This window comes from Kitasatospora sp. NPDC001225, from assembly GCF_053597855.1.
The window spans coordinates 1-57,671 of record NZ_JBSFJC010000020.1 but is presented as its reverse complement, the minus strand read 5'-3'; the positions used below and the strand labels follow the sequence as shown (position 1 = coordinate 57,671).

Below are 57,671 nucleotides of genomic sequence, written 5' to 3'. Positions count from 1 at the left end.
GGACCAGCGCGGGCCGGTGGGTGGGCAGTTCGTAGAGGGCGGCCTTCCATGTCTCGGCGGGCAGGGCGGGCGACTTGGCCTCCTGCCAGCCGCCGGGCAGGAAGAGGCCGCGGCCGGCCCGGGAGCGCTTGGCCTCCAGCACCAGGCCGCTGGCGGCGAGTTCGGCGCGGGCCTTCTTCAGCCGGGCGGGCTTCCAGCCCGTCCAGCGGGCGGCGTTGCGGTCGGTCGGGTCCGGCAGGGCGAGCAGTTGGAGGTAGAGCGTGGCCGCGTCCTCGCCCAGGCCGTGGGTGCGGGACACCTCGGCGACCAGCTCGGGGACGGACAGCAGCGGGTTCTGCAGCCAGGCCGGGCCCTCGCCGGGGGCCGGCACCGAGGCGGCGGAGGCGGCCAGTTGCTCCGGCTCGCCGCGCAGCACGGCTTCGATGGCGCCCCGCTCGGCGGAGAACCAGTAGCTGCTGGAAAGCCCGTCGAGCAGTTCGAGCAGTGGGTCGTCCGGGCCGGTGAGGGCGGCCGGGCGCAGCCAGATCCGCTCGTAGTCCTCGTGGTACGGCGTCAGGACGAGCGCCGGGCCGCAGTGGACCAGGCCGTCCCGGTCGGCCCCGCCCTCGGCGGGCAGGCCGAAGTGGGTGCGCAGGACGGCGGCCAGCGAGGCGCCCTTGACGGTGCGCACCAGGTCGAGGTCGAGCAGCAGCTCCGGATCGGCGAGGCGGTCGCGCAGCGCGGCGGCGGCGGTGGGCAGCAGCGGGCGCAGCGGGCTGTCGGCGGGCAGGTGGTAGGCGAGCCAGCGCAGCGCGGCGATGGTGGAGCCGAGCGCGCCGGTCTCGGGGACGGCGGACTCGTCCTCGGGCGTCAGCCGCTGGCCGACCCCGTCCACCTCGGTGAACCGGAAGCCGGTGCGGCCGGCCAGCCACGGGGTGTGGGCGGGGTTGAGCACCGCCTCGACGGTGTCGATGGACACGCCCTGGACGGTGGCCAGGGCCTCCTCGGGGAGGGTGACGAGCCGTCCGAAGCGCCGGATCCACTCCTCGGCGCCGGCGGCGATGTCGGGGCCCTCGGTCCACAAGGTCTTCGGGTCGGCGGGCAGCAGGGCGCCCCAGACGGCGGCGAGGCCGTTGTGGTCGTGCCCGCGCAGCCAGGCCCGGGCGGCCTTGAACTCGGCGGCCTTGAGGCCGAGTTCGGTGGGCGCGGAGATGTCCGTCCAGTACAGCAGGCCGGACGGCGGGCTGAGCAGCAGGGCGGAGCGGGCGGTGCCGATGCCGGTGAGCTCGTTGAAGGCCTCCGCCCTGGCCGCGTCCCGGGGGACGGATCCGTGCAGCGCGGCGACCCGCCAGAACTTGGCGACCCAGGCGGCGTCGACCAGTTCCTCGGTGCCGCGCTCCTCGAGGGTGGTGAAGTGCGCGACGGGGCCGAACTCCCCGCTCGGGTCGTGGTCGACGGCGAGCCAGTGCACCCAGCCGTCGGCGACCTGTCGCTGGTGGCCGATGATGACGACGGTGCGCCCGCCGTGCCGCAGCACCTCGCCCTCGCGGGGCGTGACCGGCCGGGGGCCGGTGGCGTTCGGGGCCGGCGGCACCTGCTCGGCGAGGACGATCTCGCGCAGGGTGGCGCCGCGGTCGGCCAGCGGGCCCCTGGTCAGCTCACCGAGCAGCAGGACCAGCGAGGAGCGGTGGGCGGGCTCGGTGAACGGCGAGGCCACCGCGTAGGCCAGCGCGTGGATCCGGCCGAGCAGTTGGAGCCAGCCGTAACTGACGCTGCCGTTGTGCAGGGTGACGGTGGCGGGGCTGGTCCAGCCCTCGCCCTCGGCGGCGGGCGGGGCGGCCAGCACGGCGGTGACGGCGCGCAGGTTGTTGAGCACCCGGCAGCGCTCCTCGGAGCCCCAGTTGTTGCCGAAGCCGCCGATCTCGGGCAGCACGGCGCGCACGGCGTCGCGCAGTTCGTGGTCGCGGCCGTGGTCGGGCCGCCACTCGGCGTTCTTCGCCCTGCCGGGGCGCTCGGCCTCCGGCTGCGGGACGAACCGGGCGACCCGGTCCAGCAGGTCGGCGGCGGTGCGGGCGAGCCCGGCGACGCCGGCCAGCAGCCGCGGGTGGGCGATGCCGGGCAGGATCGCGCCGACCTCCGGGACGGGCAGGGTGCGCGAGGTGCGCCGGGCGAGCGGGCGGCGCACGCCCTGGACGGTGAGCCAGCACCGCTCGCCGGCCGGGACGGGTTCGGTGTCGACCGGCCAGGCGGCGTCGACCAGCCGGGCGGCCTGCTCGGCGGTGACGGCGCGCAGTGCCTCCGAGCCCGCCTCGTCGCGCGGGCGCAGGGCGTGCCAGTGCGGGTACGGCGGGATGAGCGGGGTGCCCGCGGCGGAGAGCTCGCCGGAGCGGCCGGGGCGCAGGTCGACGGTGCGGTCGGCCTGGCCGGTGAGGTCGGGCAGGTTGAGCGAGAAGTGCTCGCCGGAGGTGTGGCTGACCACCGGGGCGGCCGCGCCGGGCAGGGCGAGCCTGGCCACCGGGACGGTGTCCGTCCGGTGACCGGCCAGCGGCAGCTCGATGCGGTGGCCGTCGGCCGTGAAGGCGGTGACGGCCTTGCCGGGCTCCGTCCTGACCCAGTTGCCGAGCACGGTGCCGTCGGTGCCGAGCGGGGTCCGCTCCAGGCCGGGCTGGAGCGGCAGCAGCCAGGTGCTGCGCTGGACCAGTCGGCCGGCGTGGGCGGTGGCGGCGATCACCGGCGGTTCGGCGGTGCGCCCCAGGGTGCCGGTGGCCGGGTCGAGTTCGCGCAGGACGGCCTCGCCCTCGGTGGTGCGGCGCATCGTCCAGTAGCCGGTGCCGTCGCCGAGGACGGGGTGCTCGTGGGGCATCCGGGTGTCGCCGGCGTGCAGCGGGCGCTCGCCGGTGGTGCGGCCGCCGCCGGGCAGTTGGAGGGAGGGCGCCTCGGGCTCGCGGTCGCGGTAGTAGTAGCCGGCGATGGTCTCGCCCTCCAGCTCGAACCGCTCGTCCGGGCGGCTGGACCAGTACGCGAGCTGCTTGCCCTCCTCGGACCAGACGACCAGCAGTTCGCCGTCGACGAAGCGCAGCCTGGTCCGGTTGCGCTCGTGCGACGGCCGCTCGGGCAGCCGCAGGGTGTGCTCCAGCACGATGCCCTGCGGGCCGACCACGACGGCCCGGTCGAGGCGGGCGAGGATCAGGTGCGGCCAGGCGTCCTCGATGAGCAGGTCGCTCAGGCCGGCGCCGGCCAGGCTGGGGACGGGGTGCTGCGGGGCGTCGTCGGCGGGCGGGTCGGCGAGCCTGCCGAGCGCCTCCTCCAGGGCGGGCCAGCCGAGTTCGTCCAGGATTCCGGCCCGGAGGGCGTCGGTGAGCAGCGCGGTGACGTCGAGGGCGGCGATCCGCTCGGCGACGGCCGGGGCGACCGTCCGGATGGCGGTGTGGTACTGGCCGATCGACCGGACCAGGTCGGCGGCGCCGGCCAGGCCGCGGGCGGCGGTCAGCTCCTCGGCGCGCTCCTCGGCCCACTCCGCGAACAGCTCGTTCAGCAGCGGCACGGCGGGCGCCTGGCGCCGGACGGCCGTCTCCCAGGCGGGCGGGGTGGCCCGGCGCAGCAGCGACCGGTAGCGCTCGTCGGCGCCGACGGCGGTGAGGGCGGAGCTGTCGGGGCCGCTCTGCGCCGCCCAGTCGCGCAGGTCGAAGCCGAGGCCGCCGGGCGGGTCGGCCACCGGCACGCCCGCGGCCAGCAGCAGGTCCAGCAGGTCGATCCGGGTGTGGCTGGCGCGGATGCCGGTGTGGAGGTCCACCGGGACGGCGTCGGCCTTCAGCCGCTCGACCATCCGGCCGGCCAGCGCGAGGGTGGCCGGGCAGCTGGGGCGGTTGCGCCAGCCGCGGCCGTGGTGGTGGCACCAGCGCTGGAGCCAGGCGGCGGCGGGCTCGGCGCCCTCGACGCGGGGGCCGGTGAGCAGTTCCTCGGCGCCGGTCTCGGCGAGGACCGCCAGCCAGGCGGTGTCGTGCGGGGCCGGGTCGGCGGAGGCCGGGTCGGGCAGCAGTTCCAGCAGTCGGGTGCGGACCGCCGTGTCGTCGCGGCCGAGCTCGACCAGCGCGCCGTGCCAGGACTTCCAGAACGCGGCGGGCGCCCGGTTGACCGCCGGGGAGTCCAGCAGCTCGGCGAGCAGCGCCCGTTCGTGCTCGGTGCGGTCCAGTCCGGCGGCCTTGATCAGGGCGCGGGCGTCCTCGGCGATCCCGGCGTACGGGGCCATGCCGGCCGCGGAGCGCTCGGTGCACAGCTGGCGGAAGCGCTGCCAGGCGGTCAGCGGGTCGAGCCGCTGGGCGAGCTCCTTGACGTACTGGCGCAGCGACTTGACGGTGAGCGCGCCGGCCAGGGCGAACTCCAGGAAGACGGCGCGCAGCCGCTCCTCGTCCACCGTCAGGCCGTGGGTGCGCTCGGCCTCGCGGGCCTTGCCGAACCAGGCGGCGGCGTAGGTCTGGTTGCCGTGGCCGAGGAAGATCCGGCCGACCTCCTCGCAGAAGGTGGGCAGGAAGTGCGGGACGGCGCGGCCGAGGCGGGTGGCGAGCTCGTCGAAGCCGTCCTTGGCGGCGCCGGGCTTGGAGGCGGCCTGGCGGGCGATCCGCTCCAGCTCCTTGACCAGGGCGAGCGCGTGGTGGCCGTTGGCCGGGTCGTGGACCAGTGCCCAGGCGGGGAAGCCGAGCGCCTCCTGGCGGACCTGGCCGACCTCGGCGGCCCCGGCCTCCGGCGCCAGGCCGAGGAAGTCGAGGGCGAGGTCCTCGGCCGGGCCGAGCGCGCCGGGGACGAGCCGGACGATCCGGCGGCCGTCGAGCGCGGGGTGGGTGTAGGTGCGGGCGGTGAGCACGTCGGCGGCGCTGTCGGGGCGGCCGGCGTCGGGCAGGGTGCCGGACGGGAGCACGGCCCCGGCGTCGAGCAGTTCCTCGGGCGTCGCGGCGCGGTCGGCGCCGTTGCCGCCCGGGTTGGTGGTGGTCGTGGTCAGGCCGGTGGCGGTCATGCGGCTTCCTCCCCCTGGATCGTGCGGCCGGCGTACAGGGCGGCGGCCATCCGCATGCCCTCGGACCAGGCGACCGGTCCGACCTCGGTGAGCGGCAGGGCCCGGCCGTCCGGGCCGGCCCAGCTGAGCGCGCCCGTCTCGCACGCGTCGTACTCGTAGTAGTCGCCGACCCAGACCCGGGCCTCGACGGTGCGCCCGCCCTCGGTGACCGACTGGACGGCGGAGCCGCCGCGGACCCGGCAGCCGAGCCGGTTGCAGCGCCCGACCAGCTCGCGCAGCTCCCGGTAGCGGCCGCCGGCGTAGGTGGTGACCTCGGTGCCGGCCGACCCGTCGGCGGGCCGGTGCCAGACCTCGCGGTAGAGCTGCTGGACGCGCTGGGAGACACCGAGCTCGACGGCGAACTCCCGCAGCTCGTCGAGGTCTTCGAGCAGGACGGGGTGCGGTATCAGCACCTCGCCGTCGGTGAGGCGCACGGTGTCGCCGTCCAGGTCGACCAGGCCGAGGCCGCGCTCGGCGTCGGCGCCGCGCAGGAAGCCGGCCACGGAGCCGTCCACGGCGGTGACCACGAGGTCCTTCAGGACGCCCTGCCAGGCCTCGTCCGGCCACACGGCGGTGAGCACCGCGGCGGGCACCGGCAGCGAGCGGACCATCCAGCGCTCGACGTCCTCCAGGCAGCCCCGCTCGTGCGCGGCCAGCCACTCGGCGAGCTGCTTGAGCTGGACGACCACGCGGTCGTCACCGAGCTTCGACGGCAGGGACTTGAGGTCTCGGCCCGCCGCGTTGCGGCACGCCACCCTGCCCTCCCCGTCGAGCGCCACGCGGTACCCTCCCGCGTCCGTCTCCACCCATGCCACGGCCGTACTCCTCCCACCGGGAAACACCTGTCGATCGCCTGCTGACCAGCGATGCGAGGAACGTAGCGAGGCCCACTGACAATGCGACGGGCGGGGTGAACTCCGGCCGTGACATGCAGACTTCAAACCATTCGAACGGGTGATCGAAGAGACGAAAAAGGCGGGGCGGCTGCCCCCACGCAGCCGCCCCGCCCGTCCCCCGGCCCCGGCGACCCCCTCCGTCCCGGGCGACCCGACGACCCCTCGGCCCCCCGCCCCGTCAGCCCAGCGGCGCCCGGGGCACGATGACCGGCGCGCCGTCCCCCGGCGCCGCGAGCACATGGCTGTCGATGTCGTACAGCGCCCGCACCAGCGGAGCGTCCACCACCTCGCGCGGCGGCCCGCAGGCCACCACCGCGCCGTCCCGCAGCGCGACCAGCAGGTCCGCGTACCGGGCGGCCGCCGCGAGGTCGTGCAGCACCATGACCACCGTCCGCCCGCCCGCCGCGACCCGGCGGACCAGCTCCAGCACCTCCACCGCGTGCCCGAGGTCGAGCGCGCTGGTCGGCTCGTCGAGCAGCACCACCGGGGTGTCCTGGGCGAGCACCATGGCCAGCCAGCAGCGCTGGCGCTGGCCGCCGGAGAGCCGGTCGAGCCGGCGGTCGGCCAGCTCCGCCACGCCGGTGGCGCGCAGGGCCTCGGCGGTCAGCCGCTCGTCCTCCGCCGACCACTGCCGGAAGAGCCCCTGGTGCGGATGGCGGCCGTAGCGGACGAGTCCGGCGACGGTCACCGCCTCCGGGGCCTGCGGGCTCTGCGGCAGCAGCGCGACCCGGTGGGCGGCCTGGCGCGGGCGCAGCCGCCACACGTCCTCGCCGCCGACCAGGACCCGCCCGCCGTCCGGCCGGTGCAGCCGCGCGACGGAGCGCAGCAGGGTGGACTTCCCACAGCCGTTCGGGCCGACCACCGCCACCACCCGGCCGGCCGGGACGGTGAGGTCGACGCCGCCGAGCACCGGGCGCCCCGGCCCGTAGCCGGCGCTGAGTCCCTGGATCGTCAACTCCATGGCAGCTCCCCCTCGACCGGCGCCCGCTCAGCTGCCGCCGAGCGCCTTGGCGAGGTCGCCGATGACGACGTCCGCGGCGAGCGGGCCGCCCCGGGTGGACCAGACCGAGCCGTCCACGGTGACGGCGTGGTTGTTCTTCACCGCGCCCAGCTCCTGGTACGCGGGCTTGGACTGGACGTCCTTGAGCGCGGTCTTGCCGTCGTCGGTCAGGGTGGAGAGGAACAGCCAGTCGCCGTCGATCTCGTTGAGCTTCTCCAGGCTGAGCGCCGGGCTGTGGGCGTTGCCGTCCTTGTCCTGCGCGGCCGGGCGGGTCAGGCCCATGTCCAGGGCGACGCCGCTGGCGAACTGCTTCTTCTCCATCCAGCTCGGGCCGGTGGGGTTCCAGCGGACGATGGAGACGGCGGCGCCCTTGTTCTTGCCGAGCTCGCCGCCCGCCTTGGCGGCCTTGGCCTCGTAGTCGCCGATCACCTTGTTGGCCTGGTCGAGCTTGTTGACGGCGTTGCCGATGCCCCGGAAGGCGAGCTTCCAGTCGTCGGTGGGCGCCATGGTGACCAGCGTGGCGGGGGTGATCTCGCGCAGCTGCTTGAGCACCTGCTCGTCCTGCATGTCGCCGGCCAGGATCAGGTCGGGCTTGGCGGCGATCACCTTGTCCATCACGGGCTGGAGCAGGTTCCCGACCACCGGGACGCCCTGCACCTTGTCCTTGAGGTACGCGGGCGGCTCGGCCAGCCCCTGGCCGTTGGTGATGCCGGCCGGCTTGACGCCGAGGGCGAGCACCGCGTCCAGGTCCTCCTGGGTGAGGGTGACGATCCGCTTGGGCTCGGCGGGGACCTCGACGGCCTTGCCGGTGGCGTCCTTGACGGTGCGCTTGCCGGTGTCGCCGCCCTTTCCGCCGCCCGCCGCGTCGGCCGCCGGGGAGGCGGCCGTGGACGAACCCGAGGAGGAGGAGCCGGAGGAGCCGCAGCCGGTGAGCAGGAGCGCGGCCGCCCCGGTGACGGCCAGCGCCTGGGCCGCACGGCGGCGGACGGGGCTGAGCGGGCGACGGGCGAACGGCATGGGTGCCTCCGGGCAACGGTGGTACGGGAGTTGAGCGGCGTCCGGGTCGTTCGACGGGGCGGAGGGGCCCCGCGGGACGGACTCGACCATTAGGTTAGCCTTACCTTATGACATTGTCGCAAGCCGGCGTCACCAAGGCGCCCCCCGCCACCGCGCCGGAGCCCCGACGGCCCGGGGGCCGCCCGGAGGGGCCCGGGGGCCGCCCGGAGGGGCCCGGGGGCCGCCCGGAGGGCACCCGCCCCACCTGGCCGGCCGTCACGGCGGCGGCGGTGCTCCTGCTCGCCCTGGCCGCGCTCTCGCTGTCGGTCGGCGCCGGCGAGGTCGGCCCCGGCCGGGTGCTGGACTACCTGCTGAACCACGACGGCGCCCGCGCCGACGGCCGACTGGCCCTGGTCGTCGGCGACCTGCGACTGCCGCGCACCCTCACCGCGCTGCTGGTCGGCGCGGCGCTCGGCGTCGCCGGGGCGCAGCTGCAGTCCGTCACCCGCAACCCGCTGGCCGAGACCGGCCTGCTCGGCGTCAACGCCGGCGCCTCGCTGGGCGTGGTGCTCGGCATCGCCGTACTCGGCGTCCAGAGCTCCTACGGCTACCTCGCCTTCGCCTTCGGCGGCGCCGTGCTCGCCAGCGCGCTGGTGCTGCTGATCGCGGGCAGCCGGGGCGGCGGCTCGCCGATGCGGCTGGTGCTGGGCGGCTCCGCGGTCGGCGCCACCTTCGGCGGGCTCACCGGCGTGCTGATCGTCAACTCGCCCGAGGCCTACGACCGTTACCGGGTCTGGGTGCTCGGCTCACTGGCCGGGGTGGAGGGCTGGAGCACACTCGCCCGGCTCACCCCCGTCCTCGGCGCCGGCTTCCTGCTCGCCGCGCTCACCACCCGGCCGCTCACCGCCCTGGCGCTCGGCGACGACCTGGCCCGCGGCCTCGGCCACCGCCCCGGCGCCACCCGGGCCGCGGTCGCCGTCGCGGTCACCCTGCTGACCGCCTCCGCGGTCGCCATGGCCGGGCCGGTGTCCTTCCTCGGCCTGCTGGCCGGCTTCCTCGCCCGGTCCCTCGCCGGTCCGCGGATCGGCCGACTGACCCTGCTCGCCGGACTGTTCGGCGCGGCCGTGCTGACCGGCGCCGACGTGCTGGCCCGGGTGGTGGCCAGGCCGTACGAGGCACCGGTGTCGGTGATCGTCGCCCTCGTCGGCGCCCCGGCCCTGATCGCCATCGTCCGCTCCCGGCGCTCCGCCGCGCTCGCCCTCAGCGACCCGGCCGAGGCCACCCCGCCGGCCGGACGGCGGGCCGAACCACCCGCCCCGAAGCCTGACCTGGCACTGCGGTACGGCGCCTGGTCGCTGCTGCTCCCCCGCCGGGCGCTGGCCGCCTCGTTCGGCCTGGCCGCCGCCCTGCTCGCCGCCGTGGTGGTCGCCGCCCACGCCGGGCAGAGCGAACTCGACCTCGGCCGCACCTTCCAGGCCGTGTTCGGCTACGGCGACCGCCTCGACGTGCTGCTGGTGCAGAAGTTCCGGCTCGGCCGGATCGTCGCCGCCCTCGCCGCCGGGGCCGCGCTCGGCCTGGCCGGCTGCCTGACCCAGACCCTCGCCCGCAACCGCCTGGCCACCCCCGAACTCCTCGGCGTCAACGACGGCGCGACCGCGGCCGTGCTGATCTCGGCCACCGCCTCCGGCACCTTCGGCGCCTGGTGGGCCGGACCGCTCGGCGCGCTGGCCGCCGTCCTGGTGGTCACCCTGGTCTCCGGCGGGCTCGGCGCGCGCGGCTATCGGGTGCTGGTCGTCGGCCTCGCGATGTCCGCGCTGGCCTCGGCGGTGATCCAGGTCGCGCTGGCCCGCCGCTCGCTCAACTCGGCCGGATCGCTGTACGTTTGGACCTCCGGCAGCCTCAACGGCCGGGACCTCGCGATCGCCACGCCCGTCCTGGTCGGGCTGGCCGTACTGGTGCCGCTCGCCCTGGTGGCGGCCCGGCGCCTGGCGGTGCTGCGCTTCGACGACAGCGTCGCCTCGGCGCTCGGCGTCGACCCGGGCCGGGTGCGGCTCGCCTGCCTGCTGCTGGCCGTCGCCCTGGCCGGGCTGGCGGTCGGCGTCTGCGGGCCGGTCGGCTTCGTGGCACTGGCCGCGCCGGTGGTCGCCGGGCGGCTGGCCGGACCCGCACGGGTGCCGGTGCTCGGCTCGGCCCTCACCGGCGCCCTGCTCGTCGTCCTCGCGGACACCCTGGGACGGGTGCTGCTCGGCGGGGTGGAGATCCCCGTCGGCATCGTCACCACCGTCCTCGGCGGCCCGTTCCTGCTCTGGGTGCTGCTCAGCCGCAAGGGCAGCCCCGCGTGACCACCCCTGGAGAACCCACCGTGGAAGCCCCGCCCGTCGTCGCCCTCGACCCCGACGACCCCGCCTACCGCCTGGTCACCTTCACCCACCGGGAGGCCGACTGCGACGGCGTGCTCGCCCTGCTGCACACCGTCACCGACAAGGACCGCCACGCCGGTGACCTGACACCGCACCTGATGGAACGTCAGGCCGACGGAAGCTGGTCGATCACCTACCGGCTGCGCGAGGACCACCGCGCCTCCTACCAGCTGTACCCCTTCCGGGGCGAGGCCCCCGGCACCACCCGCGCCGACTGGCTGCGCGTCCTGGACCGGGCCCGCCCCGACCCGTACGACACCGAACCCCGGCTGCCCGCCCGCGACGGCCGGCACCCCTCCTCCGTGCTCAGCCTGCCCGCCGCGCCCGCGCAGCCGTACGTGGTGCGGCGCGAGGGCGTGCCGCGCGGGCGGACGGTCGCGCACACGGCGGCCGGCCGGCGGGTGGACGTCCACCTCCCGGCCGGGCACCGCGCGGACGGCGGACCGTACCCGGTCGCGGTGCTGCTGGACGGCGAGATGTGGGGTGGGGTGCTGTCCGTCGGCGACACCCTCGACAACCTGGCGGCGGACGGTGCGATCCCGCCGACCGTCGCCCTGCTCGTGCACACCATGGGCCCGCAGCGGCCGGACGACCTGAGCTGCAACCCGGCCTTCGTCGACCTCCTCGCCGACCGCCTCCTCCCCTGGGCCGCAACGGAGTTCGGCGCGAGCACCGACCCCGCCGACACCGTGGTCGCGGGCCAGAGCGCGGGCGGCCTCACCGCCGCCTACGCGGCCTACCGCCGCCCGGAGCGCTTCGGCAACGCGCTCTCCCAGTCCGGCTCCTTCTGGTGGCCCGACGAGACGGAGTTCGACGTCGGCAGCGAGTGGCTGACCCGCCGCCTCGCCGCCGAACAGCGGCGCCCGGCCCGCTTCTGGATCGAGGTCGGGCTCCAGGAATGGATGCTGCTCGCCCAGAACCGCCACCTGCGCGACGTCCTCACCGCCCGCGGCTACGACCTCGCCTATCGCGAGTTCAACGGCGGCCACGACTACGCCTGTTGGCGCGGCGGCCTGGCCGACGGGCTCGCCCACCTGCTGGGCGGCCGGTGACCTGCGGACCAGCCGGTCCGCGGGCGGTCGGCGGCGGTCCGGGACCTCACCCCTGATCGCCGCCGGCGGTCGCGGTCGGGATCCGGGAACGGCGTCACCGTCTTCTTCCGGGGTCCACGATCGGGTAGAGCGGGAAGCCCATCCGCGGGTAGTCGCGGATGGGCTTCCCGCTCGAGTCGTTGTCGGGGTCGGTCGGCGGGTCGATCCGGCACGGTGGCGTTGCTCCCGTGCCCGGTGCGGTGGTCGTCCGCCGGGCCGCACGACGCGGCCGGGCGGACGACCACCTCCTGAGGGCTCAGTCCTCCGGCGGCGGGCCCGGGGCGTCGACCGGGAGGCGGACGGCCAGGAGGGCGCCGGCGGCGACCAGGGCCGCCGTGAGCCCGAGGGCGAGCCGGTACGGTCCGGCGCCCGCGCCGTCGCCGAACGCGCCGATGAGGGCCGCGGTGGCGGCGATGCCGAGGGCGCCGCCGAGGGTGCGCAGGATGGTGAACAGGCCCATCGCGCGGCCCATCGCGGGCGGCGGGACGTCGGCGAAGCCGGCGATCTGGACGGTGAGCACGGCGGTGCCCAGCACCAGTCCGACGGCGAACATCAACGCCCGTACGGCCCACGGGTTCTCCGCGAAGCCGAGCGCGGCCAGCACGGCCGCCGCCAGCAGCAGCCCGGGCAGGGCCAGCCGGCGCGGGCCGAGGCGGGGCAGCAGGCGGTCCACCACCTGCGAGGCGGCCATCAGGCCGATGGCCTCCGGGAAGACGCTCAGCCCGGCGTCCAGGGCGGTGGCGCCGCGCGCCGCCTGGTAGAGCAGCGGCAGCACGAACAGGGCGCCCATCAGCCCGGCCGAGGTCAGCAGGGCCAGCCAGCTCGCCGTGCCGAAGGTGCGGTCGGCGAGCAGCCGCAGGTCCACCAGGGGTTCGGCGGTGCGCAGTTGGTGCCGTACGGCGGCGCCCAGCAGGACCAGGCCGAGCAGTCCGCCGAGGGCCACGCCCGGGGAGGTCCAGCCGTGCGCCGGACCGAAGCCGAGGGCGTAGGTGAGCAGGCCGAGGCCGGGGGTGGCGAGCAGGAACCCGGTGGTGTCGAAGCGGCCGGCCGGAGGCTCCTGCTCGCCGCGCAGGCCGATCAGCCCGATCAGCACGGCGGCCGCGCCGATCGGCACGTTGACCAGGAACAGCCAGTGCCAGGAGAGGTGTTCGGTGAGGAAGCCGCCGAGCGGCGGCCCGAGGGCGGGCATCAGCGCGGTCGGGACGATCAGGATGCGGCCCAGGCCGGCCCGCTCGTGCGGGGCGAAGGCCCGGAACAGCAGGGTCATCCCGACCGGTGTGAGCAGCCCGCCGGCCACGCCCTGGACGGCCCGGGCGGCGGACAGCGTGCCCAGGCCGGGCGCCGCCGCGCAGAGCGCGGAGGCGAGGGTGAAGGCGGCGAGCGAGCCGAGGAAGACCCGCTTGACGCCGTACCGGTCGCCGAGCCAGCCGGCCACCGGCAGTCCGAGGGCGAGGCCGACCAGGAAGGCGGTCTCCACGGCGTTCGCCGCCGAGACCGGGCGGCCGAAGTCCTCGGCGATGCTGAACAGCGCCGGGTTGACGATGGTCGAGTCCAGGCCGTTCATGCACATCGCGGCCGTGTAGACGACCACCACCGCGGCGCGCCCCGCGAGCAGGGGGCGCGCCGGGGCCTGGACCGCCGGAGGGGTTGCCGGAGGGGTCACAGCGTGGTCCAGTGCGCGGTGATCCACTCCAGGGCGGCCGGCCGCTCGCAGGGGCCGTGGGCGACGGTCCAACCGGCCGGGACGGCGGCGAAGGCGGGCCACAGGGAGTGCTGTCCCTCGGCGTTGACGAGCGCGAGGAACTCCCCGTCGGCGTCGAAGGGGTTGGCGGGGGCGTCACTCATCGGTGGTCTTCTCCATCATCGGTCTTCTTGTCGGACTGCTTGAGGTGGTCGGCGATCACGCTCGCGATGTGTGCGATCGGCTCGGGCAGGGTCATGTCCTTGTGGGAACAGGCCACGTCGGTGTTGGCGATCCGGCCGGACACGTACGGCGTCCACAGCTCGGGCACCAGGGTGTCGTCGATGGTGTCGACGGTGGCGCGGAAGAACAGCACGTCGCCGTCGAAGCGGCGGTGGTCGTAGCCGCGCACCAGGTGGTTGGTGTTGAGGTAGATCCGGTTCAGCGCGGCCACGGTGCTCTCGTCCAGCCCGGCGAGCGGGCTGCCCTCGCGGCGCAACAGCGCGGTGACGGCGCCGAGTTCGAGCGGCAGGCCGTCGAGGCCCTCCGGTCCGAAGCCGCCCATGGTGAGCAGCGCCTCCAGCGCCTCGGCCTGGTCGGGGACGGGCAGCTCGCGGAAGCCCTCGGCCGGGTAGGCGTCCAGGATGGCGAGCAACTCGACCTCCTGGCCCAGCTCCTGGAGCCGGACGGCCACCGCGTGCGCGATGATCCCGCCGGTGGACCAGCCGAGCAGCCGGTACGGGCCCTCCGGCTGGACCTCGCGCAGCCGGCCGGCGTAGTGCGCGGCCAGCTCCTCCAGCGTTTCCGGCAGCGGGAGTTCGGCGGTGGCGGCACCGACGCCCTGGGCCTGGAGGCCGTAGATCGGCACCTCGCCGGGCAGGTTGCGGATCAGGCCGGTGTAGCACCAGCTGAGGCCGCCGGCCGGGTGGACGGCGAACAGCGGGCGCTGCCGGCCGGGGGCGACGGGCCGCAGCGGCAGCAGCACGTCCAGGGCGTCGGCGCCGGGCGCGCCCGCCGCGAGGGCGGCGTCCAGGGCGGCCACGGTGGACGCCTGGAACAGCGCGCCGATGCCGACCTCCAGTCCGAGCACCTCGCGGATCCGCCCGGCGAGCCGCACGACCAGCAGCGAGTGCCCGCCGAGTGCGAAGAAGTCGTCCTCGACGCCGACCGAGGCCACGCCCAGCACCTCGGCGAACAGTTCGCACAGCTGCTGCTCGCGCGGGGTGCGCGGCGGGCGGCCGGCCCCTGCGGCGGGGGCCTCGGGGGCGGGCAGGGCGCGGCGGTCGAGCTTGCCGTTGGCGGTCAGCGGGAGGCGGTCGAGCAGGACGACGGCGGAGGGCACCATGTGGGCGGGCAGTTCGGCGGCGGCGTGGGCGCGCAGCTCGTCCGGGGTGGCGGTGCCGACCGGTCCCACGGCGCCGACCGGGGAGACCGCGTAGCCGACCAGCCGCTTGTCCCCCGGCACGTCCTCCCGCACCACCACGGCGGCGTCGGCGACGGCCGGGTGGGCGGCCAGCACGGCCTCGATCTCGCCGAGTTCGATCCGGAAGCCGCGCAGCTTGACCTGCTGGTCGGCGCGGCCGAAGTACTCCAGGACGCCGTCGGCGCGGCGCCGGGCGAGGTCCCCGGAGCGGTACATCCGGGTGCCGCGCTCGCCGAACAGCGCGGCGTACGGGTCGGCGACGAAGCGGGTGGCGGACAGCTCGGGGCGGCCGAGGTAGCCGCGGGCCAGGCCCGCCCCGGCCACGTACATCTCGCCGGTGACACCGGGCGGGACGGGCTGGAGGTGCTGGTCGAGGACGTAGACCCGCAGGTCGGGGATGTTGACGCCGATGGTGCTGCTGCTCCCGGCGGCGGCGCTCGCCCGGTCCAGGGCGATGTACGAGACGTGCACGGTGGTCTCGGTGATGCCGTACATGTTGACCAGCGTGGGCGCGTCCTCGGCGTGCCGGTCGTACCAGTCGTCCAGCCGGGCGAGTTCGAGCGCCTCGCCGCCGAACACCACGTAGCGCAGGGCGAGTTCGCTGCCGGGGCGGTCCCGGTCGGCGGCGCTGAGCTGGTAGAAGGCGGACGGCGTCTGGTTGAGCACGGTGACCCGCTCGCGGGCGAGCAGGTCCAGGAAGGCCGCCGGGTCGCGGCTGACCAGGTGCGGGACGACGACCAGTCGGCCGCCGTGCAGCAGGGCGCCCCACAGCTCCCAGACCGAGAAGTCGAAGGCGTAGGAGTGGAACAGCGTCCACACGTCCTCGGCACCGAAGCCGAACCAGTGGTCGGTGGCGCCGAACAGCCGGACCACGTTGCGGTGGGTGACCGGCACGCCCTTGGGCCGGCCGGTGGAGCCGGAGGTGTAGATGACGTACGCGGTGTCCTCGGCGCGCAGCGGGCGGGTGCGCTCGTGCTGCTCCAGCGGGACGGCCGGGAAGGCGGCGGACTCCGGCCCGTCGACCAGGAGTTGCCGCACCTCGTGGGCGGGCAGCCGGGGCGCGGTGGCGCGGTCGGTGAGCAGGGCGGCCGGGGTGGCGTCGGCCAGCATGTAGGCGAGCCGGTCGGCCGGGTAGTCGGGGTCGAGCGGCAGGTAGGCGGCGCCGGACTTGGCCACCGCCAGCAGGGCGACGACGAGTTCGAGCGAGCGCGGCAGGGCGAGCGCGACGATGGTGCCGGGACCGATGCCCTCGGCGGCCAGCAGCCGGGCCAACCGGTCCGCACGGGCGGCGAGTTCGGTGTAGTCGAGCTGCTCGTCCCGGTGGCCCACCGCCACGGCGTGCGGATGGGCGGCGGCGGCCGCCTCGAACAGCTCGGGCAGGATGGCGTCCGAAGACGTGTCCACCGACGGGCCGTTCCACTCGACCAGGGCGCGCCGCCGCTCCTCCTCGCTGATCAGCGGCAGCAGGCCGATCGGGGTGTCGGGGGCGCTCGCGGCGGCGGTGAGCAGCCGGGTCAGGCGCTCCCCGAGGGCGGCCACGGTGGAGCCGTCGAAGAGGTCGGTGCGGTACTCCAGGAAGCCGCCGATGCCGCCGCCGGGCAGTTCCCCGGCGTTCAGGGTGAGGTCGAACTTGGCGGTGCCGCTGGGGATCGCGGCGATGTCGGCGGTGAGGCCGCCGCCCAGGGCGGTCCGCTCGTCCGGGCGGCTCTGCCAGGCCAGCATCACCTGGAACAGCGGGTGGCGGGCGAGCGAGCGGGCCGGGTTGAGCTCCTCGACCAGGCGGTCGAAGGGCAGTTCGGCGTGCTCGTGCGCGGCGAGCACGGTGCCGCGGACCCGGGCCAGCAGCTCGCGGAAGGTCGGGTCGCCGGACGTGTCGGTGCGCAGCACCACCGAGTTGACGAAGTAGCCGACCAGTGCGGCGGTCTCCTCGTCCTCCCGGCCGGCCACCGGGGTGCCGACCGGGATGTCGGTGCCGGCGCCGTGCCGGGTGAGCAGGGCGGCGAGCCCGGCCTGGACGGCCATGAAGACGGTGCTGTCGGCGGCCCGGGCGAGCCCGGCCAGGGCGGTGTGCGCCTCGGCGCCGAGCGCGAAGGGCACGGTGGCCCCCTGGTGGCCGGCGACGGCCGGACGGGGGCGGTCGAGCGGGAGCTCCAGCTGGTCGGGCAGTCCGGCGAGCGCGGCGCGCCAGTGCTCCACCTGCCGGACGGCGAGCGGGCTGGGCGCGTCGGCGGCGCCGAGCCGCTCCCGCTGCCAGGCCGCGTGGTCGGCGAACTGGACGGCGAGTTCCGGCAGTTCCGGTTCCCGGCCGGCACTCCGGGCGCCGTAGGCGACGGCCAGGTCGCGCAGCAGCGGGGTGGTGGAGGCGCCGTCGCCCGCGATGTGGTGGAGCAGCAGGAGCAGGGTGTGCCGCTCGGGACCGTCGGTGAACAGGCTCGCGCGCAGCGGCGGTTCGGCGGTCAGGTCGAAGGCGTACCGGACTTCATCGCCCAGCTCTCCGGTGCTCCCGTGGAGTTCGGGCCGGAACTCGGAGAGGATGCGCTGGTACGGCGTGCCGTCCGGCTCCTCCCCGTAGACGGTGCGCAGGACTTCGTGCCGGGCGACGAGGTCGCCGAGCGCGAGGCCGAGGGCGTGCCGGTCGAGCGGGCCGGTGAGGGTGAGCGCCAGCGGGATGTTGTAGGTGGGGCTGGGGCCTTCGAGGCGGTGCAGGAACCAGAGCCCGCGCTGGGCGGGCGAGAGCGGCATCCGCCCGGTGCGCGGCACGGGCACCAGGGCGGGGCGGTGCTCGGGCTCCGCCGGGTCGAACAGGGCGGCCTGGTCGATCAGTACGGCGAGGCCGGCCGGGGTCGGCTGCCGGAACACGTCGGCGAAGCCGACCGGGGCGGCGAAGGTCTCGCGCAGCCGGGCGGCGAGGCGGCCGGCGAGCAGCGAGTGGCCGCCGAGGTCGAAGAAGGAGGCCTCCCGGCCGGGTGCCTGCGGCAGGCCGAGGACCTCGGCGAACAGGCCGCAGACCAGCTCCTCCCGGGGCGTGGCCGCCGCGGTGCCCTCGGTGGCCGCGGCGGGCTCGGGCAGGGCCCGGTGGTCGAGCTTGTCGTGGGCGGTGCGCGGCAGTTCGTCCAGCAGCAGGACGGCCGCCGGGACCATGTGCGCGGGCAGCCGGGCGGCGAGCGCGGCGCGCAGCCCGTCCGGATCGGGCGCGCTGCCGCTCTCCGGGACGGCGTAGCCGAGCAGGCGCTTGCCCTGCGGGCCGGGGCGGGCGATCACCACGGCCTGGGCGACGCCCGGGAGTTCGGCGAGGACGGCGGCGATCTCGCCGGGCTCGATCCGGAAACCGCGGATCTTCACCTGGTCGTCGGCCCGGCCGAGGAACTCGAGGGTGTTGTCGGGGCGGCGCCGGGCGAGGTCGCCGGTGCGGTACATCCGGCTGCCGGGCGGGCCGAAGGGGTCGGCGAGGAAGCGTTCGGCGGTGAGGTCGGGGCGGCCGAGGTAGCCGCGGGCCAGGCAGGCGCCGGCCACGTACAGCTCGCCGGTGACGCCGTCGGGCGCGGGGCGCAGCGAGCCGTCCAGGACGTAGGCACGGGAGCCGCGCACCACCCGGCCGCGCGGGGCGCCGTCCGGGCCCGGGGTCCAGGCGTAGGCGTCGACGGTGGTCTCGGTCGGGCCGTAGAGGTCGACCGGGTGCAGGCCGGGGACGGCGGCCAGGCGCTGCCAGAGGGCGGGCGGGGTGGCCTCGCCGCCGACCACGAGGACGGACGGGCGGTGCCGGCCCTCGTCCAGGATGCCTTCGGCGATCAGGACTTCGAGGTAGGAGGGGGTGAGGTCGAGGTAGTCGACGCGCTCGCGGTCGAGGTGGGCGGCGAGCGCGGCCGGGTCGCGGTAGGTGGCGTCGTCCAGCAGGTGGAGCTCGTGGCCGTGGACCATCCAGAGCACCGGGTCCCAGGAGGCGTCGAAGGCGAACGAGGCGCTGTGGGCGACGCGCAGCCGGTCCCGGCCGGCGCGGCGCAGGGCGGGGGCGACGTGGTCCTCGCCGAGGCCGGCGTGCAGGTTGGCCAGCGAGGCGTGGGTGACCACCACCCCCTTGGGGCGGCCGGTGGAGCCCGAGGTGTGCAACACGTAGGCGGGCTGGCCGAGTCGGGGCGCGGGCGGGGCGGTGTCGGGCTCGCCGGCCGCGTCCTGCGGGCGGACGACGGGCAGGCCGGCGGGCAGGCCGAGCCCGGCGAGGGCGTCGGCGGTGCCGATCGCGCAGACCGGGCGGGCGTCGGCCAGCACGGCGGCGAGGCGCCGCTCGGGGTGGGCGAGGTCGAGGGAGACGCAGGCGCCGCCCGCCTTGAGGACGGCGAGCATCGCCACCAGGGTGTCGGTGCCGCGCGGCAGGGCGATCGCGACCGGTGCGCCGTCCTTGACGCCGAGGGCGGTCAGCCGGTGGGCGAGCCGGTTGGCGGCGGCGTCGAGCTGCCGGTAGGTCAGCGCGGCCGCGCCGGAGCGGACGGCGACGGCCTCCGGGGTGCGGGCGGCCTGGGCGGCGAACAGCTCGGGCACGGTCCGCTCGACCGGCGGCTCGGTACGGCCTTCGGTGGCGCGGCGCAGGCCGTCCGGGTCGAGCAGGTCGATCCGGGCGACGGGCGTCCGGGGGTCGGTGAGCAGCAGGTCGGCGAGGGCGTCGAGGTAGCGCAGCAGGCCGTCGCGGTGGGCGGCGAGGGAGGCGGCCCCGTAGCGGGCCGGGTCGGCGTCGATGACCAGGCGCAGCGCGCCGTCCGGGCCGGGCGAGACGTTCAGGGCGAGGTCGTCGACCGGGCCGGCGGCGAGGTTGCGGACGGTGCCGGGCAGGCCGGCCAGGTCGAGGTCGCTCTCGAAGGCCTTGATGTTGACCATCGGGCCGAACAGGGCGCGGCGGTCGCCGGTGCGGCCGAGGTCGCGGCGCAGGTCCTCCAGCGGGTAGCGCTGGTGGCGGCGGACGGCGCGCAGCTCGCGGACCACGGCGCGCAGCAGGGCCTCGGCGCTGTCGGCGGGGCGGACGGCGAGGCGCAGCGGGAGCACGTTGGCGGCGGCGACGGGGGTGCGCAGGGCGGCCGGGCCGCGGCGGTTGGCGAGCGGCAGGCCGAGGACGACGTCCTGGGTGCCGGTCAGGCGGTGCAGGTAGCCGGCCGCGGCGGCGAGGAGCAGCTCGGCCCAGGTGGCGCGGACGGCCTCGGCGGCGCGCTCCAGGCGGTCGCGGGTGCCGGCGGGCAGTTCGGCGGTGAGGCGGATCGATGCGCCGGACGCGCCGGCTTCGCGAGACGCGCCGGACTCGGGGGACGCGCCGGGCTCGGGAGACGCGCCGGGCTCGGGGGTGCCCGGGAGGGTGGCCGGGGTGTCGGCGTCGGCCATCCGGGCCGACCAGTGGGCGCGGTCGGCCCCGTACTGCGCGCTCTCGCGGTAGGCGGCCTCCTCGGCGGCGGCCTCGGCGAGTCCGGCGAAGGGGTTCGGCGCGGGTTCGGTGCCGGTGACGAGGGCGGTGTAGAGGGCCGCGACCCGGTCACCGAGGAGGGTCAACGCGTAGGCGTCGACGGCGAGGTGGTGGATGCGGCGGTACCAGAGCCGGCGGTCCCCGGTGAGCCGGATGAGCGCGTGGGTGAACAGCGGGCCCTCGGCGAGGTCGGCCGGGCGGGCGAGGTCGGCGCGCATCCAGGCCTCGGCCTCGGCGGCCGGGTCTTCGGCGGCGCGCAGGTCCAGGCGGTGCAGCGGCCAGTGGCGGCCGGGGCGCAGCCGCTGGCGGGGCGTGCCGTCCGGGTCGGTGACGACGACGGCGCTCAGCGCCTGGGCCTCCTCCACCGCTTGCCGCAGCGCCTGTTCGAACCGCTCGTCGTCGAGCGGGCCGGTGATCTCGACGGCGTCGCCGGTGTTGTAGACCGGACTGTCGGGGTCGAGGGCCTGGGCGTACCAGATGGCGGCCTGGGCGGCGAGCAGGGGGACGTCGGCGGCCTGACCGTCGACGGTCCGGCTGTGGGCGGCCCGACTGTCGGCGATCTGGCTGTCGACGGTCTGACTGTCGGCGATCTGGGTTTCGACGGCAGGCATGGGGTGGAGAGCTCCTCGGGGGATCCGGAACGCCTTACTTAGGTTAGCCTAATCTAAGTTCATATGATCTGGTCAACGGCCCCGCAGGGTCGGGCCCCTGACACCCCGGAGACGCCACCCGTGCCCCAGACCGAACCGCTGCCGCAGAGCGCCGAACCAACCGAACCAACCGGGCCCGCCGAACCCACCGGACCCAGCGCCGCCAAGCGGGCCGTGCGCGAGCGCGTCCTCGCCCTGCGGACGGAACTCCTCGCGCTCAGCCACCGCATCCACGCCCACCCCGAGACCGCCTTCGAGGAGCACCTGGCCGCCGCCTGGTGCTCCGAACTGCTGCGCGCGCACGGCTACTCGGTCACCGCGCCCGCCCACGGCCTGGCCACCGCCTTCGACGCACGCCTCGGCAGCGGGCCGGTCACCGTCGCGCTGGTCTGCGAGTACGACGCCCTGCCCGGACTCGGCCACGCCTGCGGGCACAACCTGATCGCCGCCGCCGGGATCGGCGCGGCGCTCGGGCTCGCCCCGTACGCGGACGAACTCGGGCTCACCGTACGGGTGATCGGCGCGCCGGCCGAGGAGCGCGGGGCGGGCAAGGCCCTGCTGCTGGAGGCCGGGGCGTTCGACGGGGTGGACGCGGCCATGATGGTCCACCCCTGCCCCGTCGAGGTCTCCGACTTCCGCTCCTTCGCCCTCGGCACGCTCTCCGTCCGCTACACCGGGCGCGCCGCCCACCCGAGCCTCGACCCGCACCGGGGGCGCAACGCCGCCGACGCGCTCACCGTCGCCCAGGTCGCGATCGGGCTGCTGCGCCAGCACCTCCCGCCGCAGTGGCGGGTGCACGGCATCACCACGGCGGCCGGCACGGCGCCGAACCTGATCCCGGACAGCGCCAGCGCCGAGTACGAGATCCGGGCCTCGGCGGCCGAGGACCTCGCCGAACTGCGCTCCCGGGTCGAGGACTGCTTCCGCGCCGGGGCACTCGCCACCGGCTGCGAGGTGGAACTGACCCGACCCGAACCGGACTACCTGGACATGCGCGCCGACCCCCGGCTGCTGACGCTGTGGCGGGCCAACGCGGCGGCGCTCGGCCGGCCGGAACCGGTCGAGAGCGGGCCCTTCGCCTGTACGGACATGGGGAACGTGTCGCACGCGGTGCCGTCGATCCATCCGGTGCTGGACATCACCGGCGGCGCCTGCGCCCCGCACGAGGCGGCGTTCGCCGAGGCGGCACTGGGCGCGGAGGCGGAGCGGGCGGTGCTGGACGGCGCGGTGGCGATGGCGTGGACGGCGGCGGACCTGGCGGCGGAGTCGGCGGAGTCGGCGGCAGCGACGAACGAATGACGGCCGACAACTTTCAGCGAACAGATAACGAAATCTGTTCGCTGAAAGTTGTCATCTGTTATCTGTTACCCGTCGACCGTCTTCCATCGGCCGTCGCCCCCCCCCCCCCGGCGCCCGGGGTCCCGCTCACCCGCCGAGCAGCACCCCGGGTGCCACCCGCACCGCCGTCACACCCAACTCCCGTACCAGCGCCCCGACCTCGCCCTCCTGCCACGGGTCGGCGAGCACCACGGCGGCGCCGGTCCGCAGCGGCCACAGGTACTCCCAGAGCGGCAGGCCCAGCTGCAGCACCCGGTCGCCCGGCCCGAGCGGGTGGGCCGCCTGGAGCTCGCGCACCCGGCGATCCGCCTCGGCATGGGTGAGCCGGACGGCGCTCGGGCGCCCGCCCGGGCCGTACCCGACGCAGAGCAGATGGTGCGGGGTCAGCGCCCGGGGCGGGTCGGTGGGCAGCTCGCCCTCCGTCTCCAGCCCGGCCAGCGCCCCCGGCACCCCCTCCCCCAGCACGCAGACCGGAGCGTTCTCCGCGAGCAGCCGCTCGCGCCGCCCGGGCGTGTCCGACGGGTCCAGCGGAAGGTACGCCGCACCCGACTTCGCCACCGCCAGCAGCGCCGTCACCAGCTCCGCCGGACGGCGGAACGCCGCCAGGCCGACCACCGCACCCGGGCGGGCCCCACGGGCGGCCAGGGCGCGCGCCAGCCGGTTGGCCGAGGCGTTCAACTCCTGGTAGCCGACGGTCTCCCCGCCCGCGAGCACCAGTGCCGGCGCGTCCGGCGTCCGCGCCGCCTGCGCCTCGACCGGCCCCACCGCGGTGGTGGCCGGGTAGCGCACCGTCCGGCGCGGCAGCGGAGGCAGTTCGGGCACCTCGGGCAGCACCGCCCCGCGGGCCGAATCCCGGGCTCCAGCCCGAACCGGCTCCCGGAGCGGATCCCGGACCGGGCCCCGCAGCGCCTCGCCCACCCCCGCCGCCATCACGCCGCGCCCAGCAGCTCGGCCCAGGCCTCGATCGCCGGGCGCTCCGCGAGCTGGACGAACGCCACCTCGGCGCCTTCCTCCTGCCAGCGCCCGGCGAGGGTCATCAGCCGGATGGAGTCCAGCCCCCAGTCGACCAGGTTCTCGTCCAGCGGGATCTCCGCCGGGTCCTCGCCGAGCAGGTCGGCGACCTCGGCCCGGATCCGCTCCACCGTGAAGCCCGTACCCGTCACTTGCCGCCCACCCCTTCGAGCACGTCGATCTCTGCGGCGTCCAAGCCGGCCGTGGCGTCCAGGCCGGCCACGGCATCCAGGCCGGCCGCCGCTGCGGCCGGAGCCATCGCCCCGAGCACGGTCTCCGCCGTGGCGACCATCCCGCAGCGCCCGGCCACCCAGGCCAGCGCACCGCGGTGCTCCGCCGGGCCGAAGTCGGCGACCGCGTCGGCCACCACGAAGGCCTGCACGTCCCGCATCCAGGCGTCGCAGGCGGTCGCCTGTACCCCGATGTGCGCGTACACGCCGGTGATCACCAGCTGGTCCCGCCCCTGCTCGCGCAGCAGCTGCTCCAACTCGGTGCGCACGAAGGCGCTGTACTTCCACTTGGTCAGCACGGTGTCGCCCGGCGCCGGGGCGACGGCGTCGGCGATCGCGGTGGCCCGCGGGTCGGCCGGGATGCCCGGGCCCCAGAAGTCCTGCTGCAGCCCGCGCTCGGCCGGGCTCTGCCCGCCGAGCTGCGCCGAGTACACGACGGGAACGCCGGCGGCACGCGCGGCCTCCGCCAACGCCTGGACGTTGCCGAGGAGTTCGGGCACCGGCGCGGCCTCGGCGTCGAAGGCGTCCAGGAAGTGGTTCTGCAGGTCGTGCACCAGCAGGACGGCGCGCGCCGGGTCGACCGTCCAGGAGACCCGGTTGGCGGGCAGTTCCTCGGCGGCGGGCATGGGATAGCGGGGAATGCGGGGCAGGCCCACGGTGGTGTTCCTTAGCTAGATGTGGCGAGGTGGCGACGAAGGACGGAGGCGTCAGCCGGTGGTCAGCGAGGCCGCGATCGCGGCCCGCAGCTCCTTCTTGCTGACCTTCCCGATCCCGGTGGCCGGGAAGGCGGCGACGAACTCGACCCGGTCCGGCACCTTGTACTCGGCGAGCCCGCGCTGTCGCACGAACCGCTTCAACTCGACGCTCTTCGGGGGCTGTTCACGACTCTCGGCGCGCAGCACCACGTACGCGCAGGTGCGCTCGCCCAGGTACGGGTCGGGCATCGACACCACCGCCGCGTCGTGCACCGCGGGGTGCGCGAGCAGGTGGTTCTCGATCTCCTCGGCGGCGACCTTCTCCCCGCCCCGGTTGATCTGGTCCTTGGCCCGTCCCTCGACCACCAGGTGGCCGGTGGGGGTGCGCCGGACCAGGTCCCCGGTGCGGTAGAAGCCGTCCGCCGTGAAGGAGTCGGCGTTGTGCCCGGGCGCGTTCCAGTAGCCGCGGATGGTGTACGGGCCGCGCGTGAGCAGGTGTCCGGTGGCGCCGTCGGGCAGGTCCCGGTCCTGGTCGTCGACGACCCGGACCTCGTCGTCGGGCGAGATCGGCCGGCCCTGGGTGGTGGTGACCAGCTCCTCCGGGTCGTCCAGCCGGGTGTAGTTGACCAGGCCCTCGGCCATCCCGAACACCTGCTGGAGCGTGCAGCCCAGCACCGGGCGCACCCTCCGGGCCGCCTCCTCGCTGAACTTGGCGCCGCCGACCAGCAGCACCTCCAGGCTCTCGTAGCCGCGGGCGCCGCGCTCGGCGGCGTCCAGCCAGAGCAGTGCGAGCGGCGGCACCAGCCCGGTGATGGTCACGCCCTCGCGCTCGATCAGCGGGAAGGCCGTCTCGGGGGCGGGCTGCGGGCAGAGCACCACCCGGCCGCCGGCGTACAGCGTGCCGAGCGAACCAGGCGAGCTGAGCGGGAAGTTGTGGGCGGCGGGCAGCACGCACAGGTACACGCTGTCCGGGTCCTGGCCGCACAGCTCGACCGAGCCGCGCAGCGAGTAGATGTAGTCGTCGTGGGTGCGCGGGATCAGCTTCGGCACGCCGGTGCTGCCGCCGGAGAGCTGGAGGAAGGCGACGTCCTCGGGGCCGGGCTCCCCGCCGAAGGCCTCCGGGCCGGGCCCGTCGCAGGGCACGTCCGCGAGCCGGACGTGCTCCCCCGGGTCCTCGCCGGCCACCAGCACCAGCCGCAGCGCGGGGTTCTCCGCCCGCACCCGGCTGGCGAGTTCGCGGTAGTCGAAGCCGCCCTCGACGGCGGGCACCACGTACGCCGCCGCCCCGGTGAAGGAGCAGAAGTACCCGATCTCGGCGTACCGGTGGGCGGGCAGCGCGAAGACCGGCAGCGCGCCGATCCGGAACAGCGCGAACACGACCTCGAAGAACTCGGCGGCGTTGGGCAGTTGGACCACCACCCGGTCCCCGGCCCGGATGCCCCGGGCGAGCAGTCCGGCGGCCATCCGGTCGGCCCGGCGGTCGAGTTCGGCGTACGTCCAGCGCCGCTCGGTCGCCGCCACGCCGTGGCCACCCGGGTCGACGACGGCGGTGCGCCCGCCGTGCGCGGCGGCGCGCTCGCGCAGCATCCGCCCGAAGGTCTCGCCGCGCCAGTACCCGGCGGCCCGGTAGCGCTCGGCGAACTCGGCGGGGTACGGGGTGAAGCCCGCCCGGGCGGTCTCCAGCGGCGTCACCGGGCCACCCCCGCGGCGTCCAGGAAGGTGCGGAACTTGGCGCTGGTCTCGGCGAGTTCGGCCTCCGGCCGGGACTGCTCGACCACGCCGGCGCCGGCGTACACCCGCAGCGTCCGCCCCTCCGCCTCGGCGCAGCGGATGGTGACCACCCACTCGCCGTCGCCGGTCGCGTCCTCCCAGCCGACCATGCCGGTGTAGAGGCCGCGGTCGAAGGGCTCGACCTCGCCGATCACCCGGCGGGCGACGTCCGTCGGCGTGCCGCAGACCGCCGGGGTGGGGTGCAGCGCGCAGGCCAGTTCGAGGGCGGAGACCGTCGGGTCGGCCAGCTCGCCGCGGATCGTGGTGGCCAGGTGCCACATCGCGGCCGTCCGTACCAGGGTGGGCCGTTCGGGCACCTCCAGGGTGCGGCAGTACGGCGCCAGCGCCTCGCGGATGGCGTCCACCACGACGGCGTGCTCGTGCAGGTCCTTGGGCGACTCCAGCAGCGCGGCGGCGCGCCGGACGTCCTCGCCGAGGTCCTCGCTGCGCGGCACGGAGCCGGCCAGCGGGTTGGCCAGCACGGCCGTTCCCCGCCGGGAGAGCAGGAGTTCGGGGCTGGCGCCGACCAGGGTGCGGCCGCCGCCGGACGGGACGGCGAAGGTGTAGCCGCCCGGGTCGCGGCGGGCCAGCCGCTGCAGGATGGCGGGCAGGTCGAGCGGCTGTTCGGCGCTCAGCTCCAGCGTCCTGGCCAGCACCACCTTGCTCAACTCCCCGCCACGCAGCCGCTCGACGGCCGCCGCGACGCCCGCGCCGTACGCCTCGGGCGCGGGCACCGGGTCGATCCGCCAGTCGGCCTGCTCGGCCGGCGGCGCGGGCAGGGCGATCAGCGGGTCGTCGCGCAGCGCCCCGGCGGTGCGGACCCGGGCGGGGACGGCGAGTTCGACCCGGCTGTCCCGGTCGAACGCCACCGCGCCGACCACCAGCGGCCGTTCGACGCCGGAGCGGCCCGCCTCGGCCAGCGTCTCGGTGACCCGCACCGGCAGCGGCCGCCCGTCCTGCGGCACCCGGGCGTGCACCCCGGAGCCGAGCAGGGTGCGGGTCGGCGAGGCGAAGAACGCCTCGTCGGAGCCGGCCCGGTACTGGCCGAGCAGTCCGCTGGCCGCGCCGATGACGGCGTGGTCCTGGCCCTCGGCGAGGGCGGTCGCCGGGGCGTCGGGCCCGGCGGGTATCGGCCCGGCGGGGGCGTGGTGCACCGTGGTCACGGCGGTTTCTCCAGTCTGGGACGGTACTTCGGGGGGTGGGAGGAGGACCGGCGGCGTTCCGCTCAGGCGCGCAGGGTCGCGCCGCCGTCGACGTACAGGTCGTGCATGGTGATGTGCCGCGCCCGGTCGGAGGCCAGGAACACCACGGCCTCCGCGATGTCGGCGGGCGCGGCGATCCGCCCGAGCGGGATGCCGACCCGCCAGGCGCCCAGGTCGCCCTCGATCACCCGGCGTTCGGCCGCCTCGGCGTCCTCGCCCCACAGCGCGCGCTGCATCGCGGTGTCGGTCGAGCCGGGCGACACCACGTTGCACCGCACCCCGGACCGGGCGAGTTCCAGCCCCAGGCAGCGGGTGAACATGGTGGCCGCCGCCTTGGACGCCGCGTAGGCGGCCATCCCGGCGCGCGGCACCCCGGCGGCGTTGGACCCGACGGTCACGACCGCCCCGCGCCCGCGGTCCGCCATCCGGCGGCCGACGGCGCGGCTGGTGTGGAAGACGCCGGTGGCGTTGACGGCGAAGGTGTCCGCCCAGTCCCCGTCGGTGAGTTCGACGACCGGGGCGGTGCGCAGGACTCCCGCGACGTTGACCAGCACGCCGATCGGTCCGAGCCGGCTCTCGATCGACTCCACGGTGCTGTCGACCGCCCGGGCGTCCGAGACGTCCAGCGCGTAGGGACGCACGGACGGCAGTTCGGCCGCCAGCGCGTCGATCCCGCCCGGATCGCGGTCCACCGCCGCGACGACGGCTCCCTCGGCCACCAGCGCCCGCACCACGGCCGCGCCGATGCCCTGCCCGGCCCCGGTGACCATCGCGACGACACCGGCGAATTCGGACTGTTGCTGCACAGGACATCCCCTCCGACCAGCAAGATTAGGCAAGCCTAACCTAACACAGCTGTTCGCCTGTGCCGAGCGCCTGTACGAATCCCGCTGCTTCGCCGTCAACTCGCTCCGGACGCACGGAGGCCGTCCGCCCCGGACGATCCGGCGGCCCCGGTCTCCTTCCGGCACCGAAGAGCCGGCACCGAGAAGCGGGCATCGAAGAGTGGGTGCCAAAAGGCCGGCACCGAAAGCCGGCACCGAAAAACGGGTGCCGAAAAGCGGGTGCCGCCCACCCGTGGATGAAGCAGCATGAGCCGTATGTCTGATACCTCAGTACTCACCCGGGCCGAGGCCGTCGAGCGCCACCGCCTGCTCGACGTCCGCACCGTCCGCCTCGACCTCGACCTGACCCGCGGTCCGGAGGTCTTCGGCTCCACCACGGTGATCCACTTCGGCTGCACCACCCCGGGCGCCGGGACCTACGTGGACGTCAAGCCGGCCGCGCTCCGCCGGGTGGTGCTGAACGGCCGCGAACTGGACGTCGCCGCGCTGCGCGCCGGGCGCTTCCCGCTGACCGGCCTGGCGGCCGACAACGAGCTCACCGTAGAGGCCGACATGGCCTACTCGCACACCGGCGAGGGCATGCACCGCTTCACCGACCCGGCCGACGGCGAGGACTACATCTACACCCAGTCCTTCCTCGACGACGGCCCGCGGGTGTTCGCGTCCTTCGACCAGCCCGACCTCAAGGCGCGGTACACGGTGTCCGTCACCGCGCCGCGGCAGTGGACCGTGGTCGGCAACGGCGTGGGCCGCCAGGTCACGCCCGGGCGCTGGGAGTTCGCGCCCACCCCGGCGATCAGCAGCTACCTGGTCTCCGTGGTGGCCGGCCCGCTGCACTCGGTACGCGCCGAGCACGACGGGATCCCGCTCGGCCTGCACTGCCGCCGCTCGCTCGCCGCCCACCTGGACGCCGACGCCCCCGAGCTGCTGGAGGTCACCCGGCAGGGCTTCGACCACTACCACCGGGTCTTCCGGCACCGCTACCCCTTCGACAGCTACGACCAGTGCTTCGTGCCGGAGTTCAACGCCGGCGCGATGGAGAACCCGGGCTGCGTCACACTGCGCGACGAGTTCGTCTTCCGCTCCGCCGTGGACGACACCAGGCGCGAGGAGCGCGCCCTGGTGGTGGTGCACGAGATGGCGCACATGTGGTTCGGCGACCTGGTCACCATGAAGTGGTGGGACGACCTGTGGCTGAACGAGTCCTTCGCCGAGTACATGGCCTACAGCGTCACCGCCTCCTCCACCCGCTTCACCAGCGCCTGGACCGGCTTCGCCGCCAACCGCAAGACCTGGGGCTACGACGCCGACCAGCGCCCCTCCACCCACCCGGTGGCACCCGGCACGGTGGACGACACCGCCCAGGCGCTGCAGAACTTCGACGGCATCTCCTACGCCAAGGGCGCCGCCGCGCTGCGCCAGCTGGTCGCCTGGCTCGGTGAGGAGGCCTTCCTGGCCGGCGTCAACGACTACTTCGACGAGCACGCCTTCGGCAACGCCACCCTCGACGACCTGCTCCGGGCCCTGGCCGCGACCAGCGGCCGCGACGTCCACGGCTGGGCCGACCGCTGGCTGCGCACCACCGGCGTGGACACCCTGCGGCTGGCCGACGGCCGGATCGAGCACACCTCGGCCGACGGCGGGCCGCGCCCGCACCAGCTGACCGTGGGCCACTACCGGCGCACCGCCGAGGGCGCCCTGGAGCTGGCCGACCGCGTGCCGCTCGACCTGGCGGCCGACAGCACCGCGGCGGTGAAGACCGACGCCGAGCTGACCCTGCTCAACGACACCGACCTCAGCTTCGTCAAGATCCGTCTCGACCCCGGCTCCTGGCGGACCGTGCGCTCCTCACTCGGCGCCGTGCCCGAGGAGCTGGCCCGGGCCGTGCTCTGGAGCGCCGCCCGGGACCAGGTGCGCGACGGGGAGCTGGCGCCCGGCGAGTACCTGGAGCTGGTCGCCGCCCACCTGCCCGGCGAGACCTCGGTGCACCTGGTCGACGCGGTGCTCTCCTTCGCCCGCGACTTCGTGGTGGACTGCGCCGTACCGCCGACCGCACGGCCGGCGGCACTGGCCGTCCTGAACGAGGTCTGCCGCACCCTGCTGCGGCGCACCGAGGACGAAACGGACCGCACCGGGCTGCGCCTGGTGGCCGCGCGCGGCGTGATCGGCACCGCCGCCGGCGAGGCGCAGGCCGCCGAGCTGCGCGACTGGCTGGCGGCCGGCACCGTGCCCGGCGGGCCGGTGCTCGACCCGGACCTACGCTGGCAGCTGCTGCTTCGGCTGTGCGTGCTCGGCGCGGCGGGCGAGCCGGAGATCGCCGCCGAACTCGCCGCCGACCCCAGCGACACCAGCGAGAAGGGCGCCGCCCGCTGCCGCGCCGCGCTGCCCGACCCGGGGGCCAAGGAGGCCGCCTGGCAGGCGCTGTTCCACGGCGATCTCTCCAACTACCTGGCCGCCGCCACCGCCAGGGGCCTGTGGCAGCCCGAGCAGGCCGAGCTGCTGGACGGGCTGACCTCCCGCTACTTCGAGGAGCTGGGGTCGGCCGCCGCCCGCCGCGGCCCCGCACTGGCCCGGGTGCTCGCCACCACGGGCTTCCCCGCCTTCGCCGCCACCGAACGGACGGTACGGGCGGCCGAGGCCTGCCTGGCCGACCCGGAGCTCACCGCGGCGACCCGGCGCGGACTGGTGGACCAGCTGGACACCCTGCGCCGCGCCGTCCGGGCACGGGCGCGGGCCGAGCAGTAGCGCCCCCGGCGGGCGGTAGGCGGCGGCGTGGCCCGGGTGGTCGCGCCGCCGTCTCGTGCTGTCCCGTGCCGCCGCACCGCGACGCCGCGCCCTGGTCCGGCAGGGCCCGTCCTCCGGCAAGGCCCGCAGGACGTATCCCGGGCGCCGGTCGACCGGACCCTACCGCGGTGCGGCCGGGGTCGTCGGAGCCTTCGCGGGAGCCGTCGAGGACTTCCCGGGAGCCGTGGAGGCGGGGGCCGTCGGGGCGGTGGGGGCCGTCGCGGGGGTGCCGGGGGCGCCCGGGGCGGCGGGCGCCGGGGAGAGGCCGGTGCAGCCGCGCAGGCCGTCGCGGCGCTTGAGGGCGGCCTCGGCGGTGGCGCCGGTGACCGGCTCCGGGATGCCCTTGTCGTCGATGGTGGCCGGGGTGAAGGCCTCCCCGGTCACCTTCCCGTCGGCGGTGAGGGTGAGGGTGGTGACGCCGGTCTCGTTGGAGTTGGCGTAGTTCGAGGTGCCGTACCAGAGGAAGTTGCCGAAGCCGTACCCGATGTAGGTGTCGCCGAGCATGCCCGAGCCGACCATGGTGTGCGCGTGGGTGCCGACCACGGCGGTGGCTCCGGCGGTGGCGAGCTTCTTGGCGATGGTGGTCTGCGGACCGGTCGGGCAGGCCTTGCCCTCGTCGCCCCAGTGCAGGTAGACGAGCACCACCGGGGCCTGCTGCTTCGCCGTCTCCACCGCCTTGACCAGCGCCGGGACGTCCAGCGCCGAGGCGATGCCCGGCTTGCTCGCGCCGGCCCGCCACTTCTGGTTGGTGAGGTCCTCGACCTGGCTGGCGGCGACCACCGCGACCTTCACCCCGCGCACGGTGGTGACGTACGGGGCGTACGCCTCCTTGGCGTTGCGCCCGACGCCGACCACCGGGATCGGCGAGGAGTCCTTGGCGGCGAGGGTGTCGGTGAGGCCGTCGGCGCCGAAGTCCACGGCGTGGTTGTTGGCCATCGAGACGACGTCGACGCCCGAGTCCTTGAGCACCGACAGCGCCTTGGGCGAGGTGCGGAAGGTGTACGTCTTCGGCTCCGGGGCGCCGCGCCCGGTGATCGCGGTCTCCAGGTTGAGGACCGACAGGTCGGCGTCGGCGAGGGTGCGGGAGATCGGGCCGAGCGCAGGCTCGGGCGGCTTGACCGCCAGCCGGGCCTCGGTGCGGCCCTCGAAGTGGACGTCCCCGGCGAAGGCGACGGTGATGGTGCCGTCGGGCCGGGGCGGGGCGCTCTTGCCCGGGGCCGTGCCGGAGGGCGAGCCGCCCGGCGCCGAGGACTCGCCCGGCGGGACGGGGGCGGCGGAGGCCGGGGCCGGGGCGGGGTCGTCCGGCCCGCAGGCGGTGACGGCGGTCAGTCCGGCGAACAGCGCGACGGCGGCCGCGGCACGGCGCATGAGTGGATCCCCCCGAGGATGATGCGAGAACGATCAGCGTACGCCACCGAATCACCACCGCTCGGACCCGAGCCCGCAACATTCCGGCCACAAAAGGGCACGGCGCGGCGGCCCCGACCGGGCGCCGACGGCCGCTCCCCGGACGGCGCACCCGGCCCGCCTGGCCGACCCGTCCCAACCGCCCACCCGACCGGGCCACCACGTCCCTGGCGCGGAGGCGGGCGGGGCGCGCAGCGTGGTGTGGAGGGGGCGAGTACGGGGGAAGCGCGTGCGGGGGGAACCCGTGCAGGGGAGCCCGTGCAGGGGAGCGCGCGCGTAGGGGGGCGAGTCCCGCACCGAAGGCCCGGAGGTGTGACGTGATGGGCAGCAATCAGCTCTCCTCCGCGGGTGACGTCTCCCCCGCGGGCGGCGGCCGCGCCTCCCCCGCCCGGGAGCGCCGGATCGTGGTCGGGATCGACGGCTCCCCGCCGTCGAAGGCGGCCCTGCGCTGGGCGGTCGGCCAGGCCGTGCTCACCGGGGCGACGGTGCACGCGGTGGCGGCCTGGGAGTACCCCTCGCTGTACGGGTGGTTCGCGCCGATGGTGGACGACGGCTTCGAACGGATCGCCCGCCGGACGCTGAGCGCCGAGATCAACGAGGTCCTCGGCCCGGACCGCCCGGTGGACGTCCGGGAGAGCCTGGTGCTGGGCCACGCCGCCGAGGTGCTGCTGGAGGCCGCCGAGGGGGCCGACCTGCTGGTGCTGGGCAGTCGCGGCCGGGGCACCTTCGCCCGGACCCTGCTCGGCTCGGTGTCCACCCGGTGCGCGGTGCACGGGGTCTGCCCGGTGGTGATCGTCCGCGCCGACGGGACGGCCTCCCCCGCGGCCACCGCCCTCGGGGTCGAACAGCCGGCGCCCGGGGCCGTGCGCACCAAGGACTGGCAGCTCAGCCTGCACGTGGTCGAGGACGAGGACACCACCCGGGTGCACGCCGTGCTGGACGCCGACGGCAACGTGCTGCACAGCGACACCCGCTCCCGCCGCAACCCGCGCGACGCCCCGGCCCCGGCGGTCGGCGACGAGTTCGCGGTCGGCCGCGCCCTGGTGGACCTCGGCCACCAGCTGCTGCGCGCCGGCGTCCACGGCGCCACCGGGACCACGGAGGAGTGAACAACCCGGCCGGGGGTGGGAACCGGGCCGTGGCGTGAGCGGCGAGCGGCCGGGTACGCCATGCTGAATCACCGCTGAACCGCTGAACCGCCGCACGCCGTACCCCCGTCCCTCCCCGACCCGATCCTCCTCGCCCCGACCGGAAGAGCCGCTCCCCGCCATGGACACCACGCCAGCCTCCGAGGCCCCCACCCCGGAGGCCGCCCCGGACTTCACCCCCGACGAGCGCGCCCGGGGCCGGGCACTGCGCCGCGCCCAGCTGCCGTGGGCGCTGGGCGGGCGGCTGGCGGGCCTGGCGCTCACCCTGCTGCTCGGCCTCACCCCGGCCGGCGCCGCCGTGGTGACCGCCGTCGGCGGCTGGTTCGGCGGCTCCCGGACGGCCGGGGTGCTGGCCGGAGCGGCAGCCCTGGTGCTGCTCGGCCAGGCGCTGCAGCTGCCGTTCGGCGCCGGGGCGCGGACCGTCCGGGCCCGGTACGGGCTGGTGACCCAGGGCTGGGCCGGGTGGGCGCTGGACGCCGTACGCGGCCTCGCGCTCACCCTCGTCCTCGTCCTCCCGCTCGCGCTCGGGCTGTTCGCGCTGACCGCCTGGTCGCCGCAGCGCTGGTGGCTGCCGGGGGCGGGCGCGGCGGCGCTGCTGACGGTGGCGCTCTCCTTCCTCCATCCGCTGCTGATCGAGCCGGTGTTCAACCGCTTCTCCCCGATGCCCCCGGGGGAGCTGCGCACCGCGCTGCTGGCACTGGCCGAGCGGGACGGCGTCCGGGTGCGGGACGTCCTAGTCGCGGACGCCTCCCGCCGCACCACCGCGCTCAACGCGTACGTCTCCGGGTTCGGGGCGACCCGCCGGATCGTCGCGTACGACACCCTGCTGACCACCGCCGAGCCGCGCGAGGTGGAGCTGGTGGTCGCGCACGAGCTGGGCCATGTCAAGCACCGGGACGTGCCGGTGGGTACCGCACTGGGCGCGGTCGGTGCGGCCGTCGCGGTGGCCGTCCTCGGCCTGCTCGCCACCTGGCGGCCGCTGCTGGACGCCGCCGGGGCGACGGACGCGGCGGACCCCCGGGCGCTGCCGCTGCTGGCGGCACTGGCGGCGCTGCTGGGCGTGCTGTCGGGGCCGGCGCAGTGTGCGGTGAGCCGTCGGATAGAGGCCAGGGCGGACCGGCACGCGCTCGAACTGGCCGGGGACGTCGAGCAGTTCGTGGCGATGCAGCGCAGACTGGCCGTGGCGAACGTCTCCGATGTCGACCCGCCGAGGGTGCTTGAGCTACTGTTCGCCACTCACCCGAGTGCGACCAGCCGGATCGCCGCCGCCCGCGCCTGGCAGGCCGCACCGGAACGGCGGGCGCCGGAGCGGGGCGCGATCCCGGGCACATCTGTTGTATAGTGCAACAAATATCGAGGAGATAGGAACGCCGTGCCCGGCCGCCAGTCGTCCATCGAGACCATCCAGCGCGAGCTGACCGCCTTCGCCCGCCGCGCCCGGCACAAGGCCTCCCAGCTGCACCCCGACCTCTCGCTGGTCACCTACAGCATCCTCGACCTGATCACCGAGCGCGGCGGCTGCCGGGCCGCCGACGTGGCCGCGTACTTCATGCTCGACAAGTCCACCGTCAGCCGCCAGGTCACCGCCCTGGAGAAGCTCGGCCTGCTGGCCCGCGAGACCGACCCGGACGACCAGCGCGGCCAGATCCTGCGCGCCACCGAGGCGGGGCTCACCCTGCTGCGGGACGCCAACGAGCAGCGCAGGCTCTCCTTCACCGCGCGCTTCACCGACTGGTCCGACGAGGACGTCGCCCGCTTCGCCGACTACCTGGCCCGCTACGGCCAGGAGGGCTGACCGGGCACCGCAGGGGAGCGGGCGGAGCCCTACCGGGAGGCGTGAGCCGAGCGCCGGCGGGGAGCAGGAACCGAACGCTGCCGGGGAGTGAGCCCGGCCGCTCCGGGTGCGCCCCGGCACCCCCACGGTGTACAGAGGAGGAGTGCCCCTCCGGCAGCGTCCCGATGCGCCGCACCCGCCGCCCGCGCCGCATCCCCCCGACCGCCGCCGCGCCTGGCGGCCCGACCGCCGGGTGCTGACGGCGCTCACGCTCGCGCTGATCGTGCTGATCACCGTCGTCGACATCGTCTCCCCGCCGGACGTCCACCTCGGCCCGCTGCTGATCGTCGCCCCCGCCCTCACCGCCTCCTTCGCCGGCCCCCGGGCCACCGCCGGGGTCGCCGCGCTCGCGTTCGCCGCGCTGACCGTCATCGGCGCCGTCCGGGACGGCCTGACCAGCGCGAACATCGAGACCCAGCTCAGCGCGCAGCTGATCGTCTCGGCGCTGATCGTCGGCCTGCGGGTGCTGCGCGAACGGCACGAGCGCGAACTGGCCCGGGTGCGCTCGGTGTCCGAGGCCGCCCAGCGGGTGCTGCTGCGCCCGCTGCCGGAGCGGATCGGACCGCTGCACCTGGCCTCCGTCTACCTGGCCGCCGAGGCCGAGGCGCAGGTCGGCGGCGACCTGTACGCGGCCGCCCGCACCGCCACCGGCACCCGGCTGCTGGTCGGCGACGTGCGCGGCAAGGGCCTCTCCTCGCTCGGCGACGCGGCCCTGCTGCTCGGCGCCTTCCGCGCCGCCGCCCACCTGCACGCCGAACTGCCCGACCTGGCCGCCTACCTGGACGGCAGCGTCAGCTGGGACCTCGCCCAGCTCGCCGAACAGTCCCGGCGGGACCGGTGGGAGCGGCGCGAGCGGCAGGCGCTCTCCGCACTGCCCTTCCCCGCGCCCGAGGACCCCCCGGAGGAGAGCGGCGACTCCGGCGAGTCGTTCATCACCGCCGTACTGCTCGACATCCCCGACGACGGCTCCCCGGTGCGCCTGATCGACTGCGGCCACCCTCCCCCGCTGCTGCTGCACCCCGACGGCATCACCGCCCTCGCCGCCCGCCAACCCTCCCCGCCGCTGGGCCTCGGCGAGCTCGCGCCGACGCGGTACGAGACGGAGACCTTCCCGTTCCGGCCCGGCGACCGGCTGCTGATCTACACCGACGGCGTGATCGAGGCCCGCGACGCCCAGCGGCGCTTCTACCCGCTCACCGAACGCGTCACCGCCTGGCGTGCCGAACACCCCGCCGCCCTGCTCCACCACCTGCGCCGCGACCTGCTCGCCCACGTCGGCGGCCGACTGAACGACGACGCGGCCATGGTCGTGGTCGAGCGGCTGCCGTGAGGGCGGCCGACGAGCGCCCCGTGACGAGCGTCCTCGGAACGACGGCAGGCAGCCCTGTCGGATTGCCTTCTCCCGGCCCTCGTCGGGCCGGCCGCGGTGCCTCGGGCACGGCTCCCGGCCTGATCGCCTCCGGGCGTGTACGAGGCCGAGGCCGAAGCCGAAGCCCAGGCCGAGGAGGGCGGGCACGGCAGCCGTCGCGGCGAGGGCGCGCGGGTGGCGGAGGTCGAACATGCCGGGGCTCCTTCCCGGGGCCCGGACGGCCCCGCTCGTGGTGCCCCAACGATGACCCCGGCCACCCCTCCCGCACATGTACCGAACGGCACATCCTGAGCAGCGGCACCCCCACGTCCCCCTGCCGATCGGCAGGGGCACACCGGCCGCGTCCACACGGTGGAAAGGAATCTCCCCACCCGTACCCGTACCCGCGGCCCCCGGCAGGCCCTACGGCCGGCGGACGTACGGGGTCGTCGTGCTCACCCAGGCGAAGCCGAGGCGCTGCAGGATCGGCCGGCTCTGGTCGCTCGCGTCGACCTGGAGGTACTCGTAGCCGAGCTCGGCCGCGAGGCGGGCGCGGTGGGCAATGAGGGCGCGGTAGATGCCCCGGCCGCGCCAGTCGGGTGCGGTGCCGCCGCCCCAGAGGCCGGCGAACCCGGTACCCGGGATCAGCTCCATCCTGGCGCCGCTGACCGGGCGGTCGCCGGCCATCGCGACGACCATGCTGACCGTCCCGACGCCGTGTCGCAGGTGGTCGAGCAGCCGCTCGCGCAGACGGGGGTTCTCGGCGCCGAAGGCCTGTGTGTGGGCGTCCATCAGCAGGTCCACCCCGGCCGGGTCGGTCACCGGGAGCAGCCGGACGCCCTCGGGCAGGGCGGCCTCGGCGGGCAGGTCCGCGATCCGGGCGAGCATCAGCGCCTCGTCCGGCTCCGGGGTGAAACCGGCCGCCAGCAGGCGGGCGCCGAGGTCGGCGGGGCGGTCGTGGGAGTAGGCCTTCCACTCGAACTCCAGCCCCAGTCCGGCGAAGTGGCGCACCTGCGCGGCGATCGCCGCGTCCGCCCCGGCCTCGTCCAGCCCGGACCAGAGCACGCCGTTCCAGCTGTGCTCCGAGCCCACCTGCCGGACCACCGCACCGTCGCGCTCGACGCGGCAGCCGGGGTCGGGCGGCGTGTTGCGCCGGATCCGGTCGTCGAACAGGGCAAGCATGTCGTCATGATCCATCCGCTCACTCCAGCACGGTCCGCGAGCGCGCACCATCGAGTTTCCGCGCCACCGGCTGCGGGCGGCGCCCCCCGGTCGGCTCCGGGCGGCGCTCCCCGTCCTGCCGCGGGCGACGGCCCCCGGCCTGCTCACGCTCCCCGTCCTGCCGCGGGCGACGGCCACCGGTCTGCTCACGCTCCCCGGCCGACCGGCGGTCCGCCGCCCGGAGCCGGCCGGACCGGATCGCCTCGCTCGGCGCCTCCGCGCCCATGATGGCGTCCAACAGGCCGCGCGCTTCGGCGAGTTCGTCCATCTGCCGGGTGATCCGGGCGCGCTCCCGGGCCAGACCGTCGAGCAGTTCGGGGCAGGTCGGGCCGGGAGGGCGCTGCCCCGGGCCCGGCAGGCCGTGGAGGATCTCGGCGATCACGGCGCTGTTGAGGCCGGCCGCGAGCAGGGTGCGGATCCCGCGGACGGTGTCGACGTCCGGCTCTCCGTACTCTCGGTAGCCGCTGGGGCGGCGCTCGGGCGTGAGCAGCCCCTGCTCCTCGTAGTAGCGCAGCGCGCGCGGGGTGGCCCCGGTGCGCCGGGCGAGCTCTCCGATCCGCATCGCGGACACCTCCTCGACGGACCGTCCACCGCGGGTCGCCACCGAGGCTCTCCACCGAAGCCCCCGTGACGTTCCGCCGTGCCCCTCCGCCTTGACTCTGCCGTCGGCGTGAAGGTCTAGCGTAACCGCCATGCCGAACGAACGATCTTCCTCAACCTCCCCTGCCCGCTCCGCCGTTGCCGTGCTGGGCCTGGGTCCGATGGGCCGGGCGCTGGCCGGGGCGCTGTTGGCCGCCGGCCATCCGGTCACCGTGTGGAACCGCACGCCGGGCCGGGACGCCGAACCGCTCGCCCTCGGCGCGCGGTCGGCCGCGAGCCCCGCCGAGGCGGTGACGGGCTCCACCGAAGGAGCCACGGGCCCCGCCGAGGCCGGCGCCCCGCTCGTCCTGCTCTGCGTCCGCGACCAGTCGGCCGCCCGTGCCGTACTGGAGGCCGCCGGGGCGGCACTGCGCGGCCGGACCGTCGTCAACGCCACCTCGATCGCGCCGGGCGACGCGCGGGCGAACGCCGCCGACGCCGAGGCCCGGGGCTACCGCCTCCTGAACGCCGCGGTCCTCACCCCCACCCCGACCATCGGCCACCCGGAGGGCACCGTCCTGCTGAGCGGCGACGCCGAGGCCTTCGCCGCCCACGAGGCGACGCTGCGGGCGCTGGGCACCGTACGCCACGTGGGCGCGGACCCGGGCCGGGCGGCGGCCTTCGACGCGGCCCTGCTCGACCTGTTCTGGACCACCGTGCACGGCTTCCTGCACGCCCTCGCGCTGGCCCGCACCGAGGGCATCAGCGGCGCCGAACTCGCGCCGTACGCCCAGGGGTTGCCGCGCCTGCTGCCGCCGCTGATCGACCGCCTCGCGCAGCGCGCGGACGACCGCCGGCATCCGGGCGACCACAGCAGCCTCGCCTCCGCCGAGGCCGGGCTGGCGCACGTCGCGCACACCGCCCGGGCGCGCGGCCTGGACACCTCCGTCCTGGACGCGGCGCTCGCCGTCACCCGGCGGGCGGTCGGGGCCGGGCACGGGTCGGACGGGGTGTCCGCCCTGGTCGACCTGCTCGCCGGATAGCCGGGCAGCCGGGCAGCCAGGTAACCGGACAACCGAGCAGCCGGGAACCGGGCAGCCGGACACCCCGCCGACCGGGCCCGCTACTGCGCCAGGTACCCGCCGTCCACCGGCAGCACGACCCCGGTGACGAAGGACGCGTCGTCGGAGGCGAGGAAGAGGACGGCCGCCGCGACCTCGGCCGGGTCGCCGAGCCGCCCCATCGGGTGCAGCTTCTCGATCGCCCCGAGGTACTCGGTGCCGCCGGGCTCGTCGTACAGCCGGGCGACCCGCTCGGTGGTGATGGTGCCGGGGGCGACGGCGTTGACCCGGATGCCGCGGTCGGCCCATTCGACGGCGAGGTGCTTGGTCAGGCCGGAGGCGACGAACTTGGCGGGCCCGTACACCGCCTGGCCGCGCTGGCCGGCCTCGCCGGAGATGGAGGAGAGGCAGACGATCGAGCCGCCGGGCCGGTCCTGCGCGGTCATCGCCTCGATCGCGTACTTGCAGGTGAGGAACATGCCGCGGCCGTCCACCGCCATCACGTGGTCCCAGTCCTCGGCGGTGGCCTCGGTGATCTCCATCAGCGGGATGATCCCGGCGTTGGCCACCAGCACGTCCAACCGCCCGTGCCGCTCGACGGCGGCGGCCACCAGCCGGCGCGCGTCCTCGTCCCGGGCCACGTCGCCGACCACCGTGCTGACGGCGTCCGGGAACCGCTCGGCCAGCCGGTCCAGCCCGGCCTCGTCCACGTCGAAGGCGACCACCGACGCGCCCTCCCGGACGAAGCGTTCGGCGACGGCCCGTCCGATACCGCTGGCCGCGCCCGTCACCGCACAGGAGCGGCCGGCCAGCCGCCCGCCCGCGGGGCTCCCCGCGTTCTCAGTCACCATGGCGCGACTCTACCCAGCGGGCGGCCACGCGTCGGGTGCCTTCGACCGGTCCGCCGGATCCGGCCGGTCGGCGGCTCAAAAGCGGCCCGGAGCGGGACCGGGGGGCGGAGCGGAGAGAAGCAGGAGCCGGCAGAAGGCCACCGACGACAACGGCGGCCGGGACCGTCGGTACGGTCCCGGCCGCCGCGCCGGCTCGACGGCGGGTACTACACCCGCGCGTCCGTCGCCAGGGCCTCCGCCACCGGAAGGTTGGGCTGCGGGTGGGTCAGCAGGTGCACGCCCGCCGCCAGCGCGCCGCCGACCAGCGGGGCGAGCAGGAACAGCCACAGCTGCGACAGCGCGTCGCCGCCCGCGAACAGCGCCGGGCCGAGGCTGCGCGCCGGGTTGACCGAGGTGCCGGTGAGCGGGATGCCGACCAGGTGGACGACCACCAGCGCGAGGCCGATCGGCAGCCCGTCGAAGCCGACCGCGGCCAGCCGGTGGGTGACCGCCAGGACGACGTACACCAGCAGGAAGGTGAGGATGACCTCGGTCAGGAACGCGCCGCCGGCGTTGATGTGCATCTGGGAGCGCTCGCCCCAGCCGTTGGTGCCGAGCTTGCCGTGGGTCTCGAGCCCCGGTATCTGCTTCGCCAGCAGCAGGACGAGCCCCGCACCCGCGATGCCGCCGAGCAGCTGCGCCACCCAGTACGACACCGCCGTGCGCCCGTCGATCCGGCGGGCCAGCAGGAAGCCGAGCGTCACCGCCGGGTTGACGTGGCAGCCGGAGATCGGGCCGAGCGCGTACGCGAGCGCCAGCAGCACGAAGCCGAACGCGAACGCGATGCCCACCGGACCGATCGCCACCCCCGCGAGCACCGCCGCACCCACTGCCAGCAGCACCAGCAGCAGGGTCCCGAGGAACTCGCCGATCACCGCCCGCCTGTCCGTTCCACCCATGCGCCTGGTCCTCCTGACCGTCAGGGCAGGCGGTCCGGTGCCGCCCACGTCCGGCCAACCCTGGTCGACCGTTCGAGGGACCGCATGTCGGCCGGACGGCGTAGCGCCGTGTTTACGGCGCGTCCGCCTGCCGAATTACTCCGAACGGATGAAACCGTACGGAAATGGCGCAGCCAATGCAAAACGGAAGCAAAACGGGCAGACAGGGACAGGGCGGGCGCCGTGTGCCTGTCAGACCGTCAGCACGATCTTGCCGCGCAGGTGCCCGCCCTCACTGACCCGCTGCGCCTCGGCCGCCTCCGCCAGCGGGAACACCCGTTGCAGCGGCAGCCGCAGGGTGCCCGCCTCGTGCAGGGCCAGCGCGGCCGCGTAGGCGCTCGTGTAGTAGGGCTCGACGCCCTCGGCGCCACCGGTGAACCGGACGCCGTGCTCCTGCGCGCCCTGGATGTCGGCGATCGTCAGCACCCGGTCCGCGCCGCCCACCAGCTCGATCGACAGCGGCAGCACCCCGCGCCCGGCCGCGTCCAGCACCCGGTCCACCCCGCCCGGGGCGGCGGCCCGCACCCGCTCGGCCAGGCCCTCGCCGTACGTCACCGGGATCGCGCCGAGCTCGCGCAGGTGGTCGTGGTTCGACTCGCTCGCAGTGCCGACCACGGTGATCCCGCGGGCCCGGGCGAACTGGAGCAGCACGGTGCCCACCCCGCCGGCCGCACCGTGCACCAGCAGGGTCTCGCCGGGCCGCACACCCAGGACGGCGAGGGCGCGCTCGGACGTCTCGGCCGCCGTCGGGATCGCGGCGGCCTCCGCCCAGCCCAGGGTGGCGGGCTTGTGGGCCAGCATCGCCGCGTCCACCAGCGCCCGCTCCGCGTAGCCGCCGCCCATCAGGGCGCCGAACACCTCGTCGCCGGGGGCGAAGCCGCTCACCTCGGCGCCGACGGCCTCCACCACACCGGACACCTCGAAGCCCGGAACGTAGGGGAAGGAGACCGGGAAGAACCCGGCCAGCTCGCCGGTGCGCAGCTTGTGGTCCAGCGGGTTGACGCCCACCGCGCGGACCGCGACCCGCACCTGGCCGGGGCCCGGGGCGGGCAGTTCGATGTCGATCGGGCGCAGCACGTCCGCGCCGCCGAACTCGGGGAAGGCGATCGCCTTGGTCATGGGAAGGTCCTTCGGTTCCAGGGGAGTTGTTGCCTCCGACGTCTTCCATCCTGCGACCGGGGCAACGGCGGCCCAGCCAGTCCTTCGGCCGGTTCGACCTGTCCGAACGGCCAGGCGGGCCCGGCGGCGCCCGAACTAGGCTGGACCGCATGGACACCACTGAGCCGCCCGGAACCGCCACGGGCACGGGCGGGACGGGCACGCGCACGCGCACGGACGGGGCGGGCACGGGCGATCCGCGCGCGGACGTGACGCACACGGACGGGACCTGGCGCGACCGCTGGGGCCGCCCCGAGGACGCGCTCGCACGGGCCGTCGAGGTGCTGCGCGCTCCCCGGCCGGACCTCCTGCTGCGCCTGTCCGACGTGCTCGGCACCCTCGTCCCGCACACGGCGCTCGCGCAGCTCAGCGGCGTCTGCACGTTCAACCCCTCCCACAGCTACGGCCCGCCCGAACTCACCGCCGCCATCAGCACGCTGGACCTGTCCCGGCTGGCCGAACAGGCGGCCGCGACCACCTCCGCCGGCCGCCCCTGGCAGGGCGAGGCCGAACTCGCCGGACAGTCCCGGCCGGTCGTCGTCGTCACGACCACACCGGGCAACGACAGCGGCGCCGTCCTCGTCCTCGTCCGGGCGGGCACCGAACCGGTCGCCCCCGGGGCACTCGCCGTCCTGCAACAGCTGTGGGACCTGGTCATCGCCCACTCCGACCACCGCGCCACCGACGCCGCCCCCACCCAGACCGCCGCCTCCCGCGCCTCCGCCAACGCCCGCGCCCGCGCCATCGCCGAGTTCACCGGCACCCACAGCGCCGCGCTCACCGCGATCCTGGCCCCACTCCGCTCGACCGGCCTGGACGACGCCACCGCCCGCCGCAACGCCACCGAACTGGCCGTCACCGCCCTGCTCGACCTGCGCCAGGGCGCCGAACTCGACCGCACCCTCAGCGAGGAACCCGCCGACGCCGCCTTCGCCCGACTCGTGCGCGAACTGCGCCCGCTGCTGCGGCACACCCGGGTCCACCTCGACGTCGCACCCCCGCCGGAAGCCGACCGCTCCGTCCCGGCGGACGCCGCCCACACCGCCCGCGACGCCGTCCGGGTGGCCGTCCTGCTGATGCTGGAACAGGAGAAGCCGACCCGGCTGCACGTCAGCTGGCAGCTCACCGCCGACGGCCAACTGCGCGCCGTCGTACGCGGCGACGGCCTCGGCCTGCTCACCCCCGACGCCCTCACCGTCCACCGCACCGCCGACCGCATCACCGCCCTCGGCGGACGCCACGGCGTCGAAGCCGTCCCCGGCTGGGGCACCACCGTGACCGTCGACCTCCCGCTCGCCCTGCCCGAACCCGTCCTCGCCACCGACCCCCTCGACGGCCTCCAACCGCGCGAACTCGAGGTCCTCGACCAGCTCGCGCGGGGCCGCCGCAACCGGGACATCGCGGCGGCGCTCCACATCAGCGAGTCGACGGTGAAGTTCCACGTCGCCAACATCCTCGCCAAACTCGACGTCTCCTCCCGCGGCGAAGCCGCCGCCCTGGCCCACCGCGCCGGTCTGCCCCGCGGCCCGGTCGGACTGCACGCGGCATCCTGAACACCCCTCCCCCACCTGAGGAATGGCCGACATGACCGACCCCACCACCCCGGGCCCGACCACCTGGGACCCGACCACCCCCGGGCTCCTGCGCCTGCCCTCCGGCCGCCTCCTGCGCGGCCGCGGCCTCAGCAAGCCCCTGCCGCCCGGCCCCCGACCCGACTTCGGCCTCTACCTGTTGGGCCGCCCGCCGCACGTCGACTGGCCCAGCCGCTGGGTACGCTGGCCCGACTTCCGCCTCCCCACCGACCGCACGGACGCCACCGACGCCTTCCGCGAAGCCTGGGAACGCTCCGCCACCCAACGCGTCGAACTCGCCTGCGCCGGCGGCCGGGGCCGCACAGGCACCGCACTCGCCTGCATCGCCGTCCTGGACGGCGTCCCGGCCGCCGAGGCAGTGGCGTACGTGCGGGAGCACTACAGCCGGCACGCCGTCGAAACACCGTGGCAGCGCAAGTTCGTGGAGCGGCTGGCCCAGTGACGTGAGTCAGAGATTCGGTGGTCAATGAGATCACCGGAACGGCCGCGGGCAGTCCCCCTGGAACGACCGTGCGGCGAATACCCGAACCGGGCGACGGAGGACGTGCTCTCCGTCCTCGGCGGGCCTCGCGGTGAGCCGGTGGTCCTGGTCGGCGACCCGGGGCGGGGAAGTCCGCCGTCGCCCGTCACCTCCTGCTTTCCCTGCCCCAGGACGGCGCGGCCCCCTCTCCGGACGTGAACGCGTCATGTCGGCCGGATCGTGGCGACGTCCTGGCCCAAGGCTGCCGGGGCCGACCACGCGGGCTCACGAGGGCGGCCGCAGCCACCGGATCGCCGCGATCAGATTCACCTCGATCTCATCGCTCCAGGAACAGACCTCCAGCCACGACAAGTAGCCGCCTTGCGTGAAGACCAGGACCTCACCGGGGCAGTCGCCGGTTTCCGTGTAGAGCTGCACAGCGGCAGCCACGACAGTGCCGGTGCCGGTCGGGGCGGGCTCCACCTTGTCGATGTCGAGCTCGAAATAAGCGGTGCCGCAGCCGCATGTGCAGCGGGATCGCACGCTGAGGTGTGGAACCTGCTTTCGGAGCACAACGTGAACCGGCTCATCCGTGCTCAGGATGAGCTCAAGTGCGTCGGCCACGTCGTCGGGCAGGCTCTCAGTCATGGCGCCACCGTAGCTGACCAGCAGTTTTGGGCATCAATGGATTTCGGTCCGCCGCCGGTGGGACGGCCGAGGCGCTCATGTGTCCAGGTTCGGGTCCGTGCTCGCAAGGCAGCCGTCGACAGCCTCAGGCCGATACCGCAGCGTCTTCGGCTTCCGCGTGACCGCGCGGGCGATCCGGCCGAGGTCGGCAGCGGCGGCGAGGTTATCGATGTCGCGTGCGACCAGGGATCAGATCTTCAACACGTCCTGGCGGACGCCCTTGGTATCGAGGTCCGCGAGGCCGCCCGGGACGGGCTCGGAGCCGTCGCGTACCTCACTGCCGGTGCCTGAAGCCCTCACAGGTCCCAGGTGCGGGCCGCCGCCCAGGTTTCCAGGGGTTGCCAGTCGATGGTGGGGTGTTCGGCGTGCAGGGCGGCGGTGTCGATGGTGAGGCCGGGGTTCTGGAAGTAGCGGAACATCGTGGCGAGGTCCTCGGAGTGGGCCGCCACGACCGAGAGCGGCACCTGTTCGAAGCGGATGGGGCGGCCGCTGGCGGCGCTGATCGCGGCGGCGATCTGCTCGCCGGTGCGCCACTGGGAGGCGATGTCGATGCGGCGGCCCGCGTAGGCGTCAGGCCTGGCCAGGACGTGGGCGGCGAAGGCACCGATGGTGTCGGCGGCGATCACGGGGAGTGGGACGCCGGGGGGCATGGGGAGGTGGAAGACGCCGTCGCGGAGGGACTGGAGGGTCCAGTCGTTGGCGTAGTTCTCCATGAAGGCGGCCGGGCCGAGGACGGTCCAGGGCAGGCCGAGGCCGGCCAGGTGCTGTTCGATGCGGTGTTTGCTGTCGAAGTGCGGGATGCCGGTGGAGCGGTCGGCGTTCGTGGCCGAGGTGAAGACGACGTGCCGGACGCTTCCGACTGCCCGGGCGGCGTCCAGCAGGGCGGTGGCCTGGCGGACTTCGACACCGAGGTCGGTGCCGAACGGGGTGGACATCGCGAACAGTGCTCCGGTGCCGTCGAGGGCGGTGGCGAGCGAGGTCGGGTCGTCGAAGTCGGCGCGGGCCGGTTCGGCGCCGAGTGCGGCGAGCTGGGTGGCGGCGGGCGAGCCGGGGTTCCGGGTGAGGGCGCGGACGGGGCGGCCGGCGCGGAGGAGGGCGCGGGCGGTGGCGCCGCCCTGGGCGCCGGTGGCGCCGGTGACGGCGACGGGGAGGAGGCGGGCACGGGGGGCTGCGGACTCAGTTATCTGCGTCATGCAGGCAACATAGGGAAAGGTCTCTGCGCGGCGCAAACAATTATCGGGCAGCCGGTTACCCTTCCCCCATGACGACGACCCGCGACGAACTGATGGCCCGACTGTGGCCGGTCTCGCGCCGCTACCTGGCCTCGTACGTGCTGTTCAACCAGGCCGTCGCCGACCACCTGGGCATGCACCCGACCGACGTCCAGTGCCTCAACCTGCTCACCCTGGAGGACGGGCCGGTCACCACCGGCCGGATCGCCGAGCTCACCGGGCTGACCAGCGGCTCGGCCACCCGGCTGGTCGACCGGCTGGAGAAGGCCGGGCTGGTCGCCCGGCAGCGCGACCAGGCCGACCGCCGCCGGGTGCTGGTCGCGGTCCTCCCCGAGGCGCTGGAGCGCTTCGGGGAGGTGTGGCGCGAGCTGTCCACCGACTGGGCGGCCGTCTTCGCCGAGGACAGCGAGGCCGAACTCGCCTTCCTCCTGCGGCACATGAACCGCACCGTCGAGCTCAGTCACCGCCAGGTCGCCCGCCTGGCGGCCATGGAACCGGGCGAGCCGGGCGGGACGGGCCGCTCCTGAACCCGCCCGGTCAGGCCTCCGGCGGCGCCGGCAGGGCGCCCAGCGCGAGAACGCCGCCCGGGCCGCCCTGGTAGACGGTCCCACCGGCGGCGGCCAGCGAGATCCGGCCGACCTCCTCCGAATCGTCCTGCCAGCGCATCCCGCCCGTCGACGGGTCGAACGCCCACAGCCGGCCGTCCCCCGACCAGGCGTAGACGCCGTCCTCGGTGGCGACCATGGCCGGGGTCCCGCCCTTCCGACCGGCGAAGGTGTTGGCCTTCCAGACCCAGTCACCGGTCGTCGTGTCCAACCCGAACAGACGGTCCCCGCCGCCCATGTAGACGGTCCGACCGGCGGCCGACAGAGGGCAGCTCAGCTCCCCGTGCTGGACGGACGCCCAGAGCTGCGCGCCGGTCGCCGGGTCCAGTGCGGCGACGATCGTGGAGGCCATCGTCTCCGGGGGCGAGGAGACCAGCAGGGCGTCCCGGTGGACGGTCAGTGGGCCGCTGACGACGAGGTCGCGCTCCCAGAGGCGCTCACCGGTGCGGGCGTCCAGCGCCAGGAGCCCCCTCGGCCTCCCCGCCGTGTACACGGTGCCGCCGTCGAGGGCCAGAGCGGCCGAGACGCCCGCCGGGCCGGTCCAGCGCGGCTCGCCGGTGGCCAGGTCGTAGCAGCGCACCGAACTTCCGTACACCGCGAACACGCTGCCGCCGCCGACGGCGGGGCCTTGCCGCCACCCGCCCTCGGACCAGTCCGGCAGGGCGGCCTCCCAGCGCTGCTCTCCCGACGCCGCGTCCAGGACCCGCAGACGGGTGTCGGTGGCCACGCACACCACGCCGTCCCCGGCGGCCGACGGCCAGCCGCCCGGGGCAGCGGCGGCGTCGGGTGTGCTGACCGTACGGCTCCAGCGGACTTCGCCGGTACGCGGGTCGAGGGCGCGCACGCAGCCGTCGAAGCCGGAGGCGTAGAGGCCCTGTCGGCGGTCGGCGGACAGCACGAGCCGCCCGCTCGCGGCGGTCGTCCGCCAGAGTCGCGGGCCGTGGGAGCTCTTTCGGCGGGCCCACTCGTTGACACCGGCGGCGGCCGCGAGGGCGCCCAGGGCGGCGGCGCCCGTCAGCAGCCGCCGGCGGTTGACCCGGCGCCGGGCCGGTGGCGTCGGCACACTGTCCGGCACTGCATCGCGCACGTCATCCGGCACCGCATCGCGCGCCTCGTCCGGCGCCGTCTCGCGCGCCTCGTCCGGCACCTTCTTGCCCACCTCGTCCGGCACGGCGTCCCGTCTCGCATCGTCGTTCACGCCAGACAGGACCGCGCACCCGGCCCCGGGGTTGCGCCGGATCCGGAAGAAGATCACGACCGGCTGCGCCGGCCGACGGCCCTACGTCTTCCGCAGCTCCGGCGCCGGCACCCCGATCAGCAGCCGCCGGACCGCGTCCCAGGCCGCGCGCAGGGCGGCGGCGCAGGCCCGGGTGTCGGAGCCGAGCAGCCGCAGCCAGGCACCGCTGTCCTGCGGCAGCACGCTGACCCCGTAGAGCAGTTCGCCGTACTCCTGGCCGCAGCCGGCCACCGCCTCGTGCAGGACGTCCGCGATCCGCGCCGCCGGGGCGAGCGGGCTGAGGACGTACAGGCTGGACATCACGTCGTGCCCGGCCAGCACCGCCGGCCCGGTGACCCCGGCACCCCTGCCACCCCCTCCGCCTCCGCCTCCACCCGGCGAGGGCTCCAGCCGCACGGTGTCCAGTGCCACCAATTCACCACCTGGGCGCCGCACTTCGAGGTCCGAGGCGAACACCCGGTAGGCGTTGCGCTCGCCCCGGGCGAGGCGGCCGGCCAGGACGGTCTCGCCCGCCAGTACGGTCGCGTCCGGGTCGACGGTGAGGACGGTCCGCTGGTAGAGGCGCGAGTCGACGAAGGGGATCACCGGCTCGGGCAGGTACTCGACGTAGGCGCGCGGCCCGGCCGTCAGGTTGACCAGTTGCGTCGCGTAGTCGTGCTCCATCCGGTAGACCTTGGTGGCGGCCTGGGTGGTCAGGTGGACCGCCGTGTCGGCGCCGCAGTGCAGGTCGGTGCGGAGCCGGTCGGCCTGGAGGATGCCGCCGCCGGTGGACATCAGGAAGGTGACGGCGAGGTCGGGGCGGGCCGGGTCGAAGTAGAGCGGGCGCATGATCTGCAGCGGCGACTTCTGGTAGTGGCCGGTGAGTTCGGTGCGTCCGCCGACCCGCTCGAAGGCCAGCTCCAGCAGCCCGACCTTGCCGGGACGTCCGACCGCGAGGGTGTCGGGCGTCCCGGCGTGGCGGCGGACCTCGTACGGGACACGGGCCGGCTCGTAGTGCCGGGGGTCGAGCCGGGGCACCGCCGCAGCCGGGGAGGCTGTCACGCCGGGACCTTGCGGAAGGTCTCCAGGAAGGTCGCGATCTCCTCCAGCCCCTCCCCCGTCAGGCAGTTGGTGAGCACCACCGGTCCGCCCTCGCGCACCCGGTGGGCGTCGGACTCCATCACCCCGAGGTCGGCGCGGACGTACTGGGCGATGTCGATCTTGTTGATGACCAGCAGGTCCGACTCGGTGATGCCCGGGCCGCGCTTGCGGGGCATCTTCTCGCCCTCGGCGGTGTCGAGGACGAAGAGGAAGAGGTCGACCAGCACCGGGCTGAAGGTCAGCGTGAGGTTGTCGCCGCCGGACTCGTACAGCAGGGTGTCGACGTCCGGGAAGCGTTCCAGCATCTCGGCGCCGGCCGCGAGGTTCATCGTCGGGTCGTCCCGTACGGCGGTGTGCGGGCAGGCGCCGGTCTCCACGCCGACGACCCGCTCGGGGTCCAGCATCCCGGCCAGGGTGCGCCGCACGTGCTGGGCGTCCTCCTGGGTGTAGATGTCGTTGGTGATGACCGCCGGGCGGTGGCCGCGGGCGATCAGCACCGGGACGAGCGCCTCGATCAGCGCCGTCTTGCCGGAGCCCACCGGTCCGCCGATGCCCACGCGGAGCACGTTCTCGGTCAACTCTCCTCCTTCTGTCGGTCGTTCTTCTGTGGCGCACGTTCGCATCGGGCGGTCAGCTCATGAACAGCCGGGCCTCCGCCCGCTCGTGCCGCCCGGACATGGCGTCCGCGACCGGCACGCAGCCGCCGAGGTCCGCCAAGTCCCGTTCCAGGGCGGCGGATACGACCTCCCGGATCACCGGGGAGGCCGCCCGCAGCACCACCTGCGCCTTGCGGTGGTCGGTCAGCCGGAGCCTCAGCGCCGCACCGACGAAGCTGGTGCAGAACGCGAACAGGTCGCTGGTGACGGCCTGTTGGACCGGGACGCCGGCCGAGGCGTACGCCACCCCGGCCGCCACCGCCTGGCAGCCGGGGGCCCGCTTCTCCGCGACCAGCGCGGCGTACCGCTCCAGCGGCTCGCCGCCCACCGACTCCCGGGCGATGTCCAGGAGTTGGCGACCGGTCCGGGTGGCGGCCAGGCGCAGCTCGCGGTTGAGCCTGGTGGCGTGCAGCCGCTGGTCGGTCTCGGCGAGCAGCTCCCAGTCGCCCGCCGTGGCCGCCCGGTGGGCCAGGACCAGGGCCGTGGCGTCGGACGGCCCGACGCCGTGCCGCAGCAGGTCGGCGAGCAGCCCGGGCAGGGTGTCCGGGGTGACGGCCTTGGCCTGGGCGTAGCCCTCCAGCCCGTGCGAGAGGGTGTAGAAGCCGCTGGGGAAGGCCGAGTCGGTCAGCTGGAGGCAGACCAGCAGGGCATCCAGGCCGTCCAGGCCGTCCGGATCCCCCAGGCCGTCCACAGCGTCCAGGCCGCCCATGGCATCCAGGCCCGGCCGCGTCTCGGTGACGGGGCTCACGCGAGGTAGAACAGGTGGTTGAGCGGCAGCTCGCGGGCCGGTTCGATGGTGGCGGGCTCGCCGTCCAGGGTGACCTTGTACGTCTCCGGGTCGACCGCGATCTTCGGCAGCGCGTCGTTGCGCACCATGTGCTGCTTGCCGACCGTACGGCAGCGCCGCACCGGCAGCACCCGGCTCTCCAGGCCGAGTTGGGCCGGAACCCCGAGGTCGACGGCGGCCTGCGACATGAAGGACACCCGGGTGGCCTGCTTCGCCCGCCCGTACTGGCCGAACATCGGGCGGTAGTAGACCGGTTGGGGGGTGGGCAGCGAGGCGTTCGGGTCGCCCATCAGCGCCCAGTTGATCACGCCGCCCTTGATGACCATCTTCGGCTTGGCGGCGAAGGAGTTGATCGGCCAGAGCACGATGTCGGCGAGCTTGCCGGGCTCCAGCGAGCCGATGTGGTCGGCGGTGCCGGAGGCGACGGCGGGGTTGATGGTGAGCTTGGCGAGGTAGCGCAGGACGCGGGCGTTGTCGTTGCGCTCGCTGTCGCCGGCCAGCTTGCCGCGCTGCTCCTTGCAGTGGTGGGCGGTCTGGAAGGCCCGGGTGAAGGACTCGCCGATCCGGCCCATCGCCTGCGAGTCGGAGGAGAAGATCGAGATGACGCCCTCGTCGTGCAGCACGGTCTCGGCGGCGATGGTCTCGGCGCGGACCCGGGAGTCGGCGAAGGAGACGTCCTCGGGGATGTTGTGGCTGAGGTGGTGGCAGACCATCACCATGTCCAGCAGCTCGTCCACCGAGTTGACGGTGTAGGGCAGCGTCGGGTTGGTGGAGGACGGCAGCACGTTGGGCTCGCCGGCGATCCGCATGATGTCGGGGGCGTGGCCGCCGCCCGCGCCCTCGGTGTGGAAGGTGTGGATGGTGCGGCCGTCGATCGCGGACAGGGTGTCCTCGAAGTAGCCGGACTCGTTGAGGGTGTCGGTGTGGATGGCCACCTGCACGTCGTACTCGTCGGCGACGCTCAGCGCGCTGTCGATAGCAGCCGGAGTGCTGCCCCAGTCCTCGTGCACCTTGAGGCCGCACACGCCCGCCTCGACCTGCTCGCGCAGCGCGCCGGGCAGCGAGCCGTTGCCCTTGCCCAGCAGGCCGACGTTGACCGGCAGGTCCTCGACGGCCTGGTACATCCGGTGGATGTTCCACGGGCCGGGGGTGCAGGTGGTGCCGTTGGTGCCGTCGGACGGGCCGGTGCCGCCGCCGATCAGGGTGGTGATGCCGTTGCTCAGCGCCTCCTGCACCTGCTGCGGGGCGATGAAGTGGATGTGGGTGTCGATGCCGCCGGCGGTGGCGATCAGGTGCTCGCCGGAGATCACCTCGGTGCCGGGGCCGATCACCAGCCGCGGGTGCACGCCGCTCTGGGTGTGCGGGTTGCCCGCCTTGCCGACCGCGACGATGAGGCCGTCCTTGACGCCGATGTCGCCCTTGACCACGCCGAGCACCGCGTCCATGACGACCACGTTGGTGATGACCAGGTCGAGGGCGCCCTGGAGGGAGGTCGCGGCCGGGTCCTGGGCCATCCCGTCGCGGATGCCCTTGCCGCCGCCGTAGACGGCCTCGTCGCCGTAGTGGCCCTGGTTGAAGTCCTGTTCGACCTCGACCAGGAGGTTGGTGTCGGCGAGGTGGAAGCGGTCGCCGACGGTGGGGCCGAAGAGGTCGGTGTACTGCCTGCGGGAGAGGATGGCCATCAGCGGTCGCCTTCCGGGTGGGTCTCCGTGTGGAAGTCCCGGGGCCGGTCTTCCTTGTGGTCGAGGTTGGTGCCCTTGAAGCCGAGGGCGATGGCCCGGTCGACGGCGCGGGCGCGGGTGGCGGGGGCGGTGATGCCGCCGTCCACGAGGTTGGCGAAGCCGACCAGGCGGCGGTGGCCGCCGAACTCGGCGAGCGTGACGTCCTTGGTGTCGCCCGGCTCGAACCGGACGGCGGTGCCGGCCGGGATGTCCAGGTGTTTGCCGAAGGCGGCGTTGCGGTCGAAGTCGAGGGCGCGGTTGGCCTCGAAGAAGTGGTAGTGGGATCCGACCTGGATCGCCCGGTCACCGGTGTTGCTGACCGTGACGGTGGCCTTGGCGCGGCCGGCGTTGATCTCCACCGGGTCGTCGCCGTACAGGTACGCGGCGCCACCAGACATGGCTGGCCTTCCTCTCTGCCGGGTCAGTGGGGGGTGTGTGCGGGTTCGTGGGTGTGGCTGGGGTGGTGCGGGTGGTGCGGGTGGTGCGGGTGGTGCGGGTGGTGCGGGTGGTGCGGGTGGGCCGCGTGGCCGTGCTGGTGCCCGCCCGGCCCGTGGCTGTGACCGTGGCTCTGCTCCCCCGGCCCGTGGCTGTGCGCGTAGCCGTGCCCGTGCTCGGCGTCGAGGCCGGCCAGGATGCCGTCCTCCCCGTGCCCGAGCAGGTGCAGCGCCGCCGCCGTCCGGGCCGCGACCACCCCGGCGACGGCGGACGGCCGCAGCAGCGGGCCGCCGTCCCGTACGCCGGGCAGCGCGGTGCGCAGGGCCGGCCCGAAGGAGGCCGGAACGGCCGTCACCTCGCGGGCGCCGAGCAGCCGGCAGCGTTCGGCGCCCTCGGCCGGGTCCGGGTCGCCGCCGTCGAAGGCGACCTCGACCCACCGGTGCCGCCCGTACTGGCGGGCGAGGCGGGCGATCCGGAACAGTTCGGCGTCCTCGAAGGGGCCGGCCGCCGGGGCGGTGACCAGCACCGCGCCGTCGGGGGCGGGGCCGGCGGCGGCGCGCAGCCAGCCGATCAGGTGGTCGGCGGCGCCGAAGGGCGCGGTCAGGGCGAGCCGTCCGCGGCCCTCCCCGGCGGCCAGCCAGCGCAGCGCCCGGGCGGTGTCGGCGACGAGCTTCGGGTCGCGGCCGAGCGTCATCGGTACGACGCACACCGGCCCGTCGCCCGCTGCGGCGAGCGCGGACCGGACGGCCTCGGTGAGCGGACGGCCCGCGGGGGCCGCGGCGTGCACGGTGGACTCGCGGGCCGCCAGCGCCGCGAGGTCCCGGCCGCCGTCGCTCTCGTGGCCGCCGGCCAGCACCACGGCGGCGGCGGCATGGGACCGGGTCATCACTCAGGCACCCACCGGGTCGTGGCAGGAGACCAGCTTGGTCCCGTCCACGAACGCCGCCTCGACCTGGAGCAGCGGGAGCATCTCGCGCACGCCCGGCATGACGTCCTCGCCGCCGACGACCTGCTTGCCGATCTCCATGCACTCGGCGACGGTGCGGCCGTCCCGGGCGCCCTCCATGATCGCCTCGCTGATCAGCGCGCAGGCCTCGCTGTAGTTCAGCTTGACGCCGCGGTCCCGGCGTTTGCGGGCCAGATCGGCGACGACGTAGATGTACAGCTTGTCGATCTCACGCGGCGAGAGATTCACGGGTATCACTCTTCCTTTCCGAGAATCCGATGGAATGCAGAAAGATGCTCAACGGGCTTCGGTGAGCCCGGGGTTCTCGACATCAGATGAATTCGGCTGCGTCGGACGCGGAATCAAGTCCGGCGCAGGCGCGGGACGGCCGGCACTGCCGCCAGGAACAGCAGTGTGGTCAGTACGAACGGCCAGGTGAAGGCGTGACCGCCGAAGGGCGCGGAGGCCGCGCCGAGCGCCGGCGTGAGCACGGTCGCGCCGGCCGCACCGACCAGGGCGTACGCCGCGCTCCAGGCGTCGGGCGCCAGGAACACCCCGCACAGCGCGAGGGCGACCAGGACGCCGCTGTACCCGAGCAGGCCCTGTCCGACCGCCTCGCCGGGGGCGCCGAACACCCAGGCCGTGAGCAGCCCGGTGGCGCTCCCCGCGCAGGCCATCAGGCCCGCGAGCCGGCTCGCCGCGAACAGCCCGGCCAGGAACAGCAGTCCGACGTACCACTGCGGCATGAAGAAGATCTGACCGATGTTCGCGAAGAAGCCGTGCCAGAGCTGGTCCCAGCTCAGCCCGGTCGGCCCGTCGGCCGGGACGGGCAGCGCGGCGGGTGCGCCCGCGCCCTGCCACAGTCGCCGGAAGCCGGGGGCGGCCGCCGTGACGGCCGTCGCGACCAGGCAGAACGGCGCGGTCAGCGCGGGCAGCCGCCAGGTGGCGAGCAGCGCCCCGAGCCCCGCCGTGACCACCACGGCGACGGCGGACCCGAGGGCCGCCACCGCGACCGTCGCCGGGTGCCCGGCACCCAGGAAGACGGCGCAACTCAGCGCCACCAGGCAGCCGTTGTACCCGTGCAACCCCGCCCCGACGGTCTCCCGGTCGAGCCCGAGCCCGTACGCGACGGCGGTGGAGACGGCACTGCCGAGCAGTCCGTAGAGGCCGTACCGCCAGTCGGCGGCGAACAGTGCGGCCACGAAGAAGAGTCCGCAGACGACGGACGGCATGAAATCGACCTGCGCGACGCCGCGCAGGACCTCCGCGACCACCCTGGCGGATATCGGACGAGTCGCCACCGAGGCGCTCTCCCCACCCTGTTGCAAACCCATGCTGCGCACCAATTTTCCGGTACGGCCGGCCTGCCTGAATGTCGGCCCCGGCGATTCCTCCGGAACCGTACTCCTATGGTTTGCGAAGTCCAGGGGGTACGGGGTGTTATGCCAAATCCACGAAGGGTGACCATCGGGCCGCTGAGCTGCAACAATCTGTTGAAGTCACGGCCCGTCGGGTTCGTTGCAGGGAGAAATCCTTTGCGAAGTTTTACTGACGGTTGGCATCGGCTATGCCGGGGCCGCGCTCACTCCCGCCCGGATCAGATGCCGCGCCAGGAACCGTTCCGACGACTCCAGTTCGGGCTCCGGCACCTCCAGGTGGCCCCCGGGGTTGGCGTGCAGCGTCTTCTCCCGCGAACCCAGCGCGCCGAACAGCGCCAGCGCCCCCTCGCGCGGGACCAGCGCGTCGTCCCACTGGAGGAGGAACTCCACCGGCACGCCGACCCGCCCCGCCGCCTCCGTCTGCGACGCGTGCCCCGTCAGCCCGAACACCGCGACGGCGACGCGCGGTTCGGCCGCCGCCAGCGGGATGCCGATCGCGCTCCCCAGCGACAACCCCCAGTACCCGACCGGCCCGAGGCCCTCCGCGTGTCCGGGGTCCTCCACCCGACCGGGGCGCTCCGTCTGTCCGGGGCCCTCAGCCCGACCGGGGCGCTCCGCCTCACCGCTCAGCGCGTCCAGCACCGCCACCCACTCCGGCACCGCCCGCTCCGCGAGCGCCGCCGTGTGCCGCGCCACCCAGGCGCTGACCGGCCGGCCCGCCGCGATCAACTCCCCGATCTCGGTGGCGAACCGCTCGTCCTGGGCGCTGCGCGTCCGCTCCCCGTGCCCCGGCGCGTCCAGCGCCACCGCCGCGAACCCGTGCCGCCGCACGAACCGCCGGGCCCGGTCCACCAGTCCCGGACCCAGCTTGTGCTGGCCACCGCCGTGCCCCAGCAGCACCAACGGCCGCCCGCCGAGGGGCGATCCGTCCGGCTGCCAGAGCACTCCGGGCGCGCCGTCGAGGGTGAAGTGGCGCTGCGTCACGCCGTCCGCGCTGGATTCCGTGGTGAAGTGCACCCCGTCATCATGGCTCCCGACACACGTTCGGGTCCGGGCTTTCCCTCCACGGGCTGCCCCGCGACGGGCTCACCGCCGTCGCCACCGCACGGCTCGCCGCTACCGCGCGGCCTGGCCGTCCTCGTGGAGGAAGGCGAGCAGCAGGGCGGTGGTGTCGGCCGGGCGCTCCAGGCTGGGGAGGTGGCCGGCCCAGGGGAGCTCCTGGTGGCGGGCGTCGGGGAGGAGGGCGGGGAGGGCGGCGGCGATGTCCCGGAAGTCCGGGAAGTCGTGGGCGCCGGACACGGCCAGGGTGGGGGCGGTGATCCGGCCGAGGTCGACGTCCTCGCGGTCGGAGCCGACCGTCGCCGTCATCTGGACGTCGAAGGCGTGGCGCTGCATCCGGCGGACGTGCGCACGGGTCCGCTCGTCGGCCTCCGGGCCGAGCCAGGACTCGACGTTCAGCTCGACGGCCTCGTCGATCCGCCCGGCCTCGATCAGCTCGTCCTCGCGCCCGCCGAAGGCGCGCAGGGTGTCGCTGGGCTGGTGTCCGGGCATGCCCGCGCCGAGCAGGGCCAGCCTGGTGACCGCCTCGGGGCGCAGCGCGGCCGCCGTCAGGGCGATCCGGCCGCCGTAGGAGGCGCCGACCAGGGCGGCGGTCCCGATGCCCAGGTGGTCGAGCAGGGCCAGGACGTCCCCGGCGTCGCTGTACGGGGCGTCCGCGAGCGGCGTGTCGCCGAAGCCGCGGAAGTCGCAGCGGACCACCCGGTGTCCGGCGTCGACCAGCGGCTGCCACTGCGCGTCCCACATCCGCCGGTCGCACACCGAGGAGTGCAGCAGCACCACGGCGGGCCCGCTGCCCGCTACGTCATGAGAAATGATCATTCGGCGGATCGTAGTGTCCCCGCCGCCGTTCCCCAAGCGATTTGAAGCCGCCGCGGCCGCGGGTAAGCGCTTTCGACCGCCCCCGGGCTCTGGACGGGTGAAGGAGGTGCTCGGAGGTGCTCATGGGAGAAGCGAAAGACGATCGGGACGACGGGTTCCAGGCGTTCATCGTCACGGTCTGGCCGCGCCTGGTACGGACGGCGTACCTGCTGGCCGGCGAGCAGTACGCGGCCGAGGACCTGGTGCAGTCGGCCGCCGAGAAGGCCTGCGCGGCCTGGTCGAAGGTGCGCCGGGCCGACGATCCGTACGCCTATGTGCGGCGGATCCTGGTCAACCAGCACGCCCGCCGCTGGCGCCGCCGGGCGCCGGAGCTGCTGGTGGACGCGGTGCCGGACGCGGCGGGGGTGGAGGACGGCTACGCCCGCTCCGACCAGCGCGGGGCCCTGCTGGCCGCGCTGGCCACCCTGCCGCCGCGCCAGCGCGAGGCGGTGGTGCTGCGGCACTGGGAGGACCTGAGCGACAGCCAGACGGCGGCCGCCATGGGGTGCTCGGTGGGCGCGGTGCGCAGCCACGCGGCGAAGGGCATCGCGCGGCTGCGGCAGGTCACGGCACTGGTGGGACTCAAGGACACGACGCACATCGGAGGAGCGGCATGAGGGGCGGCATGGACCGGGAACCGGACGGGGTGGGCGTGGACGACGGCACGGACCTGTGGGTGGGGCTCGGCCTCGCCGAGGCGGCGGCCGGCGCGCGGATCGGCCCGGCGCCGGTGACGGACATCCTGGCGGGGGGCCGCCGGCTGCGGCACCGCCGCCGTACGGTGGTCGGCGCGGCGGCGCTGGCCGCCGCGGTGGCGCTGACCGGCGGGGCGCTGGCGCAGCTGCGGCC

At 75.2% G+C, this 57,671-nt stretch carries 43 protein-coding genes and 3 pseudogenes (1 of these 46 running past the window's edge); 14 read left to right on the top strand and 32 right to left on the bottom strand.

The window, feature by feature from the left end; translation table 11 throughout:
* From ACWDCZ_RS09685 to ACWDCZ_RS09670, 4 genes are all read right to left on the bottom strand, one after another.
* Window positions 1-4,990, bottom strand: the 5' portion of a protein-coding gene (locus ACWDCZ_RS09685) for a hypothetical protein (protein ID WP_449815644.1). It extends 110 nt beyond the left edge of the window; the window shows 4,990 of its 5,100 coding nt (coding positions 1-4,990); it begins with the start codon at window positions 4,988-4,990; its stop codon lies off the left edge, out of view.
* Window positions 4,987-5,844: a DUF4132 domain-containing protein gene (locus tag ACWDCZ_RS09680; protein ID WP_049658519.1), complete on the bottom strand. Its 858-nt coding sequence runs from the start codon at window positions 5,842-5,844 to the stop codon at window positions 4,987-4,989. The genes ACWDCZ_RS09685 and ACWDCZ_RS09680 overlap by 4 nt, the downstream gene beginning before the upstream one ends.
* A gap of 259 nt (window positions 5,845-6,103) precedes the next feature.
* Window positions 6,104-6,886 carry an ABC transporter ATP-binding protein gene (locus ACWDCZ_RS09675; protein ID WP_117490785.1) on the bottom strand — a complete coding sequence of 261 codons (783 nt, stop codon included), beginning with the start codon at window positions 6,884-6,886 and terminating at the stop codon, window positions 6,104-6,106.
* Window positions 6,887-6,913: 27 nt separating this feature from the next.
* On the bottom strand, window positions 6,914-7,942 hold the full coding sequence (locus tag ACWDCZ_RS09670) for an ABC transporter substrate-binding protein (protein WP_049658516.1): 1,029 nt from the start codon (window positions 7,940-7,942) through the stop codon (window positions 6,914-6,916).
* 107 nt (window positions 7,943-8,049) lie between these two features.
* Here ACWDCZ_RS09670 and fhuB point away from each other — a divergent pair, with 107 nt between their 5' ends.
* Window positions 8,050-10,263 (top strand): Fe(3+)-hydroxamate ABC transporter permease FhuB, encoded by a 2,214-nt coding sequence (gene fhuB, locus ACWDCZ_RS09665; protein ID WP_449815643.1) that lies wholly within the window; start codon window positions 8,050-8,052, stop codon window positions 10,261-10,263.
* A complete protein-coding gene (gene fes, locus ACWDCZ_RS09660) occupies window positions 10,260-11,393 on the top strand; it encodes an enterochelin esterase (RefSeq protein WP_449815642.1) in 1,134 nt (377 codons plus the stop codon). Before fhuB ends, fes begins: the two co-directional genes overlap by 4 nt.
* A gap of 295 nt (window positions 11,394-11,688) precedes the next feature.
* On the opposite strand, the gene ACWDCZ_RS09655 is transcribed toward fes, so the two are convergent.
* The 3 genes from ACWDCZ_RS09655 to ACWDCZ_RS09645 are packed head-to-tail and all read right to left on the bottom strand — an operon-like array spanning window position 11,689 to window position 20,590.
* Entirely contained in the window at window positions 11,689-13,095 is a 1,407-nt protein-coding gene (locus ACWDCZ_RS09655; RefSeq protein ID WP_375874448.1) for a DHA2 family efflux MFS transporter permease subunit, read from the bottom strand.
* A complete protein-coding gene (locus ACWDCZ_RS09650; RefSeq protein ID WP_049656914.1) occupies window positions 13,092-13,277 on the bottom strand; it encodes an MbtH family protein in 186 nt (61 codons plus the stop codon). The genes ACWDCZ_RS09655 and ACWDCZ_RS09650 overlap by 4 nt, the downstream gene beginning before the upstream one ends.
* Window positions 13,274-20,590, bottom strand: a complete 7,317-nt coding sequence (locus tag ACWDCZ_RS09645) for an amino acid adenylation domain-containing protein (RefSeq protein ID WP_449815641.1) — start codon at window positions 20,588-20,590, stop codon at window positions 13,274-13,276. The genes ACWDCZ_RS09650 and ACWDCZ_RS09645 overlap by 4 nt, the downstream gene beginning before the upstream one ends.
* A gap of 138 nt (window positions 20,591-20,728) precedes the next feature.
* Here ACWDCZ_RS09645 and ACWDCZ_RS09640 point away from each other — a divergent pair, with 138 nt between their 5' ends.
* Window positions 20,729-21,928: an amidohydrolase gene (locus tag ACWDCZ_RS09640; protein WP_449815660.1), complete on the top strand. Its 1,200-nt coding sequence runs from the start codon at window positions 20,729-20,731 to the stop codon at window positions 21,926-21,928.
* 126 nt (window positions 21,929-22,054) lie between these two features.
* Here ACWDCZ_RS09640 and ACWDCZ_RS09635 read toward each other — a convergent pair whose 3' ends face one another.
* The 6 genes and pseudogenes from ACWDCZ_RS09635 to ACWDCZ_RS09610 all read right to left on the bottom strand — a co-directional run bounded on the left by ACWDCZ_RS09635 (window position 22,055) and on the right by ACWDCZ_RS09610 (window position 27,714).
* A complete protein-coding gene (locus tag ACWDCZ_RS09635) occupies window positions 22,055-22,789 on the bottom strand; it encodes an AMP-binding protein (RefSeq protein WP_449815640.1) in 735 nt (244 codons plus the stop codon).
* 107 nt (window positions 22,790-22,896) lie between these two features.
* Window positions 22,897-23,130 carry a phosphopantetheine-binding protein gene (locus ACWDCZ_RS09630; RefSeq protein ID WP_049657883.1) on the bottom strand — a complete coding sequence of 78 codons (234 nt, stop codon included), beginning with the start codon at window positions 23,128-23,130 and terminating at the stop codon, window positions 22,897-22,899.
* A 116-nt stretch (window positions 23,131-23,246) separates the two neighbouring features.
* Window positions 23,247-23,864 (bottom strand): annotated as a pseudogene (locus ACWDCZ_RS09625) (isochorismatase family protein); the annotation flags it as partial.
* Between the two features lie 51 nt (window positions 23,865-23,915).
* Entirely contained in the window at window positions 23,916-25,595 is a 1,680-nt protein-coding gene (locus tag ACWDCZ_RS09620) for a (2,3-dihydroxybenzoyl)adenylate synthase (RefSeq protein ID WP_449815639.1), read from the bottom strand.
* The gene (gene dhbC / locus ACWDCZ_RS09615; protein ID WP_449815659.1) at window positions 25,592-26,803 is read right to left on the bottom strand and encodes an isochorismate synthase DhbC; all 1,212 of its coding nucleotides are present in this window, start codon (window positions 26,801-26,803) and stop codon (window positions 25,592-25,594) included. Before dhbC ends, ACWDCZ_RS09620 begins: the two co-directional genes overlap by 4 nt.
* A gap of 95 nt (window positions 26,804-26,898) precedes the next feature.
* Window positions 26,899-27,714, bottom strand: a complete 816-nt coding sequence (locus ACWDCZ_RS09610) for a 2,3-dihydro-2,3-dihydroxybenzoate dehydrogenase (protein WP_449815638.1) — start codon at window positions 27,712-27,714, stop codon at window positions 26,899-26,901.
* A 261-nt stretch (window positions 27,715-27,975) separates the two neighbouring features.
* On the opposite strand from ACWDCZ_RS09610, the gene pepN reads away from it, so the two are divergent.
* Window positions 27,976-30,465, top strand: a complete 2,490-nt coding sequence (gene pepN / locus ACWDCZ_RS09605) for an aminopeptidase N (protein ID WP_449815637.1) — start codon at window positions 27,976-27,978, stop codon at window positions 30,463-30,465.
* Window positions 30,466-30,624: 159 nt separating this feature from the next.
* On the opposite strand, the gene ACWDCZ_RS09600 is transcribed toward pepN, so the two are convergent.
* Window positions 30,625-31,872, bottom strand: coding sequence for a CapA family protein (locus tag ACWDCZ_RS09600; RefSeq protein WP_375874456.1), 1,248 nt, complete (start codon window positions 31,870-31,872; stop codon window positions 30,625-30,627).
* A 359-nt stretch (window positions 31,873-32,231) separates the two neighbouring features.
* Between ACWDCZ_RS09600 and ACWDCZ_RS09595 the strand changes: the two genes are divergently transcribed.
* The 4 genes from ACWDCZ_RS09595 to ACWDCZ_RS09580 all read left to right on the top strand — a co-directional run bounded on the left by ACWDCZ_RS09595 (window position 32,232) and on the right by ACWDCZ_RS09580 (window position 36,223).
* On the top strand, window positions 32,232-33,020 hold the full coding sequence (locus tag ACWDCZ_RS09595; RefSeq protein ID WP_117490770.1) for a universal stress protein: 789 nt from the start codon (window positions 32,232-32,234) through the stop codon (window positions 33,018-33,020).
* Between the two features lie 160 nt (window positions 33,021-33,180).
* The gene (locus tag ACWDCZ_RS09590; protein WP_449815636.1) at window positions 33,181-34,401 is read left to right on the top strand and encodes a M48 family metallopeptidase; all 1,221 of its coding nucleotides are present in this window, start codon (window positions 33,181-33,183) and stop codon (window positions 34,399-34,401) included.
* Between the two features lie 30 nt (window positions 34,402-34,431).
* A complete protein-coding gene (locus tag ACWDCZ_RS09585) occupies window positions 34,432-34,854 on the top strand; it encodes a MarR family winged helix-turn-helix transcriptional regulator (protein WP_049651037.1) in 423 nt (140 codons plus the stop codon).
* A 232-nt stretch (window positions 34,855-35,086) separates the two neighbouring features.
* Window positions 35,087-36,223 (top strand): PP2C family protein-serine/threonine phosphatase, encoded by a 1,137-nt coding sequence (locus ACWDCZ_RS09580; protein ID WP_449815658.1) that lies wholly within the window; start codon window positions 35,087-35,089, stop codon window positions 36,221-36,223.
* Window positions 36,224-36,664: 441 nt separating this feature from the next.
* Here the strand turns inward: ACWDCZ_RS09580 and ACWDCZ_RS09575 are convergent, their stop codons facing one another.
* Together ACWDCZ_RS09575 and ACWDCZ_RS09570 are read right to left on the bottom strand one after the other, a co-directional pair.
* Window positions 36,665-37,438 (bottom strand): GNAT family N-acetyltransferase, encoded by a 774-nt coding sequence (locus tag ACWDCZ_RS09575; protein WP_449815635.1) that lies wholly within the window; start codon window positions 37,436-37,438, stop codon window positions 36,665-36,667.
* Window positions 37,439-37,661: 223 nt separating this feature from the next.
* Window positions 37,662-38,024 (bottom strand): annotated as a pseudogene (locus ACWDCZ_RS09570) (MerR family transcriptional regulator); the annotation flags it as partial.
* Between the two features lie 130 nt (window positions 38,025-38,154).
* Between ACWDCZ_RS09570 and ACWDCZ_RS09565 the strand changes: the two are divergent.
* Window positions 38,155-39,084, top strand: coding sequence for an NAD(P)-dependent oxidoreductase (locus ACWDCZ_RS09565; RefSeq protein WP_449815634.1), 930 nt, complete (start codon window positions 38,155-38,157; stop codon window positions 39,082-39,084).
* A gap of 80 nt (window positions 39,085-39,164) precedes the next feature.
* Here the strand turns inward: ACWDCZ_RS09565 and ACWDCZ_RS09560 are convergent, their stop codons facing one another.
* From ACWDCZ_RS09560 to ACWDCZ_RS09550, 3 genes are all read right to left on the bottom strand, one after another.
* Entirely contained in the window at window positions 39,165-39,953 is a 789-nt protein-coding gene (locus ACWDCZ_RS09560) for an SDR family NAD(P)-dependent oxidoreductase (protein ID WP_049651041.1), read from the bottom strand.
* Between the two features lie 206 nt (window positions 39,954-40,159).
* Entirely contained in the window at window positions 40,160-40,891 is a 732-nt protein-coding gene (locus tag ACWDCZ_RS09555) for an MIP family channel protein (protein ID WP_049651042.1), read from the bottom strand.
* Between the two features lie 231 nt (window positions 40,892-41,122).
* Entirely contained in the window at window positions 41,123-42,049 is a 927-nt protein-coding gene (locus tag ACWDCZ_RS09550) for an NADP-dependent oxidoreductase (protein WP_449815633.1), read from the bottom strand.
* Between the two features lie 149 nt (window positions 42,050-42,198).
* Here ACWDCZ_RS09550 and ACWDCZ_RS09545 point away from each other — a divergent pair, with 149 nt between their 5' ends.
* On the top strand, window positions 42,199-43,641 hold the full coding sequence (locus tag ACWDCZ_RS09545) for a LuxR C-terminal-related transcriptional regulator (protein ID WP_449815632.1): 1,443 nt from the start codon (window positions 42,199-42,201) through the stop codon (window positions 43,639-43,641).
* Between the two features lie 31 nt (window positions 43,642-43,672).
* Complete coding sequence (locus ACWDCZ_RS09540; protein ID WP_449815631.1) at window positions 43,673-44,122, top strand: protein-tyrosine phosphatase family protein; 450 nt, start codon at window positions 43,673-43,675, stop codon at window positions 44,120-44,122.
* A 303-nt stretch (window positions 44,123-44,425) separates the two neighbouring features.
* Here ACWDCZ_RS09540 and ACWDCZ_RS09535 read toward each other — a convergent pair whose 3' ends face one another.
* Together ACWDCZ_RS09535 and ACWDCZ_RS09530 are read right to left on the bottom strand one after the other, a co-directional pair.
* Window positions 44,426-44,788 (bottom strand): hypothetical protein, encoded by a 363-nt coding sequence (locus ACWDCZ_RS09535; RefSeq protein ID WP_117490749.1) that lies wholly within the window; start codon window positions 44,786-44,788, stop codon window positions 44,426-44,428.
* 335 nt (window positions 44,789-45,123) lie between these two features.
* Complete coding sequence (locus tag ACWDCZ_RS09530) at window positions 45,124-46,020, bottom strand: NmrA/HSCARG family protein (protein WP_449815630.1); 897 nt, start codon at window positions 46,018-46,020, stop codon at window positions 45,124-45,126.
* Between the two features lie 68 nt (window positions 46,021-46,088).
* Here ACWDCZ_RS09530 and ACWDCZ_RS09525 point away from each other — a divergent pair, with 68 nt between their 5' ends.
* Window positions 46,089-46,586 carry a MarR family winged helix-turn-helix transcriptional regulator gene (locus ACWDCZ_RS09525; protein ID WP_416873152.1) on the top strand — a complete coding sequence of 166 codons (498 nt, stop codon included), beginning with the start codon at window positions 46,089-46,091 and terminating at the stop codon, window positions 46,584-46,586.
* A gap of 10 nt (window positions 46,587-46,596) precedes the next feature.
* On the opposite strand, the gene ACWDCZ_RS09520 is transcribed toward ACWDCZ_RS09525, so the two are convergent.
* From ACWDCZ_RS09520 to ACWDCZ_RS09470, 11 genes are all read right to left on the bottom strand, one after another.
* Window positions 46,597-47,862, bottom strand: coding sequence for an outer membrane protein assembly factor BamB family protein (locus ACWDCZ_RS09520; RefSeq protein WP_449815629.1), 1,266 nt, complete (start codon window positions 47,860-47,862; stop codon window positions 46,597-46,599).
* 81 nt (window positions 47,863-47,943) lie between these two features.
* Complete coding sequence (locus tag ACWDCZ_RS09515) at window positions 47,944-48,942, bottom strand: urease accessory protein UreD (RefSeq protein WP_107418839.1); 999 nt, start codon at window positions 48,940-48,942, stop codon at window positions 47,944-47,946.
* Window positions 48,939-49,559, bottom strand: a complete 621-nt coding sequence (gene ureG / locus ACWDCZ_RS09510) for an urease accessory protein UreG (RefSeq protein ID WP_049651049.1) — start codon at window positions 49,557-49,559, stop codon at window positions 48,939-48,941. Before ureG ends, ACWDCZ_RS09515 begins: the two co-directional genes overlap by 4 nt.
* Before the next feature lie 52 nt (window positions 49,560-49,611).
* A complete protein-coding gene (locus ACWDCZ_RS09505) occupies window positions 49,612-50,346 on the bottom strand; it encodes an urease accessory protein UreF (protein ID WP_049651050.1) in 735 nt (244 codons plus the stop codon).
* A 35-nt stretch (window positions 50,347-50,381) separates the two neighbouring features.
* Window positions 50,382-52,106, bottom strand: coding sequence for an urease subunit alpha (ureC, locus tag ACWDCZ_RS09500; RefSeq protein ID WP_049651051.1), 1,725 nt, complete (start codon window positions 52,104-52,106; stop codon window positions 50,382-50,384).
* Entirely contained in the window at window positions 52,106-52,543 is a 438-nt protein-coding gene (locus tag ACWDCZ_RS09495; protein ID WP_063780133.1) for an urease subunit beta, read from the bottom strand. The genes ureC and ACWDCZ_RS09495 overlap by 1 nt, the downstream gene beginning before the upstream one ends.
* Before the next feature lie 23 nt (window positions 52,544-52,566).
* Complete coding sequence (locus ACWDCZ_RS09490) at window positions 52,567-53,466, bottom strand: sirohydrochlorin chelatase (protein WP_449815628.1); 900 nt, start codon at window positions 53,464-53,466, stop codon at window positions 52,567-52,569.
* Window positions 53,467-53,469: 3 nt separating this feature from the next.
* On the bottom strand, window positions 53,470-53,775 hold the full coding sequence (locus ACWDCZ_RS09485) for an urease subunit gamma (protein WP_117490737.1): 306 nt from the start codon (window positions 53,773-53,775) through the stop codon (window positions 53,470-53,472).
* Window positions 53,776-53,888: 113 nt separating this feature from the next.
* Window positions 53,889-54,827, bottom strand: coding sequence for an urea transporter (locus tag ACWDCZ_RS09480; protein WP_387966604.1), 939 nt, complete (start codon window positions 54,825-54,827; stop codon window positions 53,889-53,891).
* A 264-nt stretch (window positions 54,828-55,091) separates the two neighbouring features.
* Window positions 55,092-55,922 carry a dienelactone hydrolase family protein gene (locus ACWDCZ_RS09475; RefSeq protein ID WP_449815627.1) on the bottom strand — a complete coding sequence of 277 codons (831 nt, stop codon included), beginning with the start codon at window positions 55,920-55,922 and terminating at the stop codon, window positions 55,092-55,094.
* A gap of 99 nt (window positions 55,923-56,021) precedes the next feature.
* Window positions 56,022-56,783 carry an alpha/beta fold hydrolase gene (locus ACWDCZ_RS09470; protein WP_416873159.1) on the bottom strand — a complete coding sequence of 254 codons (762 nt, stop codon included), beginning with the start codon at window positions 56,781-56,783 and terminating at the stop codon, window positions 56,022-56,024.
* Between the two features lie 122 nt (window positions 56,784-56,905).
* Here ACWDCZ_RS09470 and ACWDCZ_RS09465 point away from each other — a divergent pair, with 122 nt between their 5' ends.
* Together ACWDCZ_RS09465 and ACWDCZ_RS09460 are read left to right on the top strand one after the other, a co-directional pair.
* Entirely contained in the window at window positions 56,906-57,439 is a 534-nt protein-coding gene (locus ACWDCZ_RS09465; RefSeq protein WP_074004160.1) for a SigE family RNA polymerase sigma factor, read from the top strand.
* Window positions 57,440-57,447: 8 nt separating this feature from the next.
* A pseudogene (locus ACWDCZ_RS09460) lies at window positions 57,448-57,671 on the top strand (hypothetical protein); the annotation flags it as partial.

What these genes read in the sequence shown, in the direction of transcription:
- ureC (WP_049651051.1), bottom strand. Translation starts at nt 52,106, where the DNA reads ATGGCCATCCTCTCCCGCAGGCAGTACACCGACCTCTTCGGCCCCACC.
- ACWDCZ_RS09535 (WP_117490749.1), bottom strand. Translation starts at nt 44,788, where the DNA reads ATGACTGAGAGCCTGCCCGACGACGTGGCCGACGCACTTGAGCTCATC.
- ACWDCZ_RS09540 (WP_449815631.1), top strand. Translation starts at nt 43,673, where the DNA reads ATGACCGACCCCACCACCCCGGGCCCGACCACCTGGGACCCGACCACC.
- ACWDCZ_RS09600 (WP_375874456.1), bottom strand. Translation starts at nt 31,872, where the DNA reads ATGCGCCGTGCCGCGGCCGCCGTCGCGCTGTTCGCCGGACTGACCGCC.
- ACWDCZ_RS09555 (WP_049651042.1), bottom strand. Translation starts at nt 40,891, where the DNA reads ATGGGTGGAACGGACAGGCGGGCGGTGATCGGCGAGTTCCTCGGGACC.
- ACWDCZ_RS09560 (WP_049651041.1), bottom strand. Translation starts at nt 39,953, where the DNA reads ATGGTGACTGAGAACGCGGGGAGCCCCGCGGGCGGGCGGCTGGCCGGC.
- ACWDCZ_RS09465 (WP_074004160.1), top strand. Translation starts at nt 56,906, where the DNA reads ATGGGAGAAGCGAAAGACGATCGGGACGACGGGTTCCAGGCGTTCATC.
- ACWDCZ_RS09575 (WP_449815635.1), bottom strand. Translation starts at nt 37,438, where the DNA reads ATGGATCATGACGACATGCTTGCCCTGTTCGACGACCGGATCCGGCGC.
- ACWDCZ_RS09550 (WP_449815633.1), bottom strand. Translation starts at nt 42,049, where the DNA reads ATGACCAAGGCGATCGCCTTCCCCGAGTTCGGCGGCGCGGACGTGCTG.
- ACWDCZ_RS09565 (WP_449815634.1), top strand. Translation starts at nt 38,155, where the DNA reads ATGCCGAACGAACGATCTTCCTCAACCTCCCCTGCCCGCTCCGCCGTT.
- ACWDCZ_RS09530 (WP_449815630.1), bottom strand. Translation starts at nt 46,020, where the DNA reads ATGACGCAGATAACTGAGTCCGCAGCCCCCCGTGCCCGCCTCCTCCCC.
- ACWDCZ_RS09490 (WP_449815628.1), bottom strand. Translation starts at nt 53,466, where the DNA reads ATGACCCGGTCCCATGCCGCCGCCGCCGTGGTGCTGGCCGGCGGCCAC.
- ACWDCZ_RS09545 (WP_449815632.1), top strand. Translation starts at nt 42,199, where the DNA reads ATGGACACCACTGAGCCGCCCGGAACCGCCACGGGCACGGGCGGGACG.
- fhuB (WP_449815643.1), top strand. Translation starts at nt 8,050, where the DNA reads ATGACATTGTCGCAAGCCGGCGTCACCAAGGCGCCCCCCGCCACCGCG.
- ACWDCZ_RS09525 (WP_416873152.1), top strand. Translation starts at nt 46,089, where the DNA reads ATGACGACGACCCGCGACGAACTGATGGCCCGACTGTGGCCGGTCTCG.
- ACWDCZ_RS09675 (WP_117490785.1), bottom strand. Translation starts at nt 6,886, where the DNA reads ATGGAGTTGACGATCCAGGGACTCAGCGCCGGCTACGGGCCGGGGCGC.
- ACWDCZ_RS09645 (WP_449815641.1), bottom strand. Translation starts at nt 20,590, where the DNA reads ATGCCTGCCGTCGAAACCCAGATCGCCGACAGTCAGACCGTCGACAGC.
- pepN (WP_449815637.1), top strand. Translation starts at nt 27,976, where the DNA reads ATGTCTGATACCTCAGTACTCACCCGGGCCGAGGCCGTCGAGCGCCAC.
- ACWDCZ_RS09670 (WP_049658516.1), bottom strand. Translation starts at nt 7,942, where the DNA reads ATGCCGTTCGCCCGTCGCCCGCTCAGCCCCGTCCGCCGCCGTGCGGCC.
- ACWDCZ_RS09495 (WP_063780133.1), bottom strand. Translation starts at nt 52,543, where the DNA reads ATGTCTGGTGGCGCCGCGTACCTGTACGGCGACGACCCGGTGGAGATC.
- ACWDCZ_RS09590 (WP_449815636.1), top strand. Translation starts at nt 33,181, where the DNA reads ATGGACACCACGCCAGCCTCCGAGGCCCCCACCCCGGAGGCCGCCCCG.
- ACWDCZ_RS09595 (WP_117490770.1), top strand. Translation starts at nt 32,232, where the DNA reads ATGGGCAGCAATCAGCTCTCCTCCGCGGGTGACGTCTCCCCCGCGGGC.
- ACWDCZ_RS09505 (WP_049651050.1), bottom strand. Translation starts at nt 50,346, where the DNA reads ATGGGCGGCCTGGACGCTGTGGACGGCCTGGGGGATCCGGACGGCCTG.
- ACWDCZ_RS09650 (WP_049656914.1), bottom strand. Translation starts at nt 13,277, where the DNA reads ATGAGTGACGCCCCCGCCAACCCCTTCGACGCCGACGGGGAGTTCCTC.
- ACWDCZ_RS09470 (WP_416873159.1), bottom strand. Translation starts at nt 56,783, where the DNA reads ATGATCATTTCTCATGACGTAGCGGGCAGCGGGCCCGCCGTGGTGCTG.